At 63.8% G+C, this 52,049-nt stretch carries 46 protein-coding genes, 2 tRNA genes and 1 other RNA gene (1 of these 49 only partly in view); 36 read left to right on the top strand and 13 right to left on the bottom strand.

All coding sequences use genetic code 11. From position 1 onward, the window contains the following. Positions 1-53: 53 nt before the first annotated feature. The gene (locus KUW00_RS19435; RefSeq protein WP_222569915.1) at positions 54-974 is read right to left on the bottom strand and encodes a LysR family transcriptional regulator; all 921 of its coding nucleotides are present in this window, start codon (positions 972-974) and stop codon (positions 54-56) included. 3 nt (positions 975-977) lie between these two features. Beyond that, complete coding sequence (locus KUW00_RS19430; protein ID WP_222569914.1) at positions 978-1,448, bottom strand: MarR family winged helix-turn-helix transcriptional regulator; 471 nt, start codon at positions 1,446-1,448, stop codon at positions 978-980. Positions 1,449-2,511: 1,063 nt separating this feature from the next. On the opposite strand from KUW00_RS19430, the gene KUW00_RS19425 reads away from it, so the two are divergent. The 3 genes from KUW00_RS19425 (at position 2,512) to istB (ending at position 5,729) form a co-directional block, all read left to right on the top strand. Beyond that, a complete protein-coding gene (locus tag KUW00_RS19425; RefSeq protein WP_222569913.1) occupies positions 2,512-4,401 on the top strand; it encodes an FAD-dependent monooxygenase in 1,890 nt (629 codons plus the stop codon). 361 nt (positions 4,402-4,762) lie between these two features. Continuing rightward, entirely contained in the window at positions 4,763-5,002 is a 240-nt protein-coding gene (locus KUW00_RS19420; RefSeq protein WP_222569912.1) for a hypothetical protein, read from the top strand. Beyond that, positions 4,989-5,729, top strand: a complete 741-nt coding sequence (istB, locus tag KUW00_RS19415) for an IS21-like element helper ATPase IstB (protein WP_222569911.1) — start codon at positions 4,989-4,991, stop codon at positions 5,727-5,729. Before KUW00_RS19420 ends, istB begins: the two co-directional genes overlap by 14 nt. Before the next feature lie 74 nt (positions 5,730-5,803). Here istB and KUW00_RS19410 read toward each other — a convergent pair whose 3' ends face one another. The 5 genes from KUW00_RS19410 to smpB form a co-directional block, all read right to left on the bottom strand. Beyond that, entirely contained in the window at positions 5,804-5,983 is a 180-nt protein-coding gene (locus KUW00_RS19410; protein WP_222569910.1) for a helix-turn-helix transcriptional regulator, read from the bottom strand. Positions 5,984-6,725: 742 nt separating this feature from the next. Beyond that, positions 6,726-7,130: a plasmid recombination protein gene (locus KUW00_RS19405; RefSeq protein ID WP_222569909.1), complete on the bottom strand. Its 405-nt coding sequence runs from the start codon at positions 7,128-7,130 to the stop codon at positions 6,726-6,728. Positions 7,131-8,411: 1,281 nt separating this feature from the next. Beyond that, entirely contained in the window at positions 8,412-9,605 is a 1,194-nt protein-coding gene (locus tag KUW00_RS19400) for a tyrosine-type recombinase/integrase (protein WP_222569908.1), read from the bottom strand. A gap of 261 nt (positions 9,606-9,866) precedes the next feature. Continuing rightward, positions 9,867-10,246, bottom strand: a transfer-messenger RNA (tmRNA) gene (ssrA, locus tag KUW00_RS19395). Positions 10,247-10,300: 54 nt separating this feature from the next. Further along, a complete protein-coding gene (gene smpB, locus KUW00_RS19390) occupies positions 10,301-10,792 on the bottom strand; it encodes an SsrA-binding protein SmpB (RefSeq protein WP_045992293.1) in 492 nt (163 codons plus the stop codon). Positions 10,793-11,013: 221 nt separating this feature from the next. Between smpB and KUW00_RS19385 the strand changes: the two genes are divergently transcribed. Beyond that, positions 11,014-11,448 carry a type II toxin-antitoxin system RatA family toxin gene (locus KUW00_RS19385; RefSeq protein ID WP_045992292.1) on the top strand — a complete coding sequence of 145 codons (435 nt, stop codon included), beginning with the start codon at positions 11,014-11,016 and terminating at the stop codon, positions 11,446-11,448. A gap of 88 nt (positions 11,449-11,536) precedes the next feature. Continuing rightward, a complete protein-coding gene (locus KUW00_RS19380) occupies positions 11,537-11,836 on the top strand; it encodes an RnfH family protein (RefSeq protein WP_045992291.1) in 300 nt (99 codons plus the stop codon). 164 nt (positions 11,837-12,000) lie between these two features. On the opposite strand, the gene KUW00_RS19375 is transcribed toward KUW00_RS19380, so the two are convergent. Beyond that, the gene (locus KUW00_RS19375) at positions 12,001-12,456 is read right to left on the bottom strand and encodes an outer membrane protein assembly factor BamE (protein WP_045992301.1); all 456 of its coding nucleotides are present in this window, start codon (positions 12,454-12,456) and stop codon (positions 12,001-12,003) included. 72 nt (positions 12,457-12,528) lie between these two features. On the opposite strand from KUW00_RS19375, the gene fur reads away from it, so the two are divergent. Next, entirely contained in the window at positions 12,529-12,975 is a 447-nt protein-coding gene (gene fur, locus KUW00_RS19370; protein ID WP_045992290.1) for a ferric iron uptake transcriptional regulator, read from the top strand. Between the two features lie 228 nt (positions 12,976-13,203). Here fur and recN read toward each other — a convergent pair whose 3' ends face one another. After that, positions 13,204-14,877 carry a DNA repair protein RecN gene (gene recN / locus KUW00_RS19365; RefSeq protein WP_045992289.1) on the bottom strand — a complete coding sequence of 558 codons (1,674 nt, stop codon included), beginning with the start codon at positions 14,875-14,877 and terminating at the stop codon, positions 13,204-13,206. Positions 14,878-15,274: 397 nt separating this feature from the next. On the opposite strand from recN, the gene grpE reads away from it, so the two are divergent. From grpE to KUW00_RS19340, 5 genes are all read left to right on the top strand, one after another. Beyond that, positions 15,275-15,919 (top strand): nucleotide exchange factor GrpE, encoded by a 645-nt coding sequence (grpE, locus tag KUW00_RS19360; RefSeq protein WP_222569907.1) that lies wholly within the window; start codon positions 15,275-15,277, stop codon positions 15,917-15,919. A 159-nt stretch (positions 15,920-16,078) separates the two neighbouring features. Further along, positions 16,079-18,004 (top strand): molecular chaperone DnaK, encoded by a 1,926-nt coding sequence (gene dnaK / locus KUW00_RS19355; RefSeq protein WP_108131804.1) that lies wholly within the window; start codon positions 16,079-16,081, stop codon positions 18,002-18,004. Positions 18,005-18,094: 90 nt separating this feature from the next. Next, positions 18,095-19,231, top strand: coding sequence for a molecular chaperone DnaJ (gene dnaJ / locus KUW00_RS19350; protein WP_045992286.1), 1,137 nt, complete (start codon positions 18,095-18,097; stop codon positions 19,229-19,231). A 226-nt stretch (positions 19,232-19,457) separates the two neighbouring features. Further along, positions 19,458-20,372, top strand: coding sequence for a DMT family transporter (locus KUW00_RS19345; protein WP_261392278.1), 915 nt, complete (start codon positions 19,458-19,460; stop codon positions 20,370-20,372). A 105-nt stretch (positions 20,373-20,477) separates the two neighbouring features. After that, positions 20,478-20,750, top strand: a complete 273-nt coding sequence (locus KUW00_RS19340) for a DUF2218 domain-containing protein (protein WP_045992284.1) — start codon at positions 20,478-20,480, stop codon at positions 20,748-20,750. 22 nt (positions 20,751-20,772) lie between these two features. Here KUW00_RS19340 and corA read toward each other — a convergent pair whose 3' ends face one another. Beyond that, positions 20,773-21,738, bottom strand: a complete 966-nt coding sequence (corA, locus tag KUW00_RS19335) for a magnesium/cobalt transporter CorA (protein WP_222569905.1) — start codon at positions 21,736-21,738, stop codon at positions 20,773-20,775. 182 nt (positions 21,739-21,920) lie between these two features. On the opposite strand from corA, the gene KUW00_RS19330 reads away from it, so the two are divergent. From KUW00_RS19330 to KUW00_RS19320, 3 genes are all read left to right on the top strand, one after another. After that, complete coding sequence (locus tag KUW00_RS19330; RefSeq protein WP_108450018.1) at positions 21,921-22,451, top strand: MarR family winged helix-turn-helix transcriptional regulator; 531 nt, start codon at positions 21,921-21,923, stop codon at positions 22,449-22,451. Beyond that, entirely contained in the window at positions 22,441-23,376 is a 936-nt protein-coding gene (locus KUW00_RS19325; protein WP_261392279.1) for a DMT family transporter, read from the top strand. The genes KUW00_RS19330 and KUW00_RS19325 overlap by 11 nt, the downstream gene beginning before the upstream one ends. 142 nt (positions 23,377-23,518) lie before the next feature. Then, positions 23,519-24,289 carry a class I SAM-dependent methyltransferase gene (locus KUW00_RS19320; RefSeq protein ID WP_222569904.1) on the top strand — a complete coding sequence of 257 codons (771 nt, stop codon included), beginning with the start codon at positions 23,519-23,521 and terminating at the stop codon, positions 24,287-24,289. A 67-nt stretch (positions 24,290-24,356) separates the two neighbouring features. On the opposite strand, the gene KUW00_RS19315 is transcribed toward KUW00_RS19320, so the two are convergent. Beyond that, on the bottom strand, positions 24,357-25,424 hold the full coding sequence (locus KUW00_RS19315) for an esterase-like activity of phytase family protein (RefSeq protein WP_222569903.1): 1,068 nt from the start codon (positions 25,422-25,424) through the stop codon (positions 24,357-24,359). A gap of 152 nt (positions 25,425-25,576) precedes the next feature. Here KUW00_RS19315 and dapB point away from each other — a divergent pair, with 152 nt between their 5' ends. The 4 genes from dapB (at position 25,577) to greA (ending at position 31,672) form a co-directional block, all read left to right on the top strand. Then, the gene (dapB, locus tag KUW00_RS19310) at positions 25,577-26,395 is read left to right on the top strand and encodes a 4-hydroxy-tetrahydrodipicolinate reductase (RefSeq protein ID WP_045992279.1); all 819 of its coding nucleotides are present in this window, start codon (positions 25,577-25,579) and stop codon (positions 26,393-26,395) included. 376 nt (positions 26,396-26,771) lie between these two features. Then, positions 26,772-27,917: a glutamine-hydrolyzing carbamoyl-phosphate synthase small subunit gene (carA, locus tag KUW00_RS19305; RefSeq protein ID WP_108131794.1), complete on the top strand. Its 1,146-nt coding sequence runs from the start codon at positions 26,772-26,774 to the stop codon at positions 27,915-27,917. Positions 27,918-27,968: 51 nt separating this feature from the next. Continuing rightward, positions 27,969-31,199, top strand: coding sequence for a carbamoyl-phosphate synthase large subunit (gene carB / locus KUW00_RS19300; RefSeq protein ID WP_108131793.1), 3,231 nt, complete (start codon positions 27,969-27,971; stop codon positions 31,197-31,199). Next, complete coding sequence (gene greA / locus KUW00_RS19295; RefSeq protein WP_108131792.1) at positions 31,196-31,672, top strand: transcription elongation factor GreA; 477 nt, start codon at positions 31,196-31,198, stop codon at positions 31,670-31,672. Before carB ends, greA begins: the two co-directional genes overlap by 4 nt. A 113-nt stretch (positions 31,673-31,785) precedes the next feature. Here greA and yhbY read toward each other — a convergent pair whose 3' ends face one another. Next, positions 31,786-32,112 carry a ribosome assembly RNA-binding protein YhbY gene (yhbY, locus tag KUW00_RS19290; RefSeq protein ID WP_045992299.1) on the bottom strand — a complete coding sequence of 109 codons (327 nt, stop codon included), beginning with the start codon at positions 32,110-32,112 and terminating at the stop codon, positions 31,786-31,788. 282 nt (positions 32,113-32,394) lie between these two features. Between yhbY and rlmE the strand changes: the two genes are divergently transcribed. The 18 genes from rlmE to KUW00_RS19200 all read left to right on the top strand — a co-directional run bounded on the left by rlmE (position 32,395) and on the right by KUW00_RS19200 (position 51,626). Next, positions 32,395-33,063, top strand: a complete 669-nt coding sequence (gene rlmE, locus KUW00_RS19285) for a 23S rRNA (uridine(2552)-2'-O)-methyltransferase RlmE (protein ID WP_045992275.1) — start codon at positions 32,395-32,397, stop codon at positions 33,061-33,063. 303 nt (positions 33,064-33,366) lie between these two features. Continuing rightward, entirely contained in the window at positions 33,367-35,358 is a 1,992-nt protein-coding gene (gene ftsH / locus KUW00_RS19280; RefSeq protein ID WP_213227344.1) for an ATP-dependent zinc metalloprotease FtsH, read from the top strand. A gap of 182 nt (positions 35,359-35,540) precedes the next feature. Next, positions 35,541-36,335, top strand: coding sequence for a dihydropteroate synthase (folP, locus tag KUW00_RS19275; RefSeq protein WP_108131904.1), 795 nt, complete (start codon positions 35,541-35,543; stop codon positions 36,333-36,335). Continuing rightward, on the top strand, positions 36,328-37,677 hold the full coding sequence (gene glmM / locus KUW00_RS19270; RefSeq protein ID WP_045992272.1) for a phosphoglucosamine mutase: 1,350 nt from the start codon (positions 36,328-36,330) through the stop codon (positions 37,675-37,677). The genes folP and glmM overlap by 8 nt, the downstream gene beginning before the upstream one ends. Positions 37,678-37,859: 182 nt before the next feature. Continuing rightward, positions 37,860-38,606 (top strand): triose-phosphate isomerase, encoded by a 747-nt coding sequence (tpiA, locus tag KUW00_RS19265; protein WP_222569902.1) that lies wholly within the window; start codon positions 37,860-37,862, stop codon positions 38,604-38,606. Between the two features lie 4 nt (positions 38,607-38,610). Beyond that, the gene (gene secG / locus KUW00_RS19260; RefSeq protein WP_045992270.1) at positions 38,611-39,045 is read left to right on the top strand and encodes a preprotein translocase subunit SecG; all 435 of its coding nucleotides are present in this window, start codon (positions 38,611-38,613) and stop codon (positions 39,043-39,045) included. A gap of 17 nt (positions 39,046-39,062) precedes the next feature. After that, positions 39,063-39,149 (top strand) — tRNA-Leu (locus KUW00_RS19255). Positions 39,150-39,285: 136 nt separating this feature from the next. After that, positions 39,286-39,362, top strand: a tRNA-Met gene (locus KUW00_RS19250). 211 nt (positions 39,363-39,573) lie between these two features. Further along, positions 39,574-40,035, top strand: coding sequence for a ribosome maturation factor RimP (gene rimP, locus KUW00_RS19245; RefSeq protein WP_045992269.1), 462 nt, complete (start codon positions 39,574-39,576; stop codon positions 40,033-40,035). Positions 40,036-40,108: 73 nt separating this feature from the next. Further along, positions 40,109-41,602: a transcription termination factor NusA gene (gene nusA / locus KUW00_RS19240; RefSeq protein WP_108131788.1), complete on the top strand. Its 1,494-nt coding sequence runs from the start codon at positions 40,109-40,111 to the stop codon at positions 41,600-41,602. A 27-nt stretch (positions 41,603-41,629) separates the two neighbouring features. Continuing rightward, positions 41,630-44,167 (top strand): translation initiation factor IF-2, encoded by a 2,538-nt coding sequence (infB, locus tag KUW00_RS19235; RefSeq protein WP_045992267.1) that lies wholly within the window; start codon positions 41,630-41,632, stop codon positions 44,165-44,167. A 21-nt stretch (positions 44,168-44,188) separates the two neighbouring features. Next, entirely contained in the window at positions 44,189-44,605 is a 417-nt protein-coding gene (gene rbfA / locus KUW00_RS19230) for a 30S ribosome-binding factor RbfA (RefSeq protein WP_108131787.1), read from the top strand. Beyond that, positions 44,605-45,558 carry a tRNA pseudouridine(55) synthase TruB gene (gene truB / locus KUW00_RS19225; RefSeq protein WP_222516166.1) on the top strand — a complete coding sequence of 318 codons (954 nt, stop codon included), beginning with the start codon at positions 44,605-44,607 and terminating at the stop codon, positions 45,556-45,558. Before rbfA ends, truB begins: the two co-directional genes overlap by 1 nt. A gap of 90 nt (positions 45,559-45,648) precedes the next feature. After that, complete coding sequence (rpsO, locus tag KUW00_RS19220) at positions 45,649-45,918, top strand: 30S ribosomal protein S15 (protein WP_045992264.1); 270 nt, start codon at positions 45,649-45,651, stop codon at positions 45,916-45,918. 281 nt (positions 45,919-46,199) lie between these two features. Next, positions 46,200-48,332 (top strand): polyribonucleotide nucleotidyltransferase, encoded by a 2,133-nt coding sequence (gene pnp, locus KUW00_RS19215; RefSeq protein ID WP_045992263.1) that lies wholly within the window; start codon positions 46,200-46,202, stop codon positions 48,330-48,332. A 109-nt stretch (positions 48,333-48,441) separates the two neighbouring features. Continuing rightward, positions 48,442-49,674: an MFS transporter gene (locus KUW00_RS19210; protein ID WP_222569901.1), complete on the top strand. Its 1,233-nt coding sequence runs from the start codon at positions 48,442-48,444 to the stop codon at positions 49,672-49,674. 115 nt (positions 49,675-49,789) lie between these two features. Next, positions 49,790-50,092, top strand: coding sequence for a hypothetical protein (locus KUW00_RS19205; RefSeq protein WP_222569900.1), 303 nt, complete (start codon positions 49,790-49,792; stop codon positions 50,090-50,092). After that, the gene (locus KUW00_RS19200) at positions 50,085-51,626 is read left to right on the top strand and encodes a sodium:solute symporter (RefSeq protein ID WP_222569899.1); all 1,542 of its coding nucleotides are present in this window, start codon (positions 50,085-50,087) and stop codon (positions 51,624-51,626) included. The genes KUW00_RS19205 and KUW00_RS19200 overlap by 8 nt, the downstream gene beginning before the upstream one ends. A gap of 161 nt (positions 51,627-51,787) precedes the next feature. On the opposite strand, the gene KUW00_RS19195 is transcribed toward KUW00_RS19200, so the two are convergent. After that, positions 51,788-52,049, bottom strand: partial view of an acetyl-CoA C-acetyltransferase gene (locus KUW00_RS19195; RefSeq protein WP_045992260.1) — the final stretch only. Its footprint extends 914 nt past the window's final position; the window shows 262 of its 1,176 coding nt (coding positions 915-1,176); its start codon lies off the right edge, out of view; the stop codon is at positions 51,788-51,790.

Here is a 52,049-nt window from a genome sequence, read left to right as displayed (position 1 = left end):
TGGCGGTGGGCGTGGTACATTTTGTCATGGCGGCTGTGTCGGCTAATTCTTGCTTAGGCTCTTGAATTATAACCGATTTTCAGCCGCTTTTTCCATTTCCGGTGCAATATCCGGGCTAGGGTCAAGTTGGGGTGATCCATCAAGGGGTGCCAGGGGCGCGCCACGGCCGCCAGCCTGTCATGCATAAGTACCTTCTGGGTCATCTCCTCCTCGGGGTCGATTCGGTGGAGGACCCCTACCAGGACGTCAATTTCGCCGCTGCGCAGCGCCTCGAACAGCACGTCATAGGTCCCTTCGTGAACGGTGACGACGAGTCCCGGGTGCTCCCGCAGCAGCTCGTCCACGGCACGCGGCACCAGCAGCGAGCTGGTCAACGGTAGGGCACCTATCACCACCCGTCCCTGGGCCTCACCCCGCCAGGCCGCCAGGTCGTCCTGGAGCAGCGCCAGTTCGCGCAGGGCCACTTTGGTGTGTCGGGTCAGCAGGGTGCCGCAGGGCGTGGCGATCAGTCCGCGTTGGGTGCGCAGGAACAGCGGTGTGGCCAGCCGCCCCTCGAGGTCACGCAGGCTGGCGCTGATGGTCGGCTGTGTCAGGGCCAGGCAGCGGGCGGCCTGGCGCTCGTTATGGGTCTCGGCCAGGGTCACCAGCACCTTGAGGTGGCGCTGGGAGAGGCGTTGGTTCAGGCGCTGGAAGTGGCCGTCAAGCTGGAGCTGGGCCAGCTGGCGCTCGGCTCGGGCGAACTGGTGGAGGACGCGTCGGTAGCGGTGGGCCACGAGTGCGCCCACCTCGGTACAGAGCATGCCGCTGTGGTGGCGTTCGAACAGCGTCAGGCCAAGGGTCTTCTCCAGGTCGCGGATCGCCCTGGACACCGCAGGCTGGGAGAGGTTGAGGGTCTCGGCAGCGCCGAGCACGCTGCCTCGGTCGGCGACGGCGGCTACGGCGCGCAGGCAGCGTAGACTGGGGATGACGTCCATGTCTCAGCCGGCGCGACTGATCGGTACCCTGCTCAAGCTGTTGTTCTCGTCGGCGATCCGCTTGAGCAGCCGGCAGAGGGTGTCCTGCTCGGCTTCATTGAGCGGCGCGAGAATCTCCTCCTGCACCTCGGCGACGGCCGGCTCGACGTCGTGGCGAAGCTTCTTGCCTGCCTCGGTGAGGGTCACCAGCATGGAGCGCCGGTCCTCGGGGTTGCGCCGACGGTTGACCAGGCCGCGTTCCTCCAGCTTCTTCACCACTACTGCCACGGTATTGCGATCCAGCGCCGTGTGCCGCCCCAGGGTGATCTGGTCGATCGAGCCGATCTCCTCGAGGGCCGAGAGGATCACGTACTGCAGTTGGGTCAGGTGGTAGGCCTCGCATCGACGCAGGAAGATGGCCACGCTGATCTGGTGGCAGCGCCTGAGCAGGTTGCCGGGCAGGGTGTTGGCTTGGGAGAGGGGAGAGCCAGTCATGTTTTCGGCCTTCTCGGGAAGTAAAGGAAATGCCGCGGCCAGGGCAAACGCCTCACCATAGCAGAAGGCGTCGCCTCGGGCATCGCCGGTTCATTAGATTTTCCCCGGTGCTCCTCAGGATGAACAGCTGCGATTGCCTTGGAAGGAAGGACGTTGGATTGGACTAAAGTCTAAACCTCAGGTATGCTGTTAGCACGCTCATAATCAACAGGTTCCACCGCTCATGAAGACTCAGGCTGCTGCCACTGTTACCCAGCTTCCCCCACACAGGCGCGTCGGCAGGGTGGCTTACCGTCTACTGGAACGGATGAGCGAAGGCGCCTACCGTGGCTATCAGGCCCGCATGGCCTCCCGTTTCGCATATATCTGAGGCGTTCGCGCTGCCCAATGGCGCGGCTTGCGGGCCGTTTCTTCTTCCGGGCGGCCTGCCTTGAACTCATCTATCGGCGAACACGTTGCGATTCCATCGGGAGGGTTGCGGCGTATTTTCCTCCAGGCACCGAGGGCCGTAGGCCATCACCTCTCGATCCTGCAGTAAGCGCAGAAGCTTCTCCTGGGGCACGGAGGCCGACCTCGTCCGGGAACCGTTTGCCGCCATCGGCCTGTTCGAACTTCCCCGCGCGGCCCTGGCCGAGATACGGCTCGAGCGCCCGCGGGACCCCTCGAGCTACTTCGCGTCCCACCATCCCATCCTGCATCTCTATCTGCGCGAGTTCGGCGAGGGTCTCCACGAGGTGCTGGAAGTGGCCCGCGGACAGCTCGAGGTACCGGACGCGGCCTGCTGGATGTGAAGCCGACCCAGTCAGGACGAGACTTGAAACGGCGAGCCGAGGCTTGCCGTTTCACGTTCCCCTTGCCTAGTGAACGACGGATCGCCCGGTGCTCCAGACGCCGGTGAGGATGACTGTCGTCGAGGCTTGGAGGAAAGTCTAATTGCTCGCCGGCAAATTGATCACAATACTGATTATTATGCCGTGGCGAATTGCCACACCGGCAACAATCCTTATCTCTGATTGCCCATCAACAACGAATCCCCGTAGCGCACGGGATGGAGAGCGAGCAGATGCAGTACTTCCTCGACGGTTACCGCAGTGGCGATCCGCGGATTCAACCCGCGGCCGAGGGGCGCAGCGCCGAACAGGGGCCGCTGCCCGAGGAGGTGGACGTCCTGATCGTCGGTACCGGCCCAGCCGGGCTTCTGTTGGCGGCCCAGTTATCCACCTTCCCCGATATCGTCACCCGTGTCGTGGAGAAGGCCGATGGGCCCCTCGAGGTGGGGCGTGCCGATGGTGTCGCCTGCCGTACGGTCGAGATGTTCGAGGCCTTCGGCCTGGCCGAACGGATGACTACCGAGGCCTACTGGATCAACGAGACCCACTTCTGGGGACCGGATCCTGAGGACAAGTCACGGATCTCCCGGCTCGGCCGTGTGCAGGACGTTCGTGACGGCCTGTCGGAGTTCCCGCACGTGATCGTCAACCAGGCCCGACTGCTCGATTTCCTGCTGGAGTACATGGTCAACTCCCCCAGCCGCCTGCAGGTCGACTATAGCCACGAGACACTCAAGGTGGAGGTGCCCGAGGCCGCCGACGAGCGGGTGAGCGTGACCCTCAACACACCCGACGGCGAGAAGACCGTCCGCGCGAAGTACGTGGTCGGCTGCGACGGCGCACACAGCGTCGTGCGCCAGTCCATCGGCCGGGTACCGCAAGGCCACGGTGAAGACAAGGCATGGGGGGTGATGGACGTGCTGGCGGTGACCGACTTCCCGGACATCCGCTTCAAGTGCACGATCCAGTCGGCCGAGGCGGGTAACATCCTGCTGATCCCCCGCGAGGGCGGCTACATGGTCCGCCTCTACGTCGACATGGGCAACATCGCCCCGGACGCCTGGCTGACCCAGGAGCAGGTGCTGGAAAAGGCCCAGGCCGTCCTCGCCCCCTACACCTTCGAGGTGAAGGAGACCGCATGGTTCTCCGTCTACCGTGTCGGTCACCGGGTCACCGACAAGTTCGACGATGTCGACGACCATCAGATGGACAGCCGCACGCCGCGGGTCTTCATCGCCGGCGATGCCTGCCACACCCACACCGCCAAGGCCGGTCAGGGCATGAACGTGTCGATGCAGGACACCTTCAACCTGGGCTGGAAGTTGATCTCGGTGCTGGAAGGCCGCAGCCCGGCGAGCCTGCTGCACACCTACAACGCCGAGCGCCACGTCATCGCCGAGAACCTGATCGAGATGGATACCCGCTGGTCGCGGGCGATCGGCGCCGCTCAGGACTCCGACGACCCCCAGGCCGCGATGAAAGGCCTGGCCGAGGTGCAGCGCCAGTTCGTCACCAACAGCGAGTTCACCGCGGGCTTCGCCACTCACTACACGCCGGCCCTGCTTACCGGTGACGATACCCACCTGGGCCTGGCCACCGGCTTTCCGCCCGGACGCCGCTTCCACTCGGCGGAGGTGATCCGGCTCGGTGATGCCAAGCAGGTCCACCTTGGCCACGTCCATCGCGCCGACGGCCGGTGGCGGCTCTATGCCTTCGCCGACATGGTCGACCCGCGACGCCCGGGCTCCCGGTTCAATGCCCTGATGGATTTCCTCGCCAGCGAGGAATCACCGATCAGCCGCTTTACCCCGCAAGGCGCCGATCCGGATGCGATCTTCGATGTCCACGGCATCATCCAGCAGTCCCACCTGGAGGTCGACTGGGCCGACATGCACGATGTCCTCAAGCCGCACAAGGGAGCCCTCGGGCTGCAGGACTACCAGAAGGCCCACGCCCCGGTGCTGGGCACCGATCAGGACATCTTCGACCTGAGGGGCATCGATCGCGGGGCCGGTGCCCTGGTGGTGGTACGCCCGGATCAGTATGTCTCCCTCGTTCTGCCGCTCGATGGTTTCGATGAACTCACCGAGTTCTTCTCCCGCTTCATGGTGGAGCCGAGCTGATAGCGCTCTCATGCACCATCTCGCACTTCACCAGGAAGGCAGACCTCGGCGGGCGTCGGCCCGCCCTTGCCGACCTTGATCAGCCGCACGGGGGGGCGCTGGCACTATGCTGCGGGGTGAGCACCACAGTTTCAGGTGTCATGGGGTTAATTAGGAAACCAAGAGGTTACGACCCCATAAGACGAAAGTCTCTTCTTGCTGCATAAGGGATGGGGATGGGTTCAGTCGGTATGTAGTTCACTCTGCGAACGCTCTTCGCCGCCGTCATCGCTACATCACTACTCAGGAGAACGTCAATGAAAACCAAGGTTACCGCCTGCCTGCTGGCAGCCTCCCTTTCTGGCCTCGGGGCGCCAAGCAGGTGCTGGAGGCCGAGGCTCAGCTGGATCTGGCGCTGATCGCTGACTGGCTCACTCGGGAGCGCTTGACCGCCGGTGGCGTCAAGGAACGGCTGGCGGCGGCACGGCTCGCCAAGGCGCGGGGCTGGGATCACGAGGGCGATGTGCCTGAAGGACCCAGCACGACGCCGGCCGAACTGGCTCAGTACGGCCGGCTTGTCCGCTCCAGCGGCCACCAGGAGGTGACCCATGGGGCAGCTTGAGCTGACCGTCGGGCGTTACCGCAGCCTGCGCCTGGGCGCCATCGCCGGCGGCCTCACCGAGCTGCTGGCCCAGGCCGAGGCCAACGAGGTCTCCTACCTGGCCTTCGCCGACATGCTGGTCGAGCACGAGCGCCAGACCCGTGAGGCGAAGCGCGTCGATCTCTACCGGCGCCAGGCCGGATTCCCCAGCGACAAACGGCTGGAGGGGTTCGACTACCGGCACCAGACCACGATTACTAAGCGCCAGGTCAACGCCCTGCTGGACTTCGCATTCCTCGACAACCGCGAGAACCTGGTATTTATCGGCCCGCCAGGGGTGGGCAAGACCCATCTGAGCATCGGTATCGGGCAGAAGGCCATCGAGGCCGGCTACCGGGTGCTGTTCCGCAACGCTCTGGACCTGGTCGAGGCACTGGAGCTGGCGGAGATGAAAGGCGAGCTGAAGAAGACGCTGCACAAGCTCGCCAAGGTCGACGCTCTGGTGATCGATGAGCTGGGCTACTTGCCGATGAGCCGGCAGGCGCGCTACGCGCTGTTCCAGCTGATCAACCGATTCTACGAGCACCGGTCACTGATCATCACCACCAACAAGGACTTCTCCAGCTGGGGGGAGTTCTTCAACGACGACAACGTGGCGGTGCCGATCGTAGACCGGATCATCCACCACTCGCACCTCTACCTGCTCGGCGGGGAGAGTTACCGGCTGAAGCAGAAGACGCTCAGCTGACGATCATGGGTGGGTCAAAACTAATGACCGCTGGTGGGTCAGTTCTGATGGCCATTGACAGCTGGAGGCAGGGGTTATCGGTTGCGCCGCTTTGCCTCCATCCACGCATCTACCTCGTGCTCTACCCAGGCCACGCAGCGTTCTGAAATCAGGATGGGACGTGGGAATGTCCCTGCCTTGATTTGCCGGTACAGCGAGCTCTGGCCGATGCCGCAACGCTGGAGAACTGTGGATTTACGAATGAGCTGGGTCATGGGACCTCCTGATGTTGGTGAGTTTCGGTCTCACCTCTAATACAGGGGTCAAATTCGGGAATTTGCGGCGACAGCACCAAAAAAACGCGCACCGCCTGGTGGGGCGATGCGCTCTGGTGGACGCCTTGCTGCCTGATGGGCGGGCCGCAGGGTCAGTCTCAGGTCATGGGTCTATCGCTCTGGCGTGGTGTGCCCCTTGAGGCGCCTGCCAGACTTGAATCGGTCGAGGGTCGGCGTGCCCTTGGCGCCACCAGGGGTATTCTCGGATTCCCCAGGGGTGATCCCGGTATGGGGAGTGTCGCTGGCGCCAGCGGCGGGGGAGGGACGTCTTGAGGAGCTTTCCTGAAACTTCCTGAGCTGATCCATTACTGATCTCTGCGGCCGATGAGTTGATTCACCGGAATCATTACTCCGCTCTCCTAGCATGCTGTCGATAATAGCGCCGAGCATTCTTTTGAGGCGCCAGAGCGCTCCGAAAATAAGCGAATGATCTGCTCTTCAGTAAGACCCCCAATACGCTTTCGCTGTTGAAGTATCCCTTCAATAATGCGGCGGACTTTCCAGATGTAGAAAGGGGGCCTCTCAATCATGCCGGGGGTCATCGCTGATTGCTGCTCATCAACTGAAGAGTTGCTCCCTGTGCAACGGGTAACCCCATAATGGATCCATCGCTATTTGGCTCTCCGGGAGGTAAACGATTTACCGCGGCGACTGCGCGACTTGGAATACGCCGGCGGCGCTCTTATTTTGGCTTCTCAAGTTCATCGAAGTATCGGTTCCCGATCTCACGAAAGAACGAGCGGCGCATATTCTCCTTCTCAGGAAGAGATGGGTTGGTAACCTTGCCCATCTTCCACTCCCTGCGAGAGAGCGTTTCACGCCCCGGGGTAAACCACAGGTGCAAGTGGGTAATTTTTCGTCCAGGTGGAGGATGCAGCAGTTTTAGGTGCATCCCTGCGTTCTCGAGATAGCCCTTAAACCAGTCGATGCACTCTTGGCGGAAGCGGCTGATTATCTCCCTGGGCGTGTCTTTCGTTTCACTGGGGAGGCTCGCAATAACAGTGCCAAGCGCTGGCGCATCAGAGCGAATCTTTCGCTCAACGATCTTCCCTCCTCGGGCATTCAGGAGATCCACTGAGTTAGCCATGGTCGTTTCAATCCAGACCTGTTACTCCCTGATCGAGTTCCACTCGGCATCGACGGGGGGGACCTCGACCGAGGGGGCGTCCACGTGCCGGGAGTGACTCGGCTCACGTCTTCCCTCGGCGAGCACCGAGGCCAGGGTGCTCTTCTCGCTGGCCGACCCGCGGGGATACCCCCCGCAGGCGGACGAACTGGTAGGTGGGTGTGACCCGTCCGTTGACTGTCGCGATGGGGTCCATCCTACCACTCGGGGGAGGTCCTTTTGGGAGATAACCACGCACCCAAGAGGTAACCCCGCATCGGAGGTAAACTCTTTACAGAATGGAAGTACCTACATAACCCCGCGAAAAGTACCTCTGAGCCACAGGAGGGGGCGCCCACCGCAGGGAGGGGCAGGATCGCTTGTGGGCTGCTGGGTGAACAAGGTAGGCAGGGTCGGCACCCGCAGGAGGGCGTGCATTGGGGGGCAATATCCAGGGCTGGGATGGGCCCACGTATACGAAAGGGGTGAGGTTGCCAAAACTGGACTGTGGTTGGTGACCTTGCCATCGCTGGCCGGCATCGGTTTGCAGCCCGCCGCTCGCAGGTGGGTGTCAGGCAGCTTTTGACCTGGACGGCCCGAACGTCATAGCCAGGCGAGGCGGGGCGACAGCCAACAGGTGGCCAATAGTCAGTCAATAGGCAGTCAATAGGGCGTCAGAAGGCAGTCAATAGGACGTCAGAAGGCAGTCAATAGGACGTCAGAAGGCAGTCAATAGGGCTTCAGAAGGCAGTCAATAGGGCGCCAACAGGCGGCCAATAGCGGCTCAACAGCGTTTCACCGCTGTTTCTCAGCGTCTCAGCCCAGTGTCTCAGTGGTGCGTACCTCGTTCAAATGGCCTGCTCCACGGTCTTCATAGAAATGGAATATCTGGGCCGAATTCCAAGGCGTCCCAAGGTAAGGATTCTCTGGTTCGCCGCTTCATGGATTATAGCGGACGCTGACCACACTTTGGTTTGACCGCTTTCCAATCGTGCCTTGGCTTCAGATTATGCGCGGGATTAAGTGCCTCGTGTGTCTATTCTCGACTGTGAATCAAGCCCCTGCAATTATGCTGTAATGGGCGTGAGGATTTTCATAAGGCACAGGTTTAATGTTTTAATTTCCAGTTTTTGTGCTACTTCGTGTGGCGTGTAATAAGCTTTGAATAATATGATAAGTAAAGAAAAAGGTGGATTGTTGATATTTTATGCTGTTGGAGGCGACGTCTTGCAGGCGAGTTTTTTATAGTTGATTAAATTAATATCATGTTCTTAGTTGGTCTAGATAGTTTGCCCATGATTGAAGCATCTCTCGGCGCTGATCCAGGTATTGAGTGCGGTTATAGGCACGACCATTGGGGTCTCTTACAGTATGCGCTAGCTGTTGTTCAATATAGTTTTCAGGGTAACCGAGCCTCTCCGCAAGGATGGTTCTAGCCATTGCGCGAAACCCATGAACTGTCATTTGATTCTTGAATCCCATTCGGTCAAGAGCCGCTTTCATTGCAACATTGCTCATGGGGCGCTTATTACTGCGTGCACCGGGGAAAACGAATTCCGATCTTCCAGTAAGACCATAGAGATCGCTCAGGATATCCACGGCCTGGGTGGGGAGAGGGACAATCAGGGGTTGTCCGGTCTTGCTGGCCTCAAAGGTCCAGGTGGCGGCCTCCAGGTCGATATCGACCCAGCTGGCCTGGCGTAGCTCGCCCGGACGAGTGAAGACCAGAGGCGCCAGCTTCAGCGCCGCGATGGTGACGGGCTGGCCGCCATAGCCATCAATAGCACGGAGCAGCTCGGCCACCTCTTTGGGATCGGTCAGGGCAGGGTAGTGCTTGGTCTTGCTGGGCCGCAGGGCGCCGCGCAGATCCGGGGTCGGGTCACGTTCGGCGCGCCCGGTCGATATCCCGTAGCGGAAGACCTGGCCGCAAAGCGTCTTGACTCGGTGAGCGGTCTCAACATGGCCGCGCTCCTCGATGCGGCGCAGGCAGGTCAACAGTTCAGCAGCGGTGATCTCGGAAAGCGGTCTTTTGCCGAGGACTGGAAAGGCGTCGCGCTCGAGTCGTCGGCGGTTACGCTGGTAGTGATCAGGCACGACGTCATATTGGTGGACCCGCTCCAGCCATTCCTGTGCCACCAGCTGGAACGTGTTGGCTGCTACCTGTTGTCCGAGCTGGCGCTCGAGCTGCTTGGCCATGCTGGGGTCCACCTCCTCGGCTAACTGCTCCTTGGCCTTGTCGCGCGCTTTTCGCGCGTCCGCCAGCGTTACATCCGGGTAGGTGCCGATCGCGAGTAGCTTTTCCTTGCCAGCAAAGCGGTACTTCATTCGCCAGTACTTGCTGCCAGTCGGTCGGATCTCAAGATAGAGCCCTCCGCCATCGGCCATCCTGGTGGTCTTGTCCTTGGGCTTCGCCGTCTTCACGGCGGTGGCTGACAGCTTGTTGATCTGGCGGCTCATGGGGGACCTCGCAGCGAGCTTGGCAGGTACCCCCATCGTGGGCCGCCTTGCACCTGCGAGGCGACTCAGAAGCCCGGCTGATGCGGTCTGCGGCGAGTTGGGGGTACCAGATTATGGTTTCGACGATGTACCCCCAGATGTACCCCCATCGTTGGGGGTATGTCAAAGGATGACCTGGGAACTCCTGAAACAAGAAAGGGGCCCGGAGGCCCCTGTTCATGCGGTTTCTGGCGTTTCTTGGTAACTCCTGAAACCTGTGGTTGGTGGAGGCGGCGGGAATCGAACCCGCGTCCGCCGACACTCGCCCATTGGCTCTACATGCTTAGTTCCGTCATTTGATTTAACGCCTCGGGCTCCGACGGGCAGGATCCCGAAACGCGATTCCTCCAAAGTTTAGCGATTGACGAGAGGACAGCGCCAACCGCGATCTCACCTATCTTGGCTCGTAGCCCATTGGCAACGGATGAGCACGTCGCCGCCGGGTAGGACTAGAAGCTAGCAGTTTTTACGCTGCCAGCGCGCCCTGAGCGTAGTTTTCGTCGTTTGCGACTATTTAATCGTGATGTTGGATTTACGAGATACATCACGCTCTCGGCATGCACCTCAGGGGTTGTCATCAGCGTCGAAACCATGTCGCCCCCGTAACGCCCCGCCAGTGTACCAAAGATCCGGCGGTCTGTACTACATCTGACGGCTCAGGCGCGGTTTTGTTCCCGCATGACGCGGCCCTTCTGACGCTGCCAGTCGCGGTCCTTCTCGGTGGCGCGCTTGTCGTGGAGCTTCTTGCCCGTCACCAGCGCCAGCTCACACTTCACCCGGCTGCCTTTCCAGTACAGCTTCAGCGGCACACAGGTGTGCCCCTTGTCCTGGGTGCGCGAGAAGATCTTGGCGATCTCCTTGCGGTGAAGCAGCAGCTTGCGCGTGCGCGTGGGGTCCGCCACCTCGTGGGTGCTGGTGGTGTTGAGCGGCATGATATGGCTGCCGAGCAACCAGGCCTCGCCGTTCTTCACCAGAATGTAGGTGTCGGTGAGCTGGGCCTTGCCGGCACGCAGGCTCTTGACCTCCCATCCCGCCAGCACCAGCCCGGCCTCGAAGGACTCGTCGATATGGTATTCGAAGCGCGCCTTCTTGTTCTGGGCGATGGTGTTGTTGCCGGGACCCTTGTCCTTTCCCTTCTTGCTGGCCATGGAACCTCTTGATGTCTGAATCGGTCGTGGAAGCGGTTTCGTAACCGATGCGGCCCGATGTGTAGCCTTCCGGGTCGACGCCAGGCGGTTGCCACGGCGGCGCTGCCCGTCGGTCCCCCTTTCGGCTGTCTCCAGTTCTGCCGGGGAAGCGTGCTACCATTTGAGGCCGAAATAACCGCTCATGATACGCCCTGGGCTTCTGGAAGTCAGCGGAGAGGTCAATGCCAACCGTCAATCGGTCCGCCATGGTGCGGCACACCCCCAAGCAGATGTTCGATCTGGTCAACGATTTCGAGCGCTATCCGGAGTTTCTGCCGGGCTGCCGTCGCGCGCGGCTGCTGGAGAAGGACGAATCGCACCTGATCGGCGAAATGACCCTGGGGCGGGCCGGCATCGAGCAGACCATCGTCACCCGAAATGACCTGCATGAGCCTGACCGTATCGAGCTGTCGCTGGTAAAGGGGCCGTTCAAGCGACTGGACGGGCGCTGGAAATTCATCACCATGGGCGAGAACGTGTGCAAGGTCAGCCTGGAGATGGACTTCGAGTTCTCCAGCCGGCTGCTCGGCATGGCCTTTGGCAAGGTCTTCCAGCAGATCGCGGGCCAGCAGGTGGATGCCTTCACGCGGCGTGCCGATGAGCTCTATGGCCGCTGACAGCGCGAGACCCTCGGCTCCTCGTGTCGAGCCGGCACCTGTCGATCACTCGGCGGGGCCAGATATAAAGGAGGACGCAAGCGACGAGGTGCTTCGCGTGGAAGTGGCCTTTGCCTTGCCGCATAAGCAACGTCTTGTCGCGCTGCGCGTCGCCAAGGGCACGACCGCCAGCGAAGCGCTGGCGTTGGCCGACCTGCCGTCGCTGTTTCCCGAACTGCCTGTGGAAACCTTCAGCGAGGCCAGTCTCGGTATCTTCGGCAAGGCGTTGAAAGAACCCTCACGGCAGATACTGCGTGACGGTGATCGCGTAGAGGTCTATCGACCGTTGAAGATCGATCCCAAGGCGGCGAGGGCAGAGAGGGCGGCTCGTAGCCGCTCTTCCTCCTAGCGACCCTGGGCGGCCGGGGCAGGTGCGTCGCCGTCTGAGCGAAGGCGCTGCGCATGGAAGCGCCTAGGTGTAGAGCCCACCAGGCGTAGAACCAGCCAGGCGTAGAACCAACCAGGGTGGCCGTTGTGGCCACCCTGATGCGTGTTCTCGCTGGCGCCAACGGCTTACTCGCGCTCGGGATCCACGGTGCGGTTGTAGATCGGCTCGATATTGGCTTCGCCCTCGGGGTTATCGTCGCCGCCGCCGCTGGTGGGGCCTACGCCGTAGCTATGCTTGCCTGCCACGTCCGGGTTCATGCTGAAGTCGCCTTCCCGGTCGATATTGACCAGGTTGTTGCCGGCGAAGGTCAGGGTGACGCGTCTTTGCATCACGTCGCCGTAAGCTTCGTCGAGACGGTATACGTAGTCCCACTGGTCGGCGCTGAACGGGGCCTCCAGCAGCGGCGAGCCCATGAGGTTGATGACCTCCTGTCGGGACATGCCGGGGCGCAGCTGTTCGACCATGCTGTTGGTCACCAGGTTGCCCTGTGCCAGGTCGCGCTTGTACACGCTGAAGTAGGTGCAGCCGCTGGTCAGCGCCAGGGCCAGTGAAAGGGTGACAATTCCGGTCAACTTTTGCATTTGCGCCTGTTCTTCACTATCGTGGGGTCGGTCGATCATACCCGACCCTACCTGATACTGCGAAGAGCAACCATGGCCGACAAGAACCATGAATTGCGCAAGGCTGGACTGAAAGTCACTCTGCCGCGCGTAAAGATCCTGCAGATCCTCGAATCTGCCACCGATCAGCACCACCTCAGCGCCGAGGACGTGTACAAGACGCTTCTCGAAGCCGGTGAAGATGTGGGCCTGGCGACGGTGTATCGCGTGCTGACTCAGTTCGAGTCGGCGGGCCTGGTGATCCGACACAATTTCGACGGTGGCCATGCGGTCTTCGAGCTCTCCCAGGAAGAGCATCACGACCATATGGTGTGCCTGGAAAGCGGTGAGATCATCGAGTTCTTCGACGAGACCATCGAGCGTCGGCAGCAGGAGATCGCCGAGGAGCACGGCTTCGAACTCGTCGATCACGCGCTGGTCCTCTACGTCAGACCCAAGGGTTCCAAGGCGACGCGTCAGGAAGGCATCGCCAAGAAGTAACGGATCCCTCTGCGCGTAGCGCTGAGCAAGAGCCTCTGCCCCCGGGCGGAGGCTTTCTCGTGTCTGGAAGATGTGATCAGCGCTGTTCGGCCAGTGGGTACACAAAAGCGCCACGTCCCCGTCAGTTGGGGGCGTGGCGCTTGCGTTGTCGGCTCACTGTAAAATGCTGCTTTTTCTTGCGTACTGCTCTTCAGTAGCGCTTTTCTGTGCTGCCTGGGTTCGCCGGGCCTAGTGGTGCGCCCTTTGGCTTGCGTCGAGCATCTCGCGGGCATGGGCCAGGGTCTGGTCCGAGAGTTTGACGCCGCCGAGCATGCGTGCCAGCTCGCCGACCCGCCCGGCTTCGTCGAGGTGTGCCATGCGGGTGCGGGTGGAATCCTTGCGTGCCTTCTTCTCGATGTGCAGATGGTGGTGGGCCTGGGCGGCGACCTGGGGCAGGTGGGTCACCGTCAGTACCTGGCCGCCCTGGCCCAGTCGCTTGAGCAACTGGCCGACGATCTCGGCGGTGGCACCGGATACCCCGACGTCGACCTCATCGAACACCAGGCTGGGGATGGTGGAGTGCTGGGCGGCGATCACCTGGATGGCCAGGCTGATACGCGACAGCTCACCACCGGAGGCTACCTTGGCCAGCGGGCGTGGCGGCTGGCCGGGGTTGGCGGCGATCAGGAAGCGCACCCGGTCCATGCCCTCTGGGGTAGCGGCATCGCGCCGACTGACGTCGACCTCGAAGCGGGCCTTGCCCATGGCCAGAAACGCCAGTTGCTGCTGGACTTCCTTGCCGAAACGCTTGGCGGCCTTGTGGCGAGCGGCGCTGACGGTCTCTGCCAGGGCACGCCATTCTGCCTTGAGGGCGTCGGCCTTCTCGGTCAGCGCCTCGAGGTCCTCGTCACCGCCCTCCAGCCCCTGAAGTTCTGCCGTCAGGCGCTGGTGCAGGGCGACGATCTCGTCGGGCAGTACATGGTGCTTGCGAGCGATGCGGTGAGCCTCGCCCAGGCGCTGCTCTACCCAGGCCAGGCGCTCCGGGTCCAGCTCCACGTCGGCGACCACCTGATGCAGTTCGCGGCCGGCTTCCTCGAGCTGAATGCTGGCGTCACCCAGCAAGGCGATGGCGTTGGCCAGGGCTCCCTTGTCGCTGCCGGGCAGGGCGGCCAGGTGTTGGCTTGCCTGGTGGAGCAGGGGTAGGGCACCGCCTTCCTCGCCATCGCAGCAGTCGAGCGCGAACTGGGTCTCCGCCAGGCGCGACTCGGCGTGGGCCAGCAGCTCCTGTTCACGTTCGAGCTGTTCGAGCTCGTCTTCGCCCAGGCCGAGTTGGTCGAGTTCTTCCACCTGATAGCGCAACAGCTGGCGACGGGCGCGGATTTCATCGCCGTCGTCGGCCAGCCGTTTCAGTTGTCGCCGGGTGGACTGCCACTCCCGATAGAGCTCGGCCAGTCGGCTCACCGATTCACGGTGGCCGGCCAGGTCGTCGAGCAGGCGCAGGTGGGTGTCCTCGGCCAGCAGGGCCTGGTGGGCGTGCTGGCCGTGGATCTCGATCAGGGTCTCGCCCAGCGACTTGAGGTCGGCGATGGTGGCCGGCTGGCCGTTGATCCAGGCCTTGGAGCGACCGCTTTTAGTGACCACGCGACGCAGCAGGCAGTCGTCATCGGGCAGTTCTCGGTTGGCAAGCCAGGCCCGGGCGTTGGGCAGGTTGGCAATGTCGAAGCGCGCGCTCAGGTCGGCTCTGGACTGGCCGTGGCGCACGCTGCCGGCGTCGGCGCGTTCGCCGAGACACAGGCCCAGGGCGCCAAGCAGGATCGACTTGCCGGCGCCGGTCTCGCCGGTGATGGCAGTCATGCCGCCCTCGAGCTCGAGTTCGAGGTGGTCGACGATGGCGAAGTCCTGGATCGAGAGTTCGGTCAGCATGCGTGCCTCCTGGTGGCGTCACCGAGCGGTGCGACGGTCAGTGCAAGGGTGGCGGTCGTACAGGGCGATGGGTGCGGCAATCGCTCGCGCAATCGCTAGAGCATCGATATGGCGCAATGGATGGGGGTTGGCATTACTGTTTATCCATCCATGTGGTGTCTGTTTATACAGTAGTCCAGGCGCGCCCTCAATGCATCCTTGCGCAGCAACTTCAGTGGTTGCGGGTCAGCGCTGCGGCAAATCCTGGGCCTGCCGGGGAAAGTCTGATCAGGATCTGCGTCTTTCCCCTTGAGATTGTTGTGGCCAACCCCATATACCTCTGCAACCTCTGGTCCCCGGACCAGCCACTGTACAGGCGGTGCTACCGCAATTGTTGGACTTCTTCAGGAGGCTGCACATGGCCAAAGATCCCCAGACCCCGTTGGATGACGAACTCGCTCGCCAGGAGCAGGAAGGCGAGCCGGAGCAGGCGGTCGATGCTGCCGAGGCCGTCGAGGGCGAACTCGAGGACATCGTCGATAAGGCTGAGGATGAGGCACAGGCCGAGGCCGTGGAAGGCGGTGACAACCCCGAGGCCGAGGTGCTGGCGGCCCGCGTCGAGGAGCTCGAGCAGAGCGTGACCGAGGCCAAGGACCAGGCCCTGCGTGCCGCCGCCGAGGCGCAGAACGTGCGCAGGCGGGCGGAAGCCGAGGCCGAGAAGGCGCGCAAGTTTGCGCTGGAGAAGTTCATCAAGGACCTGCTTCCGGTGGTCGACAGCCTGGAAAAGGCGCTTGAGGCCATGGGTGAGGACGCCTCCGAGGTGCATCGCGAGGGTGTCTCCATGACCCTGAAGATGCAGCTCGACGTACTGGCCAAGTTCGGCGTCGAGATCGTCGAGCCCCAGGGCGAGCCGTTCGACCCGCAGTACCACGAGGCCATGGCCATGGTGCCGAACCCCGAGGTCGACCCCAACACCGTCATCGACGTGATGCAGAAGGGCTACGTGCTCAACGGACGCCTGGTGCGCCCGGCGATGGTGGTAGTGAGCCAGGCGGCCGGCTGAAACATCCGGCCCACGGGGCCTGACCGATACGGGTTGTCGACAGGAGTTGAACATGGGGACTTGAAATCGGCGGAGACGCCCCCCAGATAGTCGGCAACCCCGCGGCGAACGCCGCAAGCCAAACTTCAGTTACGCAAGACACGAATTCGAGGATTTCCTATGGGACGCATCATCGGCATTGACCTTGGTACCACCAACTCCTGTCTGGCCGTGCTCGACGGCGACAGCGCCAAGGTAATCGAGAACGCAGAAGGCGCACGTACCACCCCGTCCATCATCGCCTACACCGATGATGGCGAGACCCTGGTGGGTCAGGCGGCCAAGCGTCAGGCGGTGACCAACCCGGAAAACACCCTGTACGCGATCAAGCGCCTGATCGGCCGTCGCTTCAAGGATGACGTCGTCCAGAAGGACATCAAGATGGTGCCCTACACCATCACCGAAGCCGACAACGGCGACGCCTGGGTCGAGGTCAAGGGCAAGAAGCTGGCACCGCCCCAGGTCAGCGCGGAAGTGCTGAAGAAGATGAAGAAGACCGCCGAGGACTACCTGGGCGAAGAAGTGACCGAGGCGGTTATCACCGTGCCGGCCTACTTCAACGACAGCCAGCGTCAGGCCACCAAGGACGCGGGTCGCATCGCCGGGCTCGAGGTCAAGCGCATCATCAACGAGCCGACCGCGGCTGCCCTTGCCTATGGCATGGACAAGTCACGCGGCGACAAGACCATCGCGGTCTATGACCTGGGTGGCGGTACCTTCGATATCTCCATCATCGAAGTGGCCGACGTCGACGGCGAGACGCAGTTCGAGGTGCTGGCCACCAACGGCGACACCTTCCTGGGTGGTGAGGACTTCGACCTCAAGCTGATCAACTACCTGGTCGACCAGTTCAAGGCCGACAGCGGTATCGACCTGTCTGGCGACAACCTGGCCATGCAGCGCCTGAAGGAAGCCGCCGAGAAGGCCAAGATCGAGCTGTCCAGCGCCCAGCAGACCGACGTCAACCTGCCTTACATCACCGCCGACAACACCGGTCCCAAGCACCTCAACGTCAAGGTGACCCGGGCCAAGCTGGAGTCGCTGGTGGAAGAGCTGGTGAGCCGTTCGCTGGCGCCGTGCAAGACCGCACTGTCCGACGCCGGCCTGTCCGCCTCCGAGATCGACGACGTCATCCTGGTCGGTGGCCAGACCCGTATGCCAATGGTTCAGGCCAAGGTCGCCGAGTTCTTCGGCAAGGACGCCCGCAAGGACGTCAACCCGGACGAAGCCGTGGCCGTGGGTGCTGCGATCCAGGGCGGCGTGCTCGGCGGTGACGTCAAGGACGTGCTGCTGCTGGACGTGACCCCGCTGACACTGGGTATCGAGACCCTGGGTGGCGTGATGACGCCGCTGATCGAGAAGAACACCACCATCCCGACCAAGAAGACCCAGGTGTTCTCCACCGCGGACGACAACCAGACCGCCGTGACCATTCACGTGCTGCAGGGTGAGCGCAAGCAGTCCAGCGGCAACAAGTCGCTCGGTCGCTTCGACCTGTCGGACATTCCGCCGGCGCCGCGCGGTGTGCCGCAGATCGAGGTCGCCTTCGACCTGGACGCCAACGGTATCCTCAACGTGTCCGCCAAGGACAAGGCCACCGGCAAGGAACAGTCCATCGTCATCAAGGCTTCCAGCGGCCTGTCCGACGACGAGATCGAGCAGATGGTCCGCGACGCCGAGGCCCACGCCGACGAGGACAAGAAGTTCGAGGAACTGGTGGCGCTGCGCAACCAGGCCGATGGCATGATCCACGCCTCTCGCAAGACCCTCGAGGAAGCCGGCGACAAGGCCTCCGAGGAAGAGAAGCAGGCCATCGAGAGCGCCATCAAGGAGCTCGAGGAAGCGCTGCAGGGCGACGACAAGGACGCCATCCAGGCCAAGCTCGACGCCCTGACCGAGGCCTCCGGCAACCTGGCGCAGAAGATGTACGCCGAGCAGGCGGACGCTGGCCAGCAGGCGGGTGACGCCGACGCTGGCGCCAAGAAGGAAGATGACGTGGTCGACGCCGAGTACGAAGAAGTCAACGACGACCAGAAAAAGCAGTAACCACGACATCTGAACCTCGGATGACGCCAACGCGGGAGCCGGACTCCCGCGTTGGTGTTGCTGAGCGTCGCGACGGAGGCGGACAGACCCATGTCCAAGAGAGACTACTACGAGGTACTAGGTGTCGAGCGCGGTGCCGATCAGAAGGACATCAAGAAGGCCTATCGGCGCCTGGCACAGAAGTACCACCCGGACCGTAACCCGGACGATGACACCTCAGCGGAAAAATTCCGTGAAGTGTCCGAGGCCTACGAGGTCCTGACCGACAGCGAGAAGCGTGCGGCCTACGACCAGTTTGGCCATGCCGGCGTCGACGGCCAGGGCGGTGGTGGCTTTGGCGGCGCCGGGGCTGGCGGCTTCAGTGACATCTTCGGTGATGTCTTCGGTGACATCTTCGGCGGTGGCGGCGGACGTCGTAACCCCAATGCGCCCCAGCGGGGCAGCGACCTACGCTACAACCTCGAGCTTGACCTCGAGAGCGCGGTGGCCGGCACCAGTGTCGACATCCGTGTGCCGCGTCACATCGAATGTGAGCGCTGCGACGGCGAAGGTGCCGAGCCGGGTTCCACCAAGGAAACCTGCCCGACCTGTCACGGACACGGTCAGGTTCGCATGCAGCAGGGCTTCTTTGCCGTGCAGCAGACCTGCCCGACCTGTCACGGCAGCGGCCAGCACATCAAGGTGCCGTGCCACGCCTGTCATGGCGAAGGTCGCGTGCGCGAGACCCGCACCCTGTCGGTGAAGATTCCGGCCGGCGTCGATTCCGGCGATCGCATTCGCCTCAATGGCGAGGGCGAAGCCGGTATCAACGGCGGTCCGCCCGGGGATCTGTACGTGCAGGTCGCGATCAAGCCGCACCATATCTTCGAGCGCGAAGGGCGTCACCTGCAGTGTGAGGTACCGATCAACTTCGTCGACGCCGCCCTTGGCGGTGAGCTCGAAGTGCCGACGCTGGATGGTCGGGTGAAGCTGAAGATTCCGGCGGAAACCCAGACCGGCAAGCTGTTCCGACTGCGCGGCAAGGGTGTCAAGCCGGTACGCGGCGGCCCCGCCGGCGATCTGTTGTGCCGGGTGGTGGTGGAAACCCCGGTCAAGCTCAGCGAGGAACAGAAGGATCTGCTGCGCAAGTTCCAGGACAGCCTGGGTGGCAGCAACGCCCAGCACTCGCCGAAGAAGTCGAGCTTCTTCGACGGGGTGAAGAAGTTCTTCGAAGATATGAAGCTGTAAGTCGCGTACCCTCGGGCCAGGAGTGATCCTGCGCCGACCAGGGCTTAGTGACGATGATCGACCCCCGACGCCTGGCGCCGGGGGTCGGTTTTTTTTGTCGGCAGCACAAGGGCCGTCAGCGGGGCGACGCGCTCGGGCGGTTCTCGTGGGCGCTTCTGATGTGCAGCTTGATTGGGTGGGGCAGAGCTTGTGGACGGCGCGGCTCTTCTGAACAGGGACGATGATCATGAGTGATAGGGATAGGCCCCTGGCGGGCATCGTGCTGCGCATCGCCTCCGGGGTGCTGTTCGCCGCCATGCTGGTCTGCGTGAAGTGGGTGAGCGACGAGGTGCCGTTGGGCCAGGTAGTGTTCTATCGCTCCGCCTTTGCGCTGTTGCCGATCGTGCTGTTTCTGGCCTGGCGTCGAGAGTTTCCGGCGGGGCTGGCGACCCGGCGCCCCTTGGGCCATCTGTTGCGCTCGAGCCTCGGCGCCGCTTCGATGTTTGCCACCTTTGCGGCCCTGGCGCGTCTGCCCGTAGCCGAAGCCACCCTGCTGGCGCAACTGGCACCGGTACTGATGGCGATCGGCGGCGTGGTGTTGCTGGGCGAGCGCCTTACCCCGTCGCGGGCGCTGGCGCTGGTGCTCGCCGTGGGCGGGGTCGCGGTGCTGGTGGTGCCGGATATCGGTAACGCCGACAAGGCCGGCCAATTGTCGGGCTACGCGCTGGGTGTGCTGGGGGCGTCGTTGACCGCTGCGGCGCTGGTCACGGTGCGGCGCATCTCGCGCACCGAGGGGGCCGGTGCCATCGCCTTCTACTTCGTGCTGGCCTGCACCCTGGCGGGCCTGGCGACCCTGCCGCTGGGCTGGGTGGCGCTGCCGACCCAGACGCTGACGCTGCTGATCCTGGCCGGGTTGCTGGGCGGCGCGGCGCACATCTGCATGACGTTGGCGCTGCGCTTTGCCGAGGTGTCGAGGCTTGCCCCCTTCGAGTACATCGCCCTGGTTTGGCCGGTACTGGCCGATCTCTGGCTGTTTGGCCAGCCGTTGTCGAGTGGCTTTCTGCTGGCGCTACCTCTGCTGCTCGGCGGTGCCGCCCTGGCCGCCATGGAAGGTCGTCGCCTGGGGTGGCCGCGCCGGCGCTCGCCGCCCGGGAACGGCTAGGCATGCGTGGGTACGATGAACAGCAACACGCCGTTGCCTGACGCCGAGAGGACATGGGGGATATGATTCTGCGATATATTCGTATTCTCAGAAACGGTGGAAAGCATGGTGGAATCCCGAGCCTTCGTCGAGACCGCATCAGGGCAACGCTTGATCAATCGCCTGTGCAAGCACTGGGCCCACAAGCTCGAGGTGGATGCCGAGAGCGGTCACGTGGTGTTCCCAGGCGGCGAGTGCTGGATGAAGGCGTCCGACTCGCAGCTCAGCGTCGACCTCCAGGCCGAGGACGCCGAGCGGCTGGAGCGCCTCAAGGACGTGGTGGCCAGCCACCTGGAGCGGATGGCGGGCAAGGAGCCGCTCAGCGTCGTCTGGCAGTGAGTTTGGCTGGACGCGATTGGCGCTATAGCCAGCCGGTGCGACGGAAGCGTCGGTAGAGCGCGCCACAGCACAGGACCATCATCCCCAGCGCCAGCGGATAGCCCAGCCGCCAGTCCAGTTCGGGCATATGGGTGAAGTTCATCCCCCAGATGCCGGCGAGGATGGTCGCCACCGCGAAGATCGCCGCCCAGGAGGCCAGGCGCTTGTGCACCTCGCTCTCGTCGATGGCCACCATCGACAGGTTGACCTGGATGGCGGTGATGATGGTTTCGCGAATGGTGTCGATGGCCGCCTCGATACGATGGAGGTGGTCGTAGACGTCGCGGAAGTAGTCCTGGGTCTCGTAGCACAGCGTCGGGACGCGTCCACCGAACAGGTGGGAGCTGGCTTCGGCCAGCGGGGTCACCGCGTGCTTGACGCACATGGTGCGGCGCTTGAGCTGATACAGCCGCTCAAGGCTGGCCCGGGCGCTGCCGCGCACGAAGATCTGGTCCTCGATGCTTTCCAGTTCGGCCTCGAGTTCTTCGAGTACCGGAAAGTAGCGGTCCACGACCACGTCCATCAGCGCATAGAGCACGAAGGCCGGTCCCTGCTTGAGCAGCTCGGGCTCGCGCTCGCAGCGGGCGCGCACGTCGGTGAATCCACGCCCGGAGTGCTGACGTACCGACAGTACATAGCCGGGACCGGCAAAGATGGCCAGCTGGCCATGCTGCACCTCGCCCTGATTGACGCTGATCACCTGGGTGACGACGAACAGAGCGTCGCCGTATTCCTCCACCTTGGGGCGCTGTTCGCCGACCAGGGCATCCTCCACGGCCAGTTCATGCAGCGCGAAGATGTCCTGAAAGGTGGAGAGCTCCTCGGCGTCCGGGTCGTGCAGCGCCACCCAGACAAAGCAGTTCGAGCGCGAGCGGTAGTCATCGATCTCGCCTCTGTCGATGTTGCAAAGACGCCGTCCTTCTTCATACGCCACGCAGTTGACGATCATCGTTGTCCCCTTGCGGTTGTTATCGTGGTTCTGAGGAAAAGGTAGACGCTACGTCGCGGTTGCCGACTGCATGTTGCGCCCAGGCGACCATCGCTGTTCGGTGTTGTGGGCATGAGGGGCTTGGCATTTTGCGTCGGAATAACTATCTTCAAGTGAAGATACTTTTCTTGGAGATAAGTGATATGCAGGTTCCGTCCACCGGGTCGAACGATGCCATCGATCGACTGATGGCGGAGTGGTGCAGGGTTCTCCCGGATCGCGACCCTGGCGACATGGGCATCTTTACCCGGCTGTATCGCGTGCTGAAGCATGTCGACCGTCGGGTTCAGGCGGTATTCCGGCAGCACGGCTTGAAGGAAGGCGAGTTTGACCTGCTGGCGACCCTCTACCGGCGCGACGTGCACGAGGGGCTGACACCGAACGCCCTGTGCGAGGCGGTGGTGCTGAGTTCAGGGGCCATGACCCACCGCCTCGATCGGCTCGCCAGTCGTGGCCTGGTGGAGCGTGTTGCCAACCCTGAAGATCGTCGCAGTGTACTGATTCGTCTCAGTGAGTCGGGAAAGGCCATGATGCCGGCGCTGCTGGACGCCTACCTGGCTGAACTCGCTTCGATGCGCGCCACCCTGGCAGATGATGAGGCGGCAGGCCTGGCGGCTGGTCTACGCCAGTTGCTGTTGGCGCTGGAAGGGGAGGTCAGCCGTGATGACGACTGATTGCCGGGTGTCCAGCGATAGCAGTGTGTGGTGGGCCCACGTCGGGATGCTGGTGTGGGCGACGCTGGTGGGGCTGTCCTTTCCGGCGGTGGGGATGTTGAGTGAAGGGCTTCCGCCACTGTCGCTGACCGCACTGCGCTTCGTGATTGCCGCTCTGGCGGTGTTGCCGCTGGTGTGGGGTGCGCCTGGTCTCCGGCCGAGTCTGGCCGGGCTCGGGCTCTATGGGTTGATGGGGCTCTGTCTGGCGAGCTTCTTCGGCACCATGTTCTGGGCGGCGCACCTGACCACGGCGCTGTCCATGGCCACGCTATTCGTCAGCGTGCCGCTGCTGGCCTACGGCCTGGGCCGGCTGGTGGGGGTCGAGCACCGTGCTTTGGCGCTGCTGGCCTTGCTGGTACTTGGCGCCGTCGGCGCCGTGGGGCTGGCCTGGGCGGAGGCCGGTGGCTCCTTTGCCCGCATGCAGTTCGGCGTGGGCGAAGCCGCCTTCTTCGCTGGTTGCATCGCCTCGGCGATGTATCCGGTGTTGTCCAAATTGGGGTTGGCGAAGGGCTGGCTATCTGAGCACGCGGGGGTGCGTACTCTATGGAGCCTGGTGATGGGGGCACTGCTGATCGGGTTTTCGGGTCTGGTCTTCGGGGATCCTGCCGCGCTGGGCCGCATGACGCTGTTCGATCTGGCAGTGGTGGCCTATCTTGGGCTCTTCTCCAGCGGAATGACCTTCTGGCTGCAGCAGCGGGCGACCGCCATCCTTACCCCGGCGGCGGTTACCGCCTACGGCTATCTGGTGCCCTTTGTGTCGATGCTGTTGCTGTTTGCCCAGGCGCCTGAACGCCTTGCACTCGAATGGCTGCCGGGCAGTCTGCTGGTCGTGCTGGCCATCGCGCTGCTGCTGCGGCGGGACGTCAAGCTGCGCAGCCAGGCGTGAGCAGGCGAGTTTTACTCAGACATCTTTGCATCATTGGGCAAAGAGGTGGGCGGTGTACGGTTTTAGCCTAGTGCGGTGTGGTGGTGGTTATATGAAGCTGTAAAGGTGGGGCAAAGGCGCATCAATGCCAAGGAGCCCCCCCATGCCGTCAGCCAGCCCCCTTCTCGGCGCACAAGCCGTTTCCCCTTGTCAGCAGCCTGGCGACCGCGGCCTTGCCAACGACGTCTTCTCCGAGGCGCTGAGCGAGCGCTACGACCAGCTGGCTCGCGACGAGCGCTACGGCACCTTCACCGGTTCCGTTCTTCACTATCTCAATCTGGAGGAAGATCTGGTCGGCAAGCGTCTTCTTGATGTGGGCTGTGGCAACGGAGCGCTGGCGGCCGAACTCAAAAGCAAGGGCGCGCAAGAGGTGCTGGGTATCGACATCAGCCCCTCTCAGGTCGCGCTGGCCAGCCGGCGCCACCAGGCACCGGGCCTCGGCTTTCGGGTCGAGGACGCCTATCGCAAGCTTGTTCTGCCGGAGGCGCCCTTCGATACCCTGGTCAGTGTCTTCGCCTTCCACTTTATCCAGCACCAGGCCATGCTCACCCGTGCCTGCCGAAACCTGTTCGAGGCGCTCAAGCCCGGCGGTCTGCTGGTGTGGCTCGATATCACCCACGACTATGTGCTTGACCCGGCGCGCATGGATCGCCTCGAGGCGTTGACCAGCTATCGCTACGACCCGGGTGTGGCGCCGGGTGAGCGGCCCCGGCCCTGGAGCCTGGTGCCTGGTCAGGTGCGCGCCGGTGACGACGTCTTGCCGGTGGACCACGTCGCGATCCCTGGTCGCACCGTGGTCAAGACACTGCAGTCGGTCGGCTTCTCCCAGGTCAGGCGCGAGCCGCTGCGCTTCACCGATGCTGAGTCGGCCTGACTGTGGGGCCCCGACGGCTTCAATCACCACCTGTTGGTGGCCCGCCGCTGATCAGCGGGCAGTGGCATTACCGGCCGTTGGCACGGGTAGATCCAGCGTCGAGAGAGAGCGCCTTATCGGTCAGTCGAAAGCAGCCGAGCAGGTTGCGCTGCAGGGCGCTGAAGTTGTCGTCGCTGACCATCAGAAATTCGCCACCGGGCAATCGCGCCAGCCCCTCCATATTGTCGACGCGCCAGCCTTCTCCGGCGGACAGGCTGGCCAGGCGTGTCACCCGTACCCGCGGCGGTGGCAGCAGCTCCACCAGGCTTAAGCTGATGGTCAGCGGACGTGGCGGGGAAAAGGCCCGTTCCAGCGCCAGCAGCCGCGGTGGAGTCTCGGTTGCAGTGTCCTCCAGCGCCAGCAGCTCGGTCAGGGCGCTGTCGGCCGGTGAGGCCAGCGGGTAGCGCCACCGGCGCGTGTCGGTAGCGTTCTCCGCCAGGCTGAACAGAAGGGTGTGTCTGACGCCATCTTGCGCGCTCATGCCATCGGGCGGTGACTCCAGGCCCGCCACCAGCCCGATGCCCGGCACCCGGGTGAGTGCTTCCAGGCTTTCATTGGCACCTGCATCAAGGGTAAGCGGTGAGCGAAGGGCGTCCCCCTCTGGCATCCCGTCGAGAGCGAAACGCTGCACGCGATGATCCTGCTCGAAGCCGATCAGTAGTTCGGTGTTGCCGGTGACGCCATCATCGGCGCCCGCCAGCACCAGCGACTCGGCGTCTGCTGCCTTGCCCTCAAGCGGCGTACCGTCCTGCGCCTTCAATCGGTGGCTGGTGATCGGGCGCAGGTCTACCAGGCGGCCGTGTTCAAGTACTGGCCTTGCCTGGTGTACCCGCCCGCGATCGGATACCAGGTGCAGCAGGTTGTCGTCTGTGTCCCAGGCCATGGCCGAGAGACCACCCAGGGGAACGCTGGTATCGTTTTCGGTGGGACGCCACTGGCTCGGCAGTGCCAGGGTGCCGCACATGCTCAGCCCCGGCTGGGCGGGGGCCTCGCCCTGCAAGCTGGTCGGCTTGACCTGGGCGGTGCAGCCGCCAAGCCACAGGGACGCTGCCAGCGTGCTGATAAGGGGCAATCGGAGCATTTTTCTGAACGGCATGGGGCGGTCCTGTCGGGCGGGAATGTCAGCGTGAAGGCCAGGGCGAGGCAAGAGGGAGCGACGTTGGTATACTGCGCCGAATCCCTTTACATTTTGGCGTATCTACGTTGATCCGCCTGTCTGTTCGAACTCTCGTTTCTCCAGGAGATTGCATGAGCCGTACCGCCCCCCGTATCGCCATCGTCGGCGTCGCCGGCCGCATGGGCCGCACCCTGGTCAACGCCGTGATGCAGGACGACGACGCCGTCCTCGCCGGCGGCATCGTCGAGCCGGGCAGTTCGCTGGCTGGCGCCGATCTGGGCGAGCTGGCCGGCGTCGGCCGCCAGGGCGTGGCGGCGGTGGACTCCCTCGAGGCCATCGTCGATGACTTCGACGTGCTGATCGATTTCACCGCACCCAAGGTGACCCTGGCCAACCTGGCCTTCTGTGCCGAGCATGGCAAGGCCATCGTCATCGGCACCACCGGCCTGTCCGATGACGAGCAGGCCGAGCTCGACGGTTATGCCGAGCGAGTGCCCACGGTGTTTGCGCCCAACATGAGCGTCGGCGTCAATCTGACCCTGAAGCTTCTGGAGACTGCAGCGAAGGCGCTGGGCGACGAGGGCTATGACATCGAGGTCATCGAGTCTCACCATCGTCACAAGGTCGATGCGCCGTCCGGTACCGCCCTGCGCATGGGCGAGGTGGTCGCCGGGGCGCTGGATCGCAACCTCAAGGAGCACGGGGTGTTCGAGCGGGTAGGCCAGTGCGGTCCTCGCGACCCCAAGGAAATCGGCTTCGCCACCGTGCGTGCCGGCGATATCGTCGGGGAGCACACCGTGATGTTCGCTACCGAAGGCGAGCGCATCGAGATCACCCACAAGGCGTCCAGCCGCATGACCTTCGCCCGGGGCGCGGTGCGCGCAGCACGCTGGGTCGCCGAGCGCGAGGCAGGACGCTACGGCATGTCCGACGTGCTGGGCCTGGACTGAGTTTTGTGGGCCTCTGGCGACGTCGGAGGTGGTGTTACCCATGGCAAAGTGCTTGTTCCGGGGTAGTCAGCCCGGCCCAGATGCTGTAACATTCCAAAAATTTTGGCCGGGCCGGGCATGAAAGTGTCGCGTCGAGAGCGTTCAGTACGTCTCTCGTAGCATAGGTGCCGGCTCTGCATTCCGAGCGAATGACAACAAGCGGGATGAAACCGGTCAAACACCGGGTTTCGTCCCGCTTTTTTACGGCCCGGCTCCTTGTGTGCTTGACGCACGATGGGCCGGGTCGGTGCCGAATGGCCTGGCGACAGGTCGCCGACGCCGGCGAGCGTATGGCGGCGGTCGTAGATACCTTGACGAGCTTTGGGAGGACGTAGCGTTGAACAAACCCGCAATCTTGGCCCTGGAAGATGGCAGCGTATTCCACGGCACGGCCATTGGCGCTGATGGGCAGACCAGTGGTGAGGTGGTGTTCAATACGGCCATGACCGGCTATCAGGAAATTTTGACCGACCCCTCCTATTCCCGACAGATCGTCACCCTCACCTATCCCCATATCGGCAATACCGGCATCAATCCCGAGGACGTCGAGTCCGCCAGCATCGCCGCCGCGGGCCTCGTCATCCGCGATCTGCCGCTCGTCGCCAGCAACTTCCGATCTACCCAGAGCCTCTCGGACTATCTCGCCAGCCAGAACGTGGTGGGCATCGCCGACATCGATACCCGCCGGCTGACTCGAATCCTGCGCGACAAGGGTGCCCAGAACGGTGCCATCGTGGCCGGCGACGAGGCCCTGGGTGACGACGCCGAAGCGCGCGCCCTGGAAGCCGCCCGCGCCTTCCCCGGGCTCAAGGGCATGGACCTAGCCAAGGTGGTGTCCTGCAGCGAGCGCTACGTCTGGAACGAGGGCGAGTGGACGCTGGGCAAGGGCTACGCCGATACCGAAGGGGCCGAGCGGCCCTTCCATGTGGTGGCCTACGACTACGGCGTCAAGTTCAACATCCTGCGCATGTTGGCGAGTCGCGGCTGCAAGCTGACCGTGGTGCCGGCCCAGACCCCGGCGTCCGAGGTGCTGGCGCTCGACCCCGACGGCGTCTTTCTGTCCAACGGACCCGGCGATCCCGAGCCGTGTGACTACGCCATCGACGCCATCCGCGAGATCCTCGAGACCGAAGTGCCGGTGTTCGGCATCTGCCTGGGCCACCAGTTGCTGGCGCTGGCCAGCGGTGCCACTACGGTCAAGATGAATCACGGCCACCACGGCGCCAACCATCCGGTGCAGGATCTGGACAGCGGCCACGTGATGATCACCAGCCAGAACCACGGCTTTGCCGCCGACGAGACCACGCTGCCGGATAACCTGCGCGCCACCCACCGCTCGCTGTTCGACGGCACCCTGCAGGGGATCGAGCGTACCGACCGTCCGGCGTTCAGCTTCCAGGGCCACCCCGAAGCGAGCCCCGGCCCCCGCGATGTGGCGCCGCTGTTCGACCGCTTCATCGACATGATGCGCAGCCGTCGCTAAGGCGCCGACACAGACTCCGGTTCATCGTCCAATTTTCTTGCGGGAAGCACCATGCCCAAGCGTACAGACCTGAAAAGCATCCTTATCATCGGCGCTGGCCCCATCGTCATCGGCCAGGCCTGCGAGTTCGACTATTCCGGCGCCCAGGCCTGCAAGGCGCTGCGCGAAGAGGGTTTTCGCGTCATCCTGGTCAACTCCAACCCGGCCACCATCATGACCGATCCGGCCATGGCGGATGCCACCTACATCGAGCCGATCACCTGGCAGGCGGTGGAGAAGATCATCGAGGCCGAGCGTCCCGACGCCGTGCTGCCGACCATGGGCGGCCAGACCGCGCTGAACTGCGCGCTGGATCTCGATCGCCACGGCGTACTGGAAAAGTACGGCGTGGAGATGATCGGTGCCAACGCCGACACCATCGACAAGGCCGAGGACCGCGATCGCTTCGACAAGGCGATGAAGAATATCGGTCTCGAGTGCCCCAAGGCCAAGGTCGCCCACAGCATGGATGAGGCCTGGGAGATCCAGGGCGAGCTGGGCTTCCCGGTGATCATCCGGCCGTCCTTCACCATGGGTGGCTCCGGTGGCGGCGTGGCCTACAACAAGGAAGAGTTCAAGGAGATCTGTGGGCGCGGCTTCGAGCTTTCGCCGACCCACGAGCTGCTGATCGACGAATCGTTGCTGGGCTGGAAGGAATACGAGATGGAGGTCGTTCGTGACAAGAACGACAACTGCATCATCGTCTGTGCCATCGAGAACTTCGACCCCATGGGCGTGCACACCGGTGACTCCATCACCGTGGCGCCGGCCCAGACGCTGACCGACAAGGAATACCAGATCATGCGCGACGCATCCCTTGCGGTGCTGCGTGAGATCGGTGTCGAGACCGGTGGCTCCAACGTCCAGTTCGGCGTGGACCCCGAGACCGGCCGCATGGTGGTCATCGAGATGAACCCGCGGGTGTCGCGTTCCTCCGCCCTGGCCTCCAAGGCCACCGGCTTCCCGATCGCCAAGATCGCCGCCAAGCTGGCGGTGGGCTACACCCTGGACGAGCTGCAGAACGACATCACCGGCGGTCGCACCCCGGCGTCCTTCGAGCCGTCCATCGACTACGTCGTCACCAAGATTCCGCGCTTCACCTTCGAGAAGTTCCCCCAGGCCAACGACCGTCTGACCACCCAGATGAAGTCGGTGGGCGAGGTCATGGCCATCGGCCGCACCTTCCAGGAGTCGCTGCAGAAGGCGCTGCGTGGCATGGAGACCGGCAACGACGGTCTCGATCCCATCGTCACCGAGTTCAGCGACGAGAACATGGCGCTGATCAAGGGCGAGCTGCAGGCCGCCGGCGCCGAGCGTATCTTCTTCATCGCCGATGCCATGCGCTCCGGCATGTCGGTGGCAGAAGTGTTCGAGCTGACCAACATCGACCCCTGGTTCCTGGTGCAGCTCGAGGATCTGGTCAAGATCGAGCAGGATCTGTCCAGCCGTCCGCTGTCGTCGCTGGACGCGCGCGAACTCTATCGTCTCAAGCGCAAGGGCTTTGGCGATGCTCGCCTGGCCAAGGTGCTGGGCGTGTCCGAGGACGATGTGCGCAGGGCGCGCCATGACGCCGGTATCCGTCCGGTCTACAAGCGCGTCGACACCTGCGCCGCCGAGTTCGCCTCCGACACCGCCTACATGTACTCCACCTACGAGGAGGAGTGCGAGGCCGAGGTCAGCGATCGTAAGAAGATCATGGTGCTGGGCGGTGGCCCCAACCGTATCGGTCAGGGCATCGAGTTCGACTACTGCTGCGTCCACGCCGCCTTCGCCATGCGCGACGACGGCTACGAGACCATCATGGTCAACTGCAACCCGGAGACCGTGTCCACCGACTACGACACCTCCGATCGTCTGTACTTCGAGCCGGTGACCCTGGAGGACGTGCTCGAGATCGCCGACAAGGAGAAGCCGGTCGGGGTGATCGTGCAGTTCGGCGGTCAGACGCCGCTGAAGCTTGCACGTGCGCTCGAGGCCGCCGGTGTGCCGATCATCGGTACCACCCCGGACGCCATCGACCGCGCCGAGGATCGCGAGCGCTTCCAGCAGATGATCGACAAGCTGGGCCTCAAGCAGCCGCCCAACGCCACCGCCAGAAGCTTTGACGAGGCCTTCAGCAAGGCCGAGGCGATCGGCTACCCGCTGGTGGTGCGCCCGAGCTACGTGCTCGGTGGGCGCGCCATGGAAATCGTCTATGACGCCAGCGAGCTGGAGAACTACATGACCCACGCGGTCAAGGTCTCCAACGACTCGCCGGTGCTGCTCGATCACTTCCTGAGCGCCGCCATCGAGATCGACATCGACGCGGTGTCCGACGGTGAGCAGGTGGTGATCGGCGGTATCATGCAGCACGTCGAACAGGCTGGTGTGCACTCAGGCGACTCCGCCTGTGCGCTGCCGCCGTACTCGCTGCCGGCGGAAGTGCAGGACGAGATGCGCGAGCAGGTCAAGCGCATGGCCGTGGAGCTTGGCGTGAAGGGCCTGATGAACGTCCAGCTGGCCTGGCAGGACGGCGAGATCTACGTCATCGAGGTCAACCCGCGCGCCTCGCGCACCGTGCCCTTCGTGTCCAAGTGCATCGGTACCTCGCTGGCCCAGGTGGCGGCCCGTTGCATGGCCGGCGTCAGCCTCAAGGAGCAGGGCTTCGAGCGCGAGATCGTGCCGCACTTCTACAGCGTCAAGGAAGCGGTGTTCCCGTTCAACAAGTTCCCTGGCGTCGACCCGATCCTGTCGCCGGAGATGAAGTCCACCGGCGAGGTGATGGGGTCCGGCGACACCTTCGCCGAGGCCTTCTACAAGGCTCAGCTCGGTGCAGGTGAGGCGATTCCGGCGCTGACCGGCGATCGCAAGGCGTTCCTGTCGGTTCGCGAACCGGACAAGGCGGGTGTTATCGAAGTGGCGCGTTCTCTGGTAACATTGGGCTTCACACTCTGTGCGACCCGAGGAACGGCGGCAGCCCTTGAACAGGCTGGTCTGCCCGTCGAGGTCGTCAACAAGGTTTACGAAGGCCGGCCACACATCGTCGATTCCATCAAGAACGACGAGATCGCCTATATCGTCAATACCACCGAGGGCCGCCAGGCCATCAATGACTCCTCGGTGATCCGCCGCACCGCACTCGCCCGCAAGGTTCCCTATGCCACGACGCTGGCAGGGGCCAGTGCCGTTTGTTTGGCGCTCGAGTACGGCAATGCCGTGACCGTGCGGCGGCTACAGGAACTGCATGCAGGAGCGAATACATGAACAAGGTCCCGATGACCGTCGCCGGTGAGCAACGCCTGCGTGAAGAGCTCGAACAGCTCAAGAGCGAGGCTCGCCCGACAGTGATCGCTGCCATCGCCGAAGCGCGTGAGCACGGCGACCTCAAGGAGAACGCCGAGTACCACGCCGCGCGCGAGCAGCAGGGCTTCATCGAGGGGCGTATCCAGGAGATCGAGGGCAAGCTGTCCAACGCCCAGGTCATCGACGTCACCAAGCTGCCCAAGACCGGCAAAGTGATCTTCGGCGTGACCGTCGAGCTTCTGAATCTGGATACCGACGAAGAGGTGACCTACCGCATCGTCGGTGAGGACGAGGCCGACATCAAGCAGCGTCGCATCTCGGTCACCTCGCCCATCGCCCGTGCCTTGATCGGCAAGGAAGAGGGTGAGGTCGTGCTGGTCCGCACCCCCGGTGGTGAGGTCGAGTACGAGATCACCGGCGTCGAGCACATCTAGACCCGGCTCCTTCGATCCAGACGACACCGCCCCGCCAGGATTCCTGGCGGGGCGGTGTCTTTTCTGGCGACAGGCTCGTCGGCGCCCGGTGGTGGCGCAGCGGCGCCGGTGCGTCAGTGGCGGCCGTGGTGGTTCTCGAAGCGCGTGATGTTGGACAGCTTCGGGTTGGCCTTGGGGTTCTTGCGGTACAGCAGGGCCACCTTGCCGATCTTCTGGATCAGCTCGGAGCGGCTCTGGGCGACGAGTTCGTCGAGCACCGCGGTGCGGTCGTCGCGGTCGGGGATCGCGAGCTTCACCTTGACCAGTTCGTGGTCGTTCAGGGCTCGTTCGAGCTCGGCCAGCATGCCTTCGGAAATACCGTTCTCCGAGGCCGTCACCACCGGGTCGAGGTGGTGGCCGATGCTGCGCATTGCTTTCTTTTGTGCCTGTGACAAGCTCATGGTATCTTGCTTCATTCCGTTTTGGCCGTAGGGCGCGTGACAGCACATGGTACGGGGATTCCCCGTGCGGTGAAAGCGCTTGTGCATGACAATCTCCAGGCAGCCGTTCGCCGGCGGTGGCAAAGCCGCTCGATGCGTCGTGCAGCCCGCCCCTCGGTTCCTGCGGCGAGCCTCCCCGCCACGCGGTTCGGCTCCGGCGGCCATGCCGGGTGTCCGCAGCAAATGCACTTCGAGCAACGCCCTTCCGGCAATTGTTCAGGAAATCTTCTTTCAGGTGGCTCAGTGGCAGCATCCCGTCCCCCCTCCGGTAAAAAATCCTCATCCGGCAAGAGCAGCGCGAGCAAGACCAGCGCCAGCTGGTTGAAGGAACACTTCGATGATCGCTACGTTCAGCAGAGCTGGCAGGACGGCTACCGTTCCCGGGCCAGCTATAAGCTGGTGGAGCTGGACGACAAGGACAAGCTGTTCAAGCCGGGCATGACCGTCATCGATCTGGGTGCGGCGCCGGGCGGCTGGAGCCAGATCGCCGCAGAGCGTGTCGGTGACGCCGGCGTGGTCATCGCCTCGGATATCCTCGAGATGGACGCCCTGGCCGGGGTCGACTTCGTACAGGGTGACTTTACCGAGGAAAGCGTGCTGGAAGAGGTGCTGGCAAGGCTCGGTGATCGCCCGGTGGACCTTGTGATGTCGGACATGGCCCCCAATATGAGTGGTATGGCGGCCATCGATCAGCCTCAGGCAATGTACCTGGTGGAGCTGGCGCTCGACCTGGCTCGTCAGACGCTGCGTCCCGGGGGTACCTTCCTGGCCAAGGTGTTCCAGGGCGAAGGCTTCGACGAATATCTCAAGGAGCTGCGCGGCGCCTTTCAAAAGGTGGTGACGCGCAAGCCGGGGGCATCGCGGGCACGCTCCCGCGAGGTCTACCTGCTGGCCCAGGGATTCAAGGGCTGAGCATCGGCGCCGGTCGACGTCTGATAGACCGCGCCTACCGGAGCGATACCGGCAAAAGTGGCCTGGCTGTGCCAGTCTTGAGGCATGGTACAGGCAGGAAAGGACACATGATGGCGTGCGATGGCCTGCCAGGCAGTCATCGCATCGACATTTTTTCGGCATTTTCCGAGGGTGAGTCCCGGCGGAAGGGGCGCTTGCGCCGCTTCGTTGGATCCGATCAGGCTGGCTGAACCAGGCCGGGTCATGTAGTGTCGAACCCTTAGGCACCTAGGCCGACAGATTCTTGCAATTGAGGGTGGTCCCTTGAACGACATGGCGAAGAACCTGATTCTGTGGTTGGTCATCGCGGCGGTGCTGCTGACGGTGTTCAACAACTTCAGCGTCGAGAACGCACCCAACCAGATGAACTACTCCCAGTTCGTCGAACAGGTGCAAAATGAGCAGGTACGCAGTGTAACCATCGACGGTTACACGATCAGCGGTGAGCGCAACGATGGCTCCAGCTTCCAGACCATCCGCCCCTCGGCGGAGGACCCGAAGCTGATGGACGATTTGTTGTCCAACAATGTCACCGTGGTGGGCAAGAAGCCGGAACAGCAGAGTCTGTGGACGCGACTATTGATCGCGAGTTTCCCGATTCTGCTGATCCTGGCCATCTTCATGTTCTTCATGCGCCAGATGCAGGGCGGTGGTGCCGGCAAGGGCGGCCCCATGAGCTTCGGCAAGTCCAAGGCCAAACTGCTGTCCCAGGATCAGATCAAGACCACCTTTGCCGACGTGGCGGGGTGTGACGAGGCCAAGGAGGAAGTCGAGGAGCTGGTCGACTTCCTGCGTGATCCGACCAAGTTCCAGCGGCTGGGTGGCACCATCCCCCGCGGTGTCTTGATGGTCGGGCCTCCCGGTACCGGCAAGACCCTGCTGGCGAAGTCCATCGCCGGCGAGGCCAAGGTGCCGTTCTTCTCGATCTCAGGCTCTGACTTCGTCGAGATGTTCGTCGGTGTGGGGGCTTCCCGTGTGCGCGACATGTTCGAGCAGGCCAAGAAGCAGGCACCCTGCATCATCTTCATCGACGAGATCGACGCCGTGGGTCGTTCGCGCGGCGCCGGCATGGGCGGCGGTAACGACGAGCGCGAGCAGACGCTGAACCAGCTGCTGGTCGAGATGGATGGCTTCGAGGCCAATGAAGGCATCATCGTCATCGCCGCCACCAACCGTCCCGACGTGCTCGACCCTGCGCTGCTGCGCCCGGGCCGCTTCGACCGTCAGGTGGTGGTGCCGCTTCCCGATATCCGGGGTCGCGAGCATATCCTCAACGTGCACCTGCGCAAGGTGCCGCTGGCCGATGACGTCAAGCCGACCTTTATCGCCCGTGGTACCCCTGGCTTCTCTGGTGCCGACCTGGCCAACCTGGTCAACGAGGCCGCGCTGTTCGCCGCTCGTCGCAACAAGCGTCTGGTGGGCATGGAAGAGCTTGAGCTGGCCAAGGACAAGATCATGATGGGGGCCGAGCGCCGCTCCATGGTCATGACCGAGAAGGAAAAGCTCAACACCGCCTACCACGAGTCGGGCCACGCCATCATCGGTCTGGTGATGCCGGAGCATGACCCGGTCTACAAGGTGACCATCATTCCGCGTGGCCGCGCCCTGGGTGTGACCATGTTCCTGCCGGAGCAGGATCGTTACAGCCTGTCGCGCCAGCAGATCATCAGTCAGATCTGTTCGCTGTTCGGCGGTCGCATCGCCGAGGAGATGACGCTGGGGCCGAACGGTGTCACCACCGGCGCCTCCAACGACATCAAGCGTGCCACCGAACTTGCCCACAACATGGTGGCGAAGTGGGGCCTGTCCGAGGAGATGGGGCCGATCATGTACGACGAGGACGAGTCTCACCAGTTCCTCGGCGGCCCTGGTCAGAGTGGTGGCAAGCTGAAGTCGGGCGAAACCACCTCGCGTCTGGACAAGGAAGTGCGCAAGATCATCGACGGCTGCTACGAGCAGGCGCGTCAGATCCTCGAGGACAATCGCGACAAGCTCGACGCCATGGCCGAAGCGCTGATGCAGTACGAGACCATCGACGCGGATCAGCTCAAGGACATCATGGAGGGGCGTGATCCACGTCCGCCCAAGGACTGGGATGAGCCCGGTTCCGGCGGCGGCTCTCCGGTCACCGGTGATCCCGAGCCGTCGAAGGAGCCGGAGTCCAGCGCCGACACCAGCGACGGGGACGAGGAAGAGGATGACAAAGGCTCCGGCCGTCGCCCCTCCGACCCCCTTGGCGGCCCCGCCGGTAGCTGACGGCCCGCCCGCTCACAGAGGCGCCCCGCGGGGCGCCTCTGGCGTTGCATGACCCGCCTCTCGCATTAGTATTCTTTAGTGAATACCCAGATTTTCCCAGGACATCCTCTTCGATGGACGCTCGTTACCCCGCTGTACTGCCCTGTGGTCGACACCGCCTCGATCTGACCTTTCCCCGCATCATGGGGATCCTCAACGTCACTCCCGATTCCTTTTCTGACGGTGGCCATCACGTGGTCATCGACGACGCCCTGCGCCATGCCGAACAGATGCTTGCCGAGGGTGCCGCCATCATCGACGTGGGCGGCGAGTCCACGCGACCCGGTGCGACGCCGGTTACCGCGCAGCAGGAGCTCGACCGGGTGATCCCGGTGGTCGAGGCGCTGGTACGGGAGCTGGATGCCCTGGTGTCGGTGGATACCTCGACGCCGGAGGTCATGCGCGAGAGCGCCCAGGCCGGGGCTGGCATGATCAATGATGTACGCAACCTGCGTCGTGAGGGCGCCGTCGCGGCGGCGACCGGTACCGGGCTGCCGGTGGTGCTGATGCACATGCTTGGCGAGCCGGGCGACATGCAGGATGCGCCCCGCTATGACAGGCCGGTGGAGGAAGAGGTGGCAGACTTTCTCGAAAGGCGCATCGCCGAGTGCGAGGCGGCGGGTCTCAAGCGAGAACGCCTGTTGCTTGATCCAGGTTTTGGTTTCGCCAAGACCGTGGAGCATAATCTTCGCCTGTTGCATCGCCTGGAGCGCCTGGAAGCCCTGGGGCTGCCGCTGCTGGTGGGGATGTCGCGCAAGAGCATGATCGGCAAGGTGCTCGACCGTGCGGTCGAGGAGCGCCTGTCGGGCGGTCTGGCCTTGTCGGCACTGGCGGTGGAGCGAGGCGCACGGATACTACGCGTTCACGATGTGGGGCCCCATGTGGACGCGGTGAACATGACCTGGGCCGTTCTCGAGGAAGGAGAACACCATGGCTAGACGCTATTTTGGCACGGATGGCATTCGCGGTACCGTCGGTCAGGCGCCGATCACGCCGGACTTCATGCTCAAGCTGGGCTGGGCTACCGGCCGCGTGCTCGAGCCACGCCGTCAGCGGGCGCGGGTACTGATCGGCAAGGACACCCGGATCTCCGGCTACATGTTCGAGTCGGCCCTCGAGGCGGGACTGTCGGCGGCGGGCGTTGACGTGATGCTGCTCGGTCCGATGCCGACACCGGGTATCGCCTACCTGACGCGGACCTTTCGCGCCGATGCGGGGATCGTCATCTCCGCTTCCCACAACGCCTACCAGGACAACGGCATCAAGTTCTTCTCGGCCGAGGGCGCCAAGCTGGGCGATGAGATCGAGGAGCGCATCGAGCGCGCACTGGATGAGACCCTGACCACGGTGTCACCGAGGGAGCTGGGCAAGGCCAGCCGGGTCGACGACGCCGCCGGGCGCTATATCGAGTTCTGCAAGTCGACGATCCCCGACCGGGTCAACCTGCACGGCCTGCGTATCGTGCTGGACTGCGCCCATGGCGCGACGTATCACATCGCGCCGGCGGTGTTCAAGGAGCTCGGGGCCAAGGTCAGCCTGGTCGGGGCCGAGCCCGACGGCCTCAATATCAACCAGGAGGTGGGCTCGACCCATCCCGCGGCGCTGCGCGCGGCGGTGATCCAGCAAGGCGCCGATCTGGGTATCGCCTTCGATGGTGACGGCGATCGCGTGCTGATGGTGGATGCCGACGGTCACGAGATCGACGGTGACGACATGCTCTACCTGATCGCCAAGGACCGTCACGAGCGTGGCGAGCTGGGTGGTGGTGTGGTCGGTACCCTGATGAGCAACTTCGGGCTGGCTGCAGCGCTGGAGTCCATGGGCGTGCCCTTCGAACGTGCCAAGGTCGGCGATCGCTACGTGATGGAGCGCCTGGCCGCCAACGACTGGCAGCTGGGTGGCGAGTCCTCGGGGCATATCGTCTGTCGCCACGTGCAGACCACCGGCGACGGTATCGTCTCGGCGCTGCAGGTGCTGTCCTACATGGTGCGTGAGGAAAAGCCGCTGTCACGTCTGCTGCACGGCTTCGAGAAGGCGCCCCAGTCGCTGGTCAACGTGCGCTTGTCGGCGGGCGTCGACGCCAAGGCGGTGATGGCCGACCCGAGTCTCGAACAGGCCACCCGTGCGGTCGAGGCCGAGCTTGGCGATGAGGGCCGCGTGCTGCTGCGCCCCTCGGGTACCGAGCCGCTGATTCGCGTCATGGTCGAGGGGCGCCCTCATCTGGATGTCGAAGGGCTGGCCAGGCGTCTGGCCGATGACGTGCGTGAGCTGGTCGGCTGAACCCTGATCTCACCGCCCGGTTTCGCGGTGCCATGACGCGAGGCCTGGTGGACCCTGATGCCGGCGAGAGCGCCTTGTCGGCTTGCTCCAGCGCGGGACCGAAGGCTTCGATCCCGCGGCAAATCTTGTCTTGACAGGGCCGCTCCTATACCATTTCGGCCCACCTTGAAAGAGGATGTTCCATGCGTGCACCGCTGATAGCCGGCAACTGGAAGATGAATGGCTCGCTGAGCCTGATCGATACCTTCGCCGAGGCGCTGTCCGGCGCTGAATTGCCGCAGGCGGTGACGCTGGCCCTGGCGGTTCCCTTTCCCTATGTCGGGGTGGCCAGGGAGCGGTTGCCGCAGAGCGTCAGGCTGGCCGGCCAGACCCTGAGCGACCAGCCGAGCGGAGCCTTCACCGGCGAGGTGAGCGGCGCCATGCTTGCTGACGTCGGCGCCGACATGGTGCTGGTCGGACACTCCGAACGGCGTACCCTGTTCAGAGAAGACGACGCGGCGGTGCTGGCACGGGTGCAGGCCGCGCTGGGTCAGGGGCTGACGCCGGTGCTGTGCCTGGGGGAAACCCTGGAAGAGCGCGACGCCGAGCGTACCGAGGCGGTGGTGCTCGGTCAGCTCGAGGCGGTGATGGAAGCCCTCGACGGTGACGAGCGCGCGCGCCTGGTATTGGCCTACGAGCCGGTCTGGGCGATCGGCACCGGTCGTACCGCAACGCCTGAGCAGGCGCAGCAGGTGCATGCGGCGATTCGTGCACGACTCGAACGTTACGATGGCGCCCTGGCGGCGTCCATGCAGGTTCTCTACGGCGGCAGCATGAAGCCCGACAACGCGGCGGAATTGCTGGCCCAACCGGACATCGACGGCGGCCTGATCGGCGGAGCATCGCTGAAGGTCGACGATTTTCTAGCCATTTGTCAGTCAGCAGGTTGAATCCATGCAAGTTGCCATTCTCATGATCCATGTGGCGATCGCCATCGCCCTGGTCGTTCTTATCCTGCTGCAGCAGGGCAAGGGCGCCGATGCCGGCGCCTCCTTCGGTGGCGGTGCCTCCCAGACCGTCTTCGGTTCCCGTGGCAGCGGCAGTTTCCTGTCCAAGGCGACCGGGGCGCTGGCGGCGTGTTTCTTCGCCACTTCCCTGACCCTGGCCTACTTTGCCTCCGAAGCGGGCAATTCCGCGCCAGAAGCGGGTATTCCCGACGCCGAGGTGATCGAGCAGCAGAACAGCGCGCCGACCCTGGATGACGAAAGCACCCAGAACAGTGCGCCTGCGCTTGAGGAAGAAAGTCAGGAAAATTCTGCGCCTACGCTTGACGAAGGTTCAAGCGACGTGGATAATGCAGCGCCAGTGCTGGAGGACAGCCAAGGCTGATCTCCGGAACTCCCCTAGCCGAAGTGGTGGAATTGGTAGACACGCTATCTTGAGGGGGTAGTGACCTTACGGTCGTGCGGGTTCAAGTCCCGCCTTCGGCACCATCCTCGTCTTCTGCAATGACGGCGTGGATGACAAGCTCTCCCGGTGATGACCGGTGATCTTCTCTCAGGGTTGGCGGTTCGGTGAAATGCCTTGACGCCCTGGTCAAGGCGCAGTATACTCACCGGCCTAGATTGATGCGGGGTGGAGCAGTCTGGTAGCTCGTCGGGCTCATAACCCGAAGGTCATCGGTTCAAATCCGGTCCCCGCTACCATCTTCTTGGCAGGCATGCAGGTATCCTCAAGGGGCATGCGAATTTCTGCCAGATGGTGACAGGTTTCTTGGAAAAAGCCCCTTCCTGTGAAGGGGCTTTTTGTTAGCAGCTTGCCGGGGCTCGCCCGGCGGCGCGAACGCCAATCAGCCACCTGACTTTCCTGTTCACTCCCGGCCAGGTGCTGATGCAACGGCTGTAGGAGCTTTCATTCGTGGCGACCAAAGATGCTGCGCTCAATGCGTTGATCGAACCGGTGGTAACGGCCATGGGGTTCGAGCTCTGGGGTATCGACTATCTGTCCCAGGGAAAACATTCCCGTCTGGTGATTTACATCGATCACGCCGATGGCGTCAGTGTCGACAACTGTGCCGATATCAGTCGACAGGTCAGCGCCATCATGGATGTCGAGGATCCCATCGCCGGGGAGTACCGTCTCGAGGTGTCTTCGCCCGGGATGGATCGTCCGCTGTTCCGTCTCGATCAGTTCTCCCGTTACGCTGGCCATCACGTGGCTCTGAAGCTGCGCGCTCCCTTCGAGGGTCGGCGCAAGTTCCAGGGCGTGCTCGCCGGAACCGAGGGTGACGAGGTGCTGGTGCAGATCGACGGTGAGGAATACTGCTTTCCGATCGACGGCATCGATCAGGCGCGGGTGGTTCCTCAGTTTGACGAGTGACGCTCACTGATGCGCGACGACTGATGCGCGACAAGAGAGAACAAGGATCGGTTTTTTGGCGAGGCTTTAAGGCATGAGTAAAGAAATTCTGGCGGTCGTTGACGCGATCTCCAACGAGAAGGGTGTCCCCCGCGAGGTCATCTTCGAAGCCGTCGAGGCGGCGCTGGCCAGTGCCTCGCGCAAGCGCTTCGAGGATGAGGAAGCCAGCGTCCGCGTACACATCGACCGGATGACCGGTGAGTACGAGACCTTCCGCCGCTGGGTGGTGGTCGAGGACGATGACTTCGACGGACCCGACGCCGAGATCAAGCTGACCTTCGCCGAAAAGCGGGATCCGCCGCTGGGCCTGGGTGACGTGGTCGAGGAGCGCATCGAGAATGCGGCCTTCGGTCGTATCGCCGCCCAGACCGCCAAGCAGGTCATCGTGCAGAAGGTGCGCGAGGCCGAGCGTGCCGAGGTCGTGCGCATCTATGCCGAGCGTGAAGGTGAACTGGTCGCGGGTATCGTCAAGAAGACGACACGTGACGGCCTGATCATTGACCTGGGCGACAACGCCGAGGCCTTCCTGCCGCGCAGCGAGATGATCCCCGGTGAGCGCTACCGCATGAACGAGCGGGTGCGCGCACTGCTGGTCAAGGTCGACGCCGAGGCGCGTGGCGCCCAGTTGATCCTGTCGCGCACCAACCCGCAGATGATCATTGAGCTGTTCAAGATCGAGGTTCCCGAGATCGCCGAGCAGCTTATCGAGATCAAGGGTGCGGCGCGTGATCCGGGCTCCCGGGCCAAGATCGCGGTCAAGACCAACGACCGTCGCATCGACCCGGTGGGCGCTTGCGTCGGCATGCGCGGTTCACGCGTGCAGGCGGTGTCCTCCGAGCTGCAGAACGAACGCGTCGACATCGTGCTGTGGGACGACAATCCCGCACAGCTGGTGATCAACGCCATGGCCCCGGCCGACGTCGCCTCCATCCTGGTGGATGAGGATGCCCACGCCATGGACGTGGCCGTCGCCGAGGACAACCTGGCCCAGGCCATCGGCCGTAGTGGCCAGAACGTGCGTCTCGCGTCCGAGCTGACCGGCTGGCGTATCAACGTCATGACCGAAGCCGACGCCGAGGCCAAGCGCGACCAGGAAATCGACAGTCTGGTCGAGCACTTCGTTCAGCACCTGGACATCGATGATGATGTCGCTCGGCTGCTGGTCGAGGAAGGTTTCACCTCGCTTGAAGAGGTGGCCTACGTACCGGTCGAGGAAATGCTGGAAATCGAAGAGTTCGACGAAGACCTCATCGAGGAGCTTCGAGCTCGCGCCAAGGACGAGCTCTTGAACCTGGCCATTGCCTCCGAGGAGGAACTGGACGGAGCCCAGCCGGCGGATGATCTGCTGGAGATGGACGGAATGGAGCGCCATCTGGCCTTCATCCTGGCCAGCCGTGGCATCAAGACCATGGAAGATCTGGCTGAACAGTCTGTCGATGATCTGGTGGACATCGAAGAGGTGGACGAAGAGCGCGCCGCGGCATTGATCATGACCGCCCGTGCGCCTTGGTTCGAGAGCGAACAGTAACAGGGTCACGGGCTGAGGAGGGTCGTAATGTCAGAGATGACCGTTAAGGATTTTGCAGCGAAGGTGGGGCGTGAAGTGCCCCGTCTGCTGGAACAGATGAAAGAAGCCGGACTCGAGCACAAGTCGGAAGCCGACGCCGTGTCCGAGGAAGACAAGCGCAAGCTGTTGGACTTTCTGACCAAGAGCCATGGCGGTGGCAGCGGTGTGGGCGCGGCTGCGCGCAATCGCATCACCCTGACCCGCAAGACGCGCAGCAAGATCAAGACCAGCGAGCGCGGCAAGACCATCGAGGTCCAGGTCCGCAAGAAGCGCACCTACGTCAAGCGTGACGAGGCCCAGGAAGAAGCCCCGGCGCCGGTCGAGGACCACGGTCCGCGTCAGCTGGTCGGCGACATGGCCGATTCCCGTGCACGTCGCGAGGCCCAGGAGGCCGAAGAAGCCAAGCAGCGCGCCGAGCAGAAGGCGAGCCAGGACGCCGAGCAGGCCGCCAAGGCCAAGCGCGAGGCCGAAGAGGCCGCCGTCGTGCCCGACATTCCGGTGCCCGAGCTCGACACCTCTGCCCCGGCTGGCGACGAGCCGCCGGCGCCGCCCAAGGAAGGTCGTGGCGACGTGCGTCGTGCCGCCGTCAAGAAGGCCGCCGCCAAGACCGGCAAGAAAGGCCGTGGCGAGCGTGACGACGACGATCGCAGCGACCGCGAAGAGCGTCGTCGTGGCGGTGGCAAGAAGGCCAAGCGCGCCGAGCGCCGTGGCAGCCGTCGTGGCGGCAGCCAGGGCAACGGCAAGCATGGCTTCCAGAAGCCGACCCAGCCGATCGTGCGTGAAGTCTCGATCCCCGAGTCCATCTCGGTGGCCGAACTGGCCGACAAGATGTCGATCAAGGCCAACGAGGTCATCAAGGCCATGTTCACCATGGGCGCCGCGGTGACCATCAACCAGACCATCGACCAGGACACCGCGGCTATCGTGGTGGAAGAAATGGGCCACACGCCCAAGCTGGTCAAGGACGATGCCCTCGAGACCGAAGTGCTCGAAGCCATCTCCTACGAGGGCGAGGAAATCACCCGCTCTCCGGTGGTCACGGTCATGGGTCACGTCGACCACGGCAAGACCTCGCTGCTCGACTACATTCGTCGTGCCAAGGTGGCCACCGGTGAAGCCGGCGGTATCACCCAGCACATCGGTGCCTACCACGTCGAGGACGACAGCGATGGTGTGACCTTCCTCGACACCCCTGGTCACGCGGCGTTTACCGCCATGCGTGCCCGTGGTGCCAAGGCCACCGACGTGGTCATCCTGGTGGTGGCGGCCGACGACGGCGTCATGCCCCAGACCATCGAGGCGGTGGAGCACTCCAAGGCTGCCGAAGTGCCGATGGTGGTCGCGGTCAACAAGATCGACAAGCCGGAAGCCGATCCCGACCGGGTCAAGAATGAGCTGTCCCAGCACGGCGTGATTTCCGAGGAGTGGGGTGGCGACACCCAGTTCGTCCACGTCTCCGCCAAGTCTGGTGAAGGCATCGAGGAGCTGCTGGAAGCCGTTCACCTGGTCTCCGAGGTGCTCGAGCTCAAGGCGGTCCCGAGCGCACCCGGCAAGGGTGTGGTGGTCGAGTCTCGCCTCGACAAGGGTCGCGGCCCGGTGGCCACCGTGCTGGTCCAGAACGGTACCCTGAAGAAGGGCGACATCGTGCTGGCCGGTCTGCACTACGGCCGTGTGCGTGCCCTGACCAACGAACTCGGCAAGCAGGTCGACGCCGTGGGTCCCGCCATGCCGGTGGAGATCCAGGGTCTCGATGGCACCCCGGAAGCCGGTGACGACTTCATGGTCGTGGCCGACGAGAAGAAGGCGCGTGAAGTCGCCAACTTCCGCCAGGGCAAGTACCGCGAGATTCGCCTGGCACGCCAGCAGAAGGCCAAGCTGGAGAACATGTTCTCCCAGATGGGCCAGAGCGAGGCCGCCAAGGTCAACATCGTGCTCAAGGCCGACGTCCAGGGTTCCCTGGAAGCGATCAAGGGCGCCCTCGAGGAGCTGTCCACCGACGAGGTGCAGGTGTCCGTGGTGTCCTCCGGCGTTGGCGGTATCACCGGTACCGATGCCAACCTGGCACTGGCCAGTGAGGCCATCGTGGTCGGCTTCAACGTGCGTGCCGATGCGGCCGCCCGCGAGATCATCGAGCGTGAAGGTCTGGAGCTGCGCTACTACAGCGTCATCTACCACCTGATCGACGAGGTCAAGCAGGCCATGAGCGGCATGCTCGAGCCTGAGTGGAAGGAAGAGATCGTCGGTATCGCCGAGGTCCGTGACGTCTTCCGCGCGCCCAAGATCGGTGCCGTGGCTGGCTGCATGGTGGTCGAGGGTACGGTCTTCCGTAACAAGAAGATCCGCGTGCTGCGCGACAACGTGGTCATCTACGAAGGCGAGCTCGAGTCGCTGCGCCGCTTCAAGGACGACGTCCAGGAAGTGCGCAACGGCATGGAGTGTGGCATCGGGGTGAAGAACTACAACGATGTCCAGGTCAACGACAAGATCGAGGTCTTTGACCAGGTCAAGGTCGAGCGCACGCTGTAAGCGTTCGAGGAGTCGTCATCCATGCGCGAATTCAAGCGTACCGACCGAGTGGCCGACCAGCTCCAGAAGGAGCTGGCGGTCCTGATCCAGCGCGAGGTCAAGGACCCGCGCCTGGGGATGGTCACCGTGAGCGGGGTCGAGGTCAGTCGTGACCTCGGCTACGCCGACGTCCACATCACCCTGCTGGGTGAGCAGGACCCGGAACGGATCAAGGAAAACCTCAAGGTGCTCAAGCGCGCCGGCGGTTTTCTGCGTAGCCAGGTGGCGCGTCGCATCAAGCTGCGTCACGTACCGGAACTGCGCTTTCACTATGACGAAAGCGTGGTGCGTGGTCAGCACCTGTCATCGTTGATCGAAGAGGCGGTGGCCAGCGATCGCTCTCGCCAACCCGAGGGGGATGACGAGAACGACAGCGGCGAGGACGGGGCCAAGGACTGATGGCCCGTCGTCGTCGAGGACTGCCGATCGATGGTGTACTGCTGCTGGACAAGCCCAAGGGCATGTCCAGCAACTTTGCACTGCAACGGGCGAGGCGCCTGTACCAGGCCCAGAAGGCCGGTCATACCGGTACCCTGGATCCCATGGCGACAGGACTTCTGCCGGTGCTGTTCGGCGAGGCCACCAAGTTTTCCAACCAGCTGCTCGAAGCCGACAAGGTGTACCGCACCCGGGTCGAGCTCGGGCAGAGCACCGATACCGGTGACGCCGAAGGCGAGGTCATCGCCGAGGCGCCGGTGCCGGCGCTGGAGCACAGCGACGTCGCGTCGGTAGTGGCGAATTTCATCGGCGAGCAGGATCAACTGCCGCCGATGTATTCCGCGCTCAAGCACCAGGGGCGCAAGCTCTACGAACTGGCGCGAGAGGGCAAAAGCGTAGATCGTGCAACCCGGCGGATAAGGGTGTATGATGCTCGGCTACTTTCCGCCAGCCTCGAGGGCGAGTCCCCAGGATTCGACCTGGAGGTCCGGGTCAGCAAAGGCACCTATGTGCGTACGCTGGCCGAGGACATGGCCAAGGCGCTGGGTTGCGAAGGGCATATCTCGCAGCTCAGACGGCTGAAGACCGGCCCCTTCGATGCCGACGGCATGGTCGATTTCGACACGCTCGAGGCCCAGGACGACGGCCAGCGCCAAGCGCGCCTGGCACCGATCGACAGTCTGCTTCAACACCTCCCGGCTCATCGCCTCAGTGAGGCAGGTGTCCAGGCCCTGCGCTTTGGACGCCCGGCACGCGGTGAGCTCGAGGGCGGCGATTCGGCCATGGCCGAGGAGTCGTTGTATCGCCTCTATCAGGGTGAGTCCTTTATCGGTCTCGGTCTGGTCGAGCCTACCGGGGATATCGTGCCCCGGCGCCTTCTGAGCACGTTCGTCGCGGGCTCAGGGCAAGACTGACCCCCTCAAGGGGTTGCGGCAGCTGGAGACTGCAAATATGCGTGGTCTCCGACATTCATCATTCAGGCATATTGCTTACTGGAGAGACAGATGGCACTTACCGCCGAACAGAAGGCCGAAATCGTCAACGAATACGGCCGTGGTGACAGCGACACCGGTTCCCCCGAGGTTCAGGTGGCCCTGCTCAGCGCCAACATCAACGGCCTGCAGGATCACTTCAAGACCAACAAGCAGGATCACCACTCCCGTCGTGGCCTGATCCGCATGGTCAACCAGCGCCGCAAGCTGCTTGACTACCTCAAGCGCAAGGACTTCGAGCGCTATCAGTCCCTGATCCAGCGTCTGGGTCTGCGTCGCTAAGACGGTAGAGCCAAAGCTGATTCAGCGTTCTGGGCCAGTGTCGCCAGGACGCACGAGCAGCAAGCGCGACAAGGCTTCCTTCGGGAAGCGGCGTCAGACAACGGGCAGCCCCACGGGGCTGCCCGTTGTCGTTGGTGGTACAGCGTTGTGCGCGGTCGCGGCAGGCAGCGGCGGCCACTTGAAACTCCCTTGACCTTTGTGGTGGCCCTCACGGGCTTGACCCCCTAAAATAGTCGCCGAGTCAAAAACGACCCAAACATCGAAAAGTAAAGGAAGTCGCCGTGAATCCGGTCAAGAAGACGTTTCAGTACGGTCGCAGCACCGTCACCCTGGAAACCGGGCGCATCGCCCGCCAGGCCACCGGTGCCGTGATGGTCACCATGGACGACACCGTGGTGCTGTGCACCGTGGTGGCCAGAAAGGAGGCCAACCCGAGCCAGCCTTTCTTCCCGTTGTCTGTCCACTACCAGGAAAAGACCTACGCGGTCGGCAAGATTCCCGGCGGCTTCTTCAAGCGTGAAGGGCGTCCCACCGAGAAGGAAACCCTCACCTCGCGACTGATCGACCGTCCGATCCGTCCGCTGTTCCCCAAGGGCTTCATGAACGAAGTCCAGGTCATCTGTACCGTGCTGTCCACCGATCGCAACCACGATCCGGACATCGCCGCGATGATCGGCACCTCGGCGGCGCTGGCGATTTCCGGCGTGCCCTTCAATGGTCCCATCGGTGCCGCTCGCGTGGGCTTCAATGAAGAGCGTGGCTACTTCCTCAACCCGACCGTCGAGGAGCTCGGCGGCTCCGAGCTGAACATGGTCGTGGCCGGTACCGAGAAGGCCGTGCTGATGGTCGAGTCCGAGGCCGAAGAGCTGCTCGAGGACGAGATGCTGGGTGCCGTGCTGTTCGGCCACCAGGAGATGCAGACCGTCATCCAGGCGATCAACGAGCTGACCGCCGAGGCCGGCAAGGCCAAGTGGGAGTGGCAGCCCGCCGCCGAGAATACCGCGCTCAAGGAAGCCCTGGCCCAGGGCTTCGAAGCCAAGGTCGGCGAAGCCTACCGCATCACCGACAAGATGCAGCGCCAGGATGCCCTGTCCGCACTCAAGGCCGAGGCCGTCGAGAAGCTGGCCGGTGAAGAAGACGGCAAGTTCGAGGCCTCCGAGGTCGAAGGCGCCTTCGCCGGTCTCGAGAAGCGCGTGGTACGTGCCCGCGTGATCAAGGGCGAGCCGCGTATCGACGGCCGTGACCACAAGACCGTGCGTCCGCTGGCCATCGAGGCCGGCACCCTGCCCAAGACCCACGGCAGCGCCATCTTCACCCGTGGCGAGACCCAGGCGGTGGTGGTCGCGACCCTGGGCACCCTGCGTGACTCCCAGCTGATCGAGTCGCTGGAAGGTGAGCGCAAGGACCGCTTCCTGCTGCACTACAACTTCCCTCCGTACTCGGTGGGCGAGGCTGGCTTCATGGGCGGTCCCAAGCGTCGCGAGATCGGCCACGGTCGTCTGGCCCGTCGTGGTGTCCAGGCCATGCTGCCGGCGGAAGAGGACTTCCCCTACACCATTCGCGTGGTCTCCGAGATCACCGAGTCCAACGGCTCCAGCTCCATGGCCTCTGTCTGCGGCACCTCGCTGGCACTGATGGACGCCGGCGTGCCGATCAAGGCACCGGTAGCGGGTATCGCCATGGGCCTGGTCAAGGACGCTGACGGCTACGCCGTGCTGACCGACATCCTCGGCGACGAGGATCACCTCGGCGACATGGACTTCAAGGTAGCCGGCAGCGCCGAGGGTGTCACCGCCCTGCAGATGGACATCAAGATCGAGGGTATCGATGAGCAGATCATGGAAACGGCCCTGAACCAGGCCCATGAGGCGCGCATCAGCATCCTCGAGCAGATGAACACCGTGATCGCCGAGAGCCGTGCCGAGGTCTCCGACAACGCGCCCTCCATGGCCACCATCAAGATCGACCCGGACAAGATTCGCGACGTCATCGGCAAGGGTGGCGCCACCATCCGCAAGATCTGCGACGACACCGGCGCCTCCATCGATCTGGACGACGACGGCACCGTGCGCATCTACGCCGAGGACAAGAAGGCCGCCAAGAAGGCCATCGATACCGTGCTGGCGATCACCGCCGAGGCGGAAATCGGCAAGCTGTACCGTGGCAAGGTGGTGCGTATCGCCGACTTCGGCGCCTTCGTCAACATCATGCCGGGTACCGACGGCCTGGTGCACATCTCCCAGATCGTGCCCGAGCGCGTCAATGACGTGCGTGACTACCTCAATGAGGGTGACGAGATCGTGGTCAAGGTGCTCGACATCGACAACCGCAATCGCGTCAAGCTGACGATCAAGGAAATGACCGAAGAAGAGAAGGCTGCCTTCGAAGCCGAGGAAGCCGAAACCGAGATCTGATCGCACTCGGTGTCTGACGCCCCCGTCGCTGACGCCACGGGGGCGTTTTTGTGTGTGTCCCGCTGATCTCGGCCTGTCGGCGCGATCAGCGGGCGGTAATGAGATGGACATGACGCAACTCGATTCCTCTTCGGCCGTGCCCGCCAAGGCCACCACCCGTCGCCGCGACTGGTGGGCCGTGGTCAGTGTGATGGCCGGCATCTTCCTGCTGGTGACCGCCGAGCAGCTTCCCATCGGGCTCCTGTCCCAGCTTTCCTCCTCACTGGGCGTCAGCGAGGGCAAGGCGGGTTTGATGATCACCGTGCCCGGCGTAGTGGCGGCGTTCGCCGCGCCGCTGTTGCCGGTGGCGGTGGGGCGCCTCGATCGTCGCTACCTGCTGACCGGGCTGATGGCCTTGATGGCCCTGGCCAGTGTCCTCGGTGCGTTGATGGACAGCTTTGGCTGGCTGCTGGCCACCCGGGTGCTGATCGGCTGCTGCATCGGTGGCTTCTGGGCCATCGCCGGCGGACTCGCCGGCAGACTGGTGGCGCTCGAGCAGGTGCCGCAGGCGATGTCGCTGATCTTCAGCGGCGTCGCCGCGGCTACGGTGCTGGGGGTGCCGGCGGGGACCTGGCTGGGCGACGTCAGTGACTGGCGCACCGCCTTCGCCGCTCTTGGCGGCCTGAGTGTGGTGGTGTGCATCGGGCTGTGGCGCCTGTTGCCGAGCCTGCCCGCCCGCAAGCCGGTGCGACTGGCGAGTCTTGGTGGCCAGCTCAGGGTGCCCGGCGTGTGCATCGGCGCCCTGGCGACCGCGCTTATCGTGGTCGGCCATTTTGGCGCCTACACCTTCGTCAGCCCGATCCTGCAGCGTCTTGGCGGGGTAGCGCTGGGCGATGTCTCTCGCCTGCTGCTGCTGTTTGGCGCGGCGGGACTCGCCGGCAACTTCATTGCCGGTAGCCTCGCCGGTCGCCGGCCCTACCTCACGGTGCTGCTGATACCCTTGGTGCTGGCGGCCACGACCCTGGCCTTTCCCTGGCTGGGTACCCGCCCGTTCAGCGCCACGGTGTTGCTGATGTTGTGGGGGCTGGTGTTCGGCGGTATCTCGGTCAGCCTGCAGACCTGGATCCTGCGCTCGGCCACCAATCCCGAGGCGGCCACCGCCATGATGGCCTTCGTGTTCAACCTGTCGATAGGCCTCGGCGCCTTGTCCGGCGGCCAGGTGGTGGATGCGCTCGGGCTATCGGCGGTGCTGCTGGCGGCGGGAGGGCTGTTCGTGGCGGCGGCGCTGCTGATCGCCGTGACCCCTGCGCGGGTGGTCAGCCGGCAGGAAACCAGGCCGCCCGGGACGTCTTCGCGGACTTGATCCCGGGCATGGCGCAGGGCGTCAGCCCTTATGGCGAGTCGTGGCAGAGGGTAACCTCGGCTCGCTTTCGTTCTTGTTGTTTGATGATGGACTTACCGTGAGTCGAGGAGCCTCGATGTCTTCTTCCCTTGTTGTGCCAGCGAGCCTGCGTGGCTGGCTGGTGCTGGTGGCGGCCGTCGCCGTCTTTGCTGCGGGTATCTGGCCCGTGATCGCGCTGGTCAATCAGGCGCGGCTGGTGCTGGGCCTGCCGGCGCTGGTGGCCTGGAGCTACCTGATCCTGGTCGGCTGTACGCTGACGATGCTGCTGGGCAATCGTCTGCTCCATCGGGGTCAGGACGAAGCCGGCGAGCAAGCTGGCAATGGCGAAAAAGGCGCAAGGATCGGAAAGGTGGGAGAGGGCGAGGTCGACGATGAGTGAGTGGTTGCCGCTGAGTCTGACCCTTGGCTACGTACTGCTGGCCCTGGTCATCGGCCTGGGCGGTCGCGCCGGGCGCTCGTCGAACGCGCTGGAGGAGTGGGGCGTGGCCGGGCGCAGCATGGGCCCGGTGACGCTGTATCTGTTGATCGCCGCCGGCAGCGTCAGTGCCTACACCTTCATGGGGGCGCCGGGCTGGGCCTACGCCAAGGGCGTGCCGGTGTTCTACGTGGTGGTCTACCTGGGCTATCTGGCACTGGTGGCCTGGTACTTCGGCCCCCGGGTGTGGGCCTTCGGTGCCCACTTCGGCCATGTTACCCAGGCCAGTGCCATCGCCGATCGTTACCAGAGCCCGGGGCTCGGTGCGCTGGCGGCGCTGGTGATGGCGATCGGCTCCCTGGCCTACGCGGTGCTGCAGACCATCGGCTCGGCCTACATCCTCAACGTGATGAGTGGTGGGCGCATCCCGATCTGGCTGGGGGTGGTGATCGTGCTGGGCGCCATTGCGGTCTATCTCACCCTGCGCGGACAGCGGGCCATCGGTCGTACCAACGTCTTCCAGGGCATATTGATGTTCGCGGTGGCCTGGTCCGTCGGTCTGTGGGCCACCCACAGCGCCACCGGTCAGTGGGGATTTGACGAGGTGTACCGTCAGGCCCTCGCCGAGCGCCCGGCGTTTCTGACCCTTCCCGGCGCCGGTGGCGACATGAGCTTTGCCTTCTGGACCACCTCGATCATCGTCTCGATGCTGTCGTTCATGCCGCCGGTGTGGACCCAGTGGATGAGCGCTACCTCGGCGCGCACCCTACGGCTCTCTGCCACCTGGCTGCCCAGCTACTATCTGGTGATCCTGCCGCTGGTCACGGTGGGCTTTATCGGCGTCTTCGCCCTGCCGGGGCTCGAGCGGGCCGATACCGTGGTGCTCGAGTACGCCATGGCCAACTTGCCAGTGCTGCTGGTAGGGCTGCTCGGCGCCGGCACCCTGGCCGCCTCGATGTCCTCGTCCGAGCCCTTTATCCACTCGGTGGCGCTGAGCCTCAGCCGCGACGTGATCGGGCCCTGGGCAGGCTTCAGCGATGAGCGTGCCGGGCGCTGGGCCAAGCGCTTGATCGTGCCCTTGATGGCGCTGGTGATTGCGCCGCTGGCGATCGCCGAGCCGGGGAGTCTGGTGATGATCCTGCTGATCGGTCTCGGCTTCGCCTCCCAGGTGCTGCCAGCTTTCATCGGCATGTTCTTCTGGCCCCGGGCCAACGCTCGCGGCGTGACCGCCGGCATCCTCGCGGGCTTTGTGGTGACGGTGGCCTGCATCACCCTGTGGCCGCATCCGCTGGGCATCCATGCCGGCTTCTGGGGGCTGTTGGTCAACCTGCCGGTGTTCGTCGTGACGAGTCTTGCAAGCGCCCCCACCGATGAATCAGTGGTCGAGCGCTTCTTCCGACTGGCGGCGCCGGCCTGGGCGGAAAAGCGGTGGGGAGCCCACCGGGAAGAGCGTCAGGGTCGAGCGACAAGAGGTAGGGCGGTAGACAACGGGGTGTGATCCCTGGCGCCCGAGGCGACAGCGAGCGCGTCCTGGGGGGCGCTCAAAGTGGCATGAAAAAGGCCTCTGCTGGGCAGGGGCCTATCTGGGCAGTGCTTACTTCGCAAGTGCTTGATTGGCGAGGGCCTGTCGGTCAGCGCCCTCTGGCGTCGAGACGCCGATCAGCGCTCGATGGCGAGCGCCACGCCCTGACCGCCACCGATACACAGGGTAGCAAGGCCCTTCTTGGCGTCGCGGGCGATCATCTCGTGGACCAGGGTCACCAGCACGCGGCAGCCGGAGGCGCCGATCGGGTGGCCAAGGGCGATGGCACCGCCGTTGACGTTGATCTTGTCGGTATCCCAGCCGAGTTCCTTGTTGACCGAGATGGCCTGGGCGGCGAAGGCCTCGTTGGCCTCGACCAGATCCAGCTCATCGATGCTC

The sequence above is a fragment of the Halomonas sp. DP5N14-9 genome (genome assembly GCF_019802175.1).
Classification (GTDB): Bacteria; Pseudomonadota; Gammaproteobacteria; order Pseudomonadales; family Halomonadaceae; genus Halomonas; species Halomonas litopenaei.
Note: the sequence above shows the minus strand (reverse complement) of the source record. Positions and strands in the feature narration are given on the sequence as shown.

Excerpts from the sequence above, each read along its gene's own strand:
- KUW00_RS19330 (WP_108450018.1), top strand. The coding sequence starts at position 21,921 with ATGCAGGTTCCGTCCACCGGGTCGAACGATGCCATCGATCGACTGATG.
- KUW00_RS19315 (WP_222569903.1), bottom strand. The coding sequence starts at position 25,424 with ATGCCGTTCAGAAAAATGCTCCGATTGCCCCTTATCAGCACGCTGGCA.
- carB (WP_108131793.1), top strand. The coding sequence starts at position 27,969 with ATGCCCAAGCGTACAGACCTGAAAAGCATCCTTATCATCGGCGCTGGC.
- yhbY (WP_045992299.1), bottom strand. The coding sequence starts at position 32,112 with ATGAGCTTGTCACAGGCACAAAAGAAAGCAATGCGCAGCATCGGCCAC.
- KUW00_RS19410 (WP_222569910.1), bottom strand. The coding sequence starts at position 5,983 with ATGACCCAGCTCATTCGTAAATCCACAGTTCTCCAGCGTTGCGGCATC.
- KUW00_RS19325 (WP_261392279.1), top strand. The coding sequence starts at position 22,441 with ATGACGACTGATTGCCGGGTGTCCAGCGATAGCAGTGTGTGGTGGGCC.
- smpB (WP_045992293.1), bottom strand. The coding sequence starts at position 10,792 with ATGGCCAGCAAGAAGGGAAAGGACAAGGGTCCCGGCAACAACACCATC.
- dnaK (WP_108131804.1), top strand. The coding sequence starts at position 16,079 with ATGGGACGCATCATCGGCATTGACCTTGGTACCACCAACTCCTGTCTG.
- KUW00_RS19210 (WP_222569901.1), top strand. The coding sequence starts at position 48,442 with ATGACGCAACTCGATTCCTCTTCGGCCGTGCCCGCCAAGGCCACCACC.
- nusA (WP_108131788.1), top strand. The coding sequence starts at position 40,109 with ATGAGTAAAGAAATTCTGGCGGTCGTTGACGCGATCTCCAACGAGAAG.
- rbfA (WP_108131787.1), top strand. The coding sequence starts at position 44,189 with ATGCGCGAATTCAAGCGTACCGACCGAGTGGCCGACCAGCTCCAGAAG.
- KUW00_RS19385 (WP_045992292.1), top strand. The coding sequence starts at position 11,014 with ATGCCAACCGTCAATCGGTCCGCCATGGTGCGGCACACCCCCAAGCAG.
- KUW00_RS19375 (WP_045992301.1), bottom strand. The coding sequence starts at position 12,456 with ATGCAAAAGTTGACCGGAATTGTCACCCTTTCACTGGCCCTGGCGCTG.
- dnaJ (WP_045992286.1), top strand. The coding sequence starts at position 18,095 with ATGTCCAAGAGAGACTACTACGAGGTACTAGGTGTCGAGCGCGGTGCC.
- istB (WP_222569911.1), top strand. The coding sequence starts at position 4,989 with ATGGGGCAGCTTGAGCTGACCGTCGGGCGTTACCGCAGCCTGCGCCTG.
- corA (WP_222569905.1), bottom strand. The coding sequence starts at position 21,738 with ATGATCGTCAACTGCGTGGCGTATGAAGAAGGACGGCGTCTTTGCAAC.
- rpsO (WP_045992264.1), top strand. The coding sequence starts at position 45,649 with ATGGCACTTACCGCCGAACAGAAGGCCGAAATCGTCAACGAATACGGC.
- KUW00_RS19340 (WP_045992284.1), top strand. The coding sequence starts at position 20,478 with ATGGTGGAATCCCGAGCCTTCGTCGAGACCGCATCAGGGCAACGCTTG.
- glmM (WP_045992272.1), top strand. The coding sequence starts at position 36,328 with ATGGCTAGACGCTATTTTGGCACGGATGGCATTCGCGGTACCGTCGGT.
- grpE (WP_222569907.1), top strand. The coding sequence starts at position 15,275 with ATGGCCAAAGATCCCCAGACCCCGTTGGATGACGAACTCGCTCGCCAG.
- infB (WP_045992267.1), top strand. The coding sequence starts at position 41,630 with ATGTCAGAGATGACCGTTAAGGATTTTGCAGCGAAGGTGGGGCGTGAA.
- KUW00_RS19405 (WP_222569909.1), bottom strand. The coding sequence starts at position 7,130 with ATGGCTAACTCAGTGGATCTCCTGAATGCCCGAGGAGGGAAGATCGTT.
- KUW00_RS19345 (WP_261392278.1), top strand. The coding sequence starts at position 19,458 with ATGAGTGATAGGGATAGGCCCCTGGCGGGCATCGTGCTGCGCATCGCC.
- KUW00_RS19200 (WP_222569899.1), top strand. The coding sequence starts at position 50,085 with ATGAGTGAGTGGTTGCCGCTGAGTCTGACCCTTGGCTACGTACTGCTG.
- KUW00_RS19320 (WP_222569904.1), top strand. The coding sequence starts at position 23,519 with ATGCCGTCAGCCAGCCCCCTTCTCGGCGCACAAGCCGTTTCCCCTTGT.
- recN (WP_045992289.1), bottom strand. The coding sequence starts at position 14,877 with ATGCTGACCGAACTCTCGATCCAGGACTTCGCCATCGTCGACCACCTC.
- KUW00_RS19400 (WP_222569908.1), bottom strand. The coding sequence starts at position 9,605 with ATGAGCCGCCAGATCAACAAGCTGTCAGCCACCGCCGTGAAGACGGCG.
- tpiA (WP_222569902.1), top strand. The coding sequence starts at position 37,860 with ATGCGTGCACCGCTGATAGCCGGCAACTGGAAGATGAATGGCTCGCTG.
- KUW00_RS19430 (WP_222569914.1), bottom strand. The coding sequence starts at position 1,448 with ATGACTGGCTCTCCCCTCTCCCAAGCCAACACCCTGCCCGGCAACCTG.
- greA (WP_108131792.1), top strand. The coding sequence starts at position 31,196 with ATGAACAAGGTCCCGATGACCGTCGCCGGTGAGCAACGCCTGCGTGAA.
- KUW00_RS19205 (WP_222569900.1), top strand. The coding sequence starts at position 49,790 with ATGTCTTCTTCCCTTGTTGTGCCAGCGAGCCTGCGTGGCTGGCTGGTG.
- secG (WP_045992270.1), top strand. The coding sequence starts at position 38,611 with ATGCAAGTTGCCATTCTCATGATCCATGTGGCGATCGCCATCGCCCTG.
- KUW00_RS19435 (WP_222569915.1), bottom strand. The coding sequence starts at position 974 with ATGGACGTCATCCCCAGTCTACGCTGCCTGCGCGCCGTAGCCGCCGTC.
- fur (WP_045992290.1), top strand. The coding sequence starts at position 12,529 with ATGGCCGACAAGAACCATGAATTGCGCAAGGCTGGACTGAAAGTCACT.
- truB (WP_222516166.1), top strand. The coding sequence starts at position 44,605 with ATGGCCCGTCGTCGTCGAGGACTGCCGATCGATGGTGTACTGCTGCTG.
- folP (WP_108131904.1), top strand. The coding sequence starts at position 35,541 with ATGGGGATCCTCAACGTCACTCCCGATTCCTTTTCTGACGGTGGCCAT.
- KUW00_RS19425 (WP_222569913.1), top strand. The coding sequence starts at position 2,512 with ATGCAGTACTTCCTCGACGGTTACCGCAGTGGCGATCCGCGGATTCAA.
- dapB (WP_045992279.1), top strand. The coding sequence starts at position 25,577 with ATGAGCCGTACCGCCCCCCGTATCGCCATCGTCGGCGTCGCCGGCCGC.